Raw genomic sequence first — 53,176 nt, forward strand, 5'->3', positions numbered from 1 at the left:
GCTCCTGGTACGCGGCCGGCACCGGCGCGGCCGCCGCCTACTCGATGGCCACCCACGACCGCGGCGGCGTCGTGGTCGCCCTCACCGCCGTCGTCTTCGTCGGCGTCCTGGTGCTGCGCTGGGCCCCCTGGCGGACGACCGTGGCGGGCCTCGGCGCGCTGGCCGTCGGCATGGTCTTCGTCAAGGCGCTGTCCTGGTGGCTCAACCGCCAGTTCGAGGTGGAGCCGAGCAAGGTCGGCTCGTTCCTGATCGACGGCCTGAAGAACCCCGACATCCTGCAGCGCACGCTGACCAGGACCACCGGGCAGATCTGGTACTTCATCGTCTCCACCTGGGGGATCGGCGGCCTGGCCGTCGTCACCTGCCTGTTCGCGCTGCTCAGCAGCCGCTTCCCGCGCCCGCACCGGATCGTCGGCGGCGTGATGGTGGCCCTGCTCGTCGGCACCGCGCTGGCCTCGGCCGCCGCCCTGCCGGACGACGCGCGCATCGACAACTGGGTCTACGCCCGCTACCTGTCGTACCTCGTCCCGGTGGCCTTCGTGGTCGGCGTCGCGGTGCTGGCCCGGTTCAACCGCCGCAACCTCGGCTTGGCGGTGGCCGGCTCGATCGGGCTGACCCTGGTCCTCGCCCAGCTGGTGATCTGGTCCGCCGGCTCGAAGCTGTACAAGCAGGTCTTCATCGGCTGGGGCATGCCGGACGTCCTGTTCCTGGCCAGCGACTGGGGCCGGCTGAACATGATGCGGTCGACCGCCGCGGCGTTCATCATCCTCGGCGCGATCGTGATGCTCCTGCTCGCGGGCGGGCGCCGGGTGCTGTGGGCGATCGGTGTCTCGCTCCTGCTGTTCGCCGGGTTCGCCACCACCACCATCACCGAGCAGATCACCGACCCGTACACGGCCTGGCGCAAGACCTACGCGACCGACTTCACCAAGGCCGCCGGCCTCAAGGTCAAGGACAACGTGGTGCTCGCCTGGGACCTGGACGGCAGCACCCGGATGGCCCAGGCCTTCGAGGTCTACCAGGGCCGGGTCTGGTACCGGGACCCGCGCTGGCAGCCCGTCCCCGCCGGGGCGACCGCGATCGTCACCCCGCTCGCGGAGGAGGGCAAGGCGCCCGAGTCCTACTGGAAGGACCACCCCGCGGAGTGGTACGTGGAGCGGACCAACACGCAGCAGGGCTGGATGGTCTGGCGCAAGCACTGAGTGACCGGACCACCCCGATCGGGGCCGGTGGGGGAGACCTCACCGGCCCCGATTGGCTTTGTCGCTGCTCCATGTGGCAGTATGTCCAAGTTGCTCGGTTGAGTGCCGATGCTACGCGCCTCCCGCCGGGAGGACCGGAAGCGAGTCCCATGTACTCGTCGTTCCCGTGATGGCCGTTCATGTGTTCACGTGAAGTATGTGAATGCAGTGGTGTGAAGTCGACACCGCGGCAGCTGCGGGGCGGACGTACGGGAATCTTCCGGGAAGCGTGGGCGGGGCCTCGATCCGGCGCCTGGTGGGTGCAAGACCTCACCGATCCCGTAGGAAATCCGCAAGGGGGAGACTTCTTGTCGGATTTTTTGCAGGCGGACGTGCGACACGCCCGACCGCGTGGGTCGGAGGTAACCATCCACAGGCACCACCGGACACAGTCCACCCGGACGAATCCGGCCGCAGAAGCAGCAGACGACACAAAGGACTACTGAGTAGCCATGGCGGGACAGAAGATCCGCATCCGGCTCAAGGCCTACGACCACGAGGTGATTGACTCCTCGGCGAAGAAGATCGTCGAGACCGTCATTCGCACTGGTGCGCAGGTCGCGGGCCCGGTGCCGCTGCCCACTGAGAAGAACGTGTACTGCGTCATCCGCTCGCCGCACAAGTACAAGGACTCGCGCGAGCACTTCGAGATGCGCACTCACAAGCGTCTGATCGACATCCTCGACCCCACGCCGAAGACGGTTGACTCGCTGATGCGTCTCGACCTGCCGGCTGGTGTCGACATCGAGATCAAGCTCTGAGAGGCACACCGAAGATGGCTAAGCAGATTAAGGGCATCCTGGGCGAGAAGCTCGGCATGACCCAGGTCTGGGACGAGAACAACCGGATCGTTCCGGTGACCGTCGTCAAGGCTGGGCCCAATGTCGTGACCCAGGTCCACACCGCCGACAGCCCGGCCGGCTACGACGCCGTCCAGATCGGCTTCGGCGAGATCGACCCCCGCAAGGTGAACAAGCCCCTCGCGGGCCACTTCGCCAAGGCCGGTGTCACCCCGCGCCGCCACCTGGTCGAGCTCCGTACGACGGACGCGTCCGAGTACACCCTCGGCCAGGAGATCACCGCGGAGCTGTTCGAGGCGGGTGTCAAGGTCGACGTGACCGGCACCTCCAAGGGCAAGGGCTTCGCCGGTGTCATGAAGCGCCACAACTTCCGGGGCCTCGGCGCCGGTCACGGTGTGCAGCGCAAGCACCGCTCGCCCGGCTCGATCGGTGGCTGCGCCACCCCGGGTCGTGTGTTCAAGGGCGTACGGATGGCCGGCCGGATGGGCCACGAGCGCGTGACCACCCAGAACCTGACCATCCATGCCGTTGACGCGGAGAAGGGGCTGCTCCTGATCAAGGGCGCAATCCCGGGCCCGAACGGCGGCCTCGTCCTCGTCCGCACTGCGGCGAAGGGGCTGTGAGGATATGAGCACCATTGACATCCTGTCGCCCTCGGGCGACAAGACCGGCAGCCTCGAGCTTCCGGCCGAGATCTTCGACGCGAAGGTCAGCGTTCCGCTGATGCACCAGGTCGTCGTGGCGCAGCTCGCTGCGGCCCGTCAGGGCACCCACAAGACCAAGACTCGTGGCGAGGTCCGCGGCGGCGGCAAGAAGCCGTACCGCCAGAAGGGCACCGGCCGCGCCCGTCAGGGCTCGACCCGCGCCCCGCAGTTCGCCGGCGGTGGCGTCGTGCACGGTCCCGTGCCGCGTGACTACTCGCAGCGGACCCCGAAGAAGATGATCGCCGCCGCCCTGCGCGGTGCGCTCACCGACCGGGCCCGCCACAACCGCATCCACGTCATCACCGACGTGATCGCGGCCGAGGCGCCGTCGACCAAGGCCGCCAAGGGTCTGTTCGGCAAGATCACCGAGCGCAAGAACATCCTCCTCGTCGTCGAGCGTGCCGACGAGCTGGGTCTCAAGAGCGCCCGCAACCTGCCGAACGTGCACATCCTGGACGCCGGCCAGCTGAACACCTACGACGTGCTCGTCTCCGACGATGTGGTCTTCACCCAGGCCGCCTTCGAGCGTTTCGTGGCGGGTCCCGCCGCGTCCGCCAAGGCCGTGGCTGCTGAGGGCGAGCTCGAAGGGAGCGCCGCCTGATGGCTGCAGAGATCACGAGCAAGACGTTCACGGACCCCCGTGACGTCCTGGTGAAGCCGGTCATCTCCGAGAAGAGCTACTCGCTCCTCGACGAGAACAAGTACACGTTCGTCGTGTCGCCCGGTGCCAACAAGACCCAGATCAAGCAGGCCGTCGAGGCGGTCTTCTCGGTCAAGGTCGAGTCCGTCAACACGCTCAACCGTCAGGGCAAGCGCAAGCGCTCCAAGACGGGCTTTGGCAAGCGCAAGGACACCAAGCGCGCCATCGTGACGCTGGCTGAGGGCAACCGCATCGACATCTTCGGTGGTCCGGTCTCCTAACGGGGATCGTGATCGTCGATAAGGACGAGGACGAGAGAGCCAAATGGGCATCCGCAAGTACAAGCCGACTACGCCGGGCCGTCGTGGCTCCAGCGTGGCCGACTTCGTAGAGATCACGCGGTCCACGCCGGAGAAGTCGCTGGTTCGCCCCCTGCACAGCAAGGGCGGCCGTAACAACGCCGGTCGGATCACCGTTCGCCACCAGGGTGGTGGACACAAGCGCGCCTACCGCGTGATCGACTTCCGTCGTCACGACAAGGACGGCGTGCCGGCCAAGGTCGCGCACATCGAGTACGACCCGAACCGCACCGCGCGCATCGCGCTCCTGCACTACGCGGACGGCGAGAAGCGCTACATCATCGCGCCGCGCGGCATCGCGCAGGGTGACCGGGTTGAGAACGGCCCTGGCGCCGACATCAAGCCCGGCAACAACCTGCCGCTTCGCAACATCCCGGTCGGTACGACCATCCACGCGGTGGAGCTGCGTCCCGGTGGCGGTGCCAAGATGGCCCGCTCCGCCGGTGCCGGCATTCAGCTGCTGGCGCGTGAGGGCAAGATGGCGCACCTGCGCATGCCCTCCGGTGAGATCCGCCTGGTCGACGCGCGCTGCCGCGCGACCGTCGGCGAGGTCGGCAACGCCGAGCAGTCGAACATCAACTGGGGCAAGGCCGGCCGTATGCGCTGGAAGGGCGTTCGCCCGACCGTGCGTGGTGTGGCCATGAACCCGATCGACCACCCGCACGGTGGTGGTGAGGGTAAGACCTCCGGTGGTCGCCACCCGGTCTCGCCGTGGGGCCAGAAGGAGGGTCGCACTCGTAGCCCGAAGAAGGCTTCGAACGCCCTCATCGTGCGCCGCCGCAAGACCAACAAGAAGCGCTAGGAGCAGGTCAGATGCCGCGCAGTCTCAAGAAGGGCCCCTTCATTGACGGCCACCTTCTCAAGAAGGTGGACGCGCAGAACGAGGCGGGTACCCAGAACGTCATCAAGACCTGGTCCCGTCGCTCCGTGATCTTCCCGGCCATGCTCGGCCACACGATCGCGGTGCACGATGGCCGTAAGCACGTCCCGGTGTTCGTCACCGAGTCGATGGTCGGCCACAAGCTCGGCGAGTTCGCGCCGACGCGTACCTTCCGCGGTCACGTCAAGGACGACCGCAAGTCGAAGCGTCGCTAGTCGCCAGCGAGATTACCGACTCAATGACTTACACCAGCAAGGGGACAACCATGGAAGCCAGGGCCCAGGCGCGGTACATCCGCGTCACGCCCATGAAGGCCCGCCGCGTGGTGGACCTCATCCGTGGCCTGAACGCCACGGAGGCCCAGGCGGTCCTGCGTTTCGCTCCGCAGGCCGCTACCGTGCCGGTCGGCAAGGTGCTCAACAGCGCCATCGCCAACGCCGCGCACAACTACAACCACTCCAACGTGGACGACCTCGTCATCAGCGAGGCGTACGTTGACGAGGGCCCGACCCTGAAGCGGTTCCGTCCGCGTGCCCAGGGCCGTGCCTACCGGATCCGCAAGCGGACCAGCCACATCACCGTGGTCGTCAGCAGCAAGGAAGGGACCCGGTAATGGGCCAGAAGGTTAACCCGCACGGGTTCCGCCTCGGCATCAGCACGGACTTCAAGTCCCGCTGGTACGCCGACAAGCTGTACAAGGACTACGTCAAGGAAGACGTTGCCATTCGTCGCATGATGACGAAGGGCATGGAGCGCGCCGGCATCTCCAAGGTCGAGATCGAGCGCACCCGCGACCGCGTCCGCGTCGACATCCACACCGCCCGCCCCGGCATCGTCATCGGCCGTCGTGGCACCGAGGCCGACCGCATCCGCGGCGACCTCGAGAAGCTGACCGGCAAGCAGGTCCAGCTGAACATCCTCGAGGTCAAGAACCCCGAGCTGGACGCCCAGCTCGTGGCTCAGGGCGTCGCGGAGCAGCTGTCCTCCCGCGTCTCCTTCCGCCGCGCCATGCGCAAGTCGATGCAGGGCACCATGAAGTCCGGCGCCAAGGGCATCAAGGTCCAGTGCTCCGGTCGTCTCGGCGGCGCCGAGATGAGCCGTTCGGAGTTCTACCGCGAGGGCCGTGTGCCGCTGCACACCCTGCGCGCGAACGTCGACTACGGCTTCTTCGAGGCCAAGACGACCTTCGGCCGCATCGGCGTGAAGGTCTGGATCTACAAGGGCGACGTCAAGAACATCGCCGAGGTCCGCGCTGAGAACGCCGCTGCCCGCTCGGGCAACCGTCCGGCCCGTCCCGAGGGTGGTCGTCCCGCCCGCGGTGGCGAGCGCCGTGGCGGCGAGCGCGGTGGCCGTGGCCGTCGTCCCGCCGGCACCGAGGCCCAGGCCCCGGTCGCCGCCGAGACCCCGGCTGCCGAGAACACCGGAACGGAGGCCTGACCGCAATGCTGATCCCCCGTCGGGTCAAGCACCGCAAGCAGCACCACCCCAAGCGCCGCGGCGCTGCCAAGGGTGGCACCGAGCTCGCCTTCGGCGAGTACGGCATCCAGGCCGTCACCCCGGCCTACGTGACGAACCGGCAGATCGAGTCCGCTCGTATCGCCGTCACCCGTCACATCAAGCGTGGCGGCAAGGTCTGGATCAACATCTACCCGGACCGTCCGCTCACCAAGAAGCCGGCCGAGACCCGCATGGGTTCCGGTAAGGGTTCGCCCGAGTGGTGGATCGCGAACGTGCACCCGGGTCGGGTCATGTTCGAGCTGTCGTACCCCAACGAGAAGGTGGCTCGTGAGGCGCTGACCCGCGCAGCTCACAAGCTCCCGATGAAGTGCCGGATCATCCGGCGCGAGGCAGGTGAGAGCTGATGTCGGCCGGCACCAAGGCTGCTGACCTCCGCGAGCTGGACAACGAGGGTCTCGTTGCCAAGCTCCGTGAGGCCAAGGAGGAGCTGTTCAACCTCCGCTTCCAGGCGGCGACCGGGCAGCTCGACAACCACGGACGGCTCAAGCTCGTCCGTAAGGACATCGCGCGGATCTACACCCTGATGCGCGAGCGCGAGCTGGGCATCGAGACGGTGGAGAACGCCTGATGACTGAGAACACCAACGAGACGCGCGGTTTCCGCAAGACCCGTGAGGGCCTCGTCGTCAGCGACAAGATGGACAAGACCGTCGTCGTCGCCGTCGAGGACCGCGTCAAGCACGCGCTGTACGGCAAGGTCATCCGCCGTACGAACAAGCTGAAGGCGCACGACGAGGCGAACGCCTGCGGCATCGGCGACCGGGTCCTCCTCGCGGAGACCCGCCCGCTGTCCGCGACGAAGCGCTGGCGCGTCGTCGAGATCCTCGAGAAGGCCAAGTAACGAAGTTGATGCGGTACGGCCGTATGTGCACCAGGTCCCTCGCGGGCGCTGGTGTGAGCAGCGGCCGGCCCGTCAGCTCTCGTTGACGATCAGGAGAAAGCTGTGATCCAGCAGGAGTCGCGACTGCGTGTCGCCGACAACACGGGCGCGAAGGAAATCCTTTGCATCCGCGTTCTCGGTGGCTCCGGTCGCCGCTACGCCGGTATCGGGGACGTCATCGTCGCCACCGTCAAGGACGCGATCCCCGGCGGTTCGGTGAAGAAGGGTGACGTCGTCAAGTGCGTCGTCGTCCGTACCGTGAAGTCGCGCCGTCGTCCCGACGGTTCGTACATCCGGTTCGACGAGAACGCCGCTGTCGTTCTCAAGAACACCGACGGTGACCCCCGCGGTACCCGCATCTTCGGCCCGGTGGGCCGCGAGCTGCGCGACAAGAAGTTCATGAAGATCATCTCGCTTGCGCCGGAGGTGCTCTAACCCATGGCGAACAGCATGAAGATCAAGAAGGGTGACCTGGTCCAGGTCATCACCGGCAAGGACCGCGGCAAGCAGGGCAAGGTCATCCAGGCCATGCCCGCCGAGAACAAGGTCCTCGTCGAGGGTGTGAACCGGGTCAAGAAGCACACCAAGCCGGGTCCGGGCACTCAGGGTGGCATCATCACCGTCGAGGCCCCGGTGCACGTCTCCAACGTCCAGCTGGTCGTGGAGAAGGACGGCAAGAAGGTCGTCACCCGCGTGGGCTACCGCTTCGATGACGAGGGCAACAAGATCCGCGTTGCCAAGCGAACCGGTGAGGACATCTGATGTCTGAGACGTCTGTTGAGAAGGTGACCCCCCGTCTCAAGGAGCGTTACAACTCCGAGATCAAGGGTCAGCTGCAGGAGCAGTTCTCGTACGAGAACGTCATGCTGACGCCCGGCCTGGTCAAGGTCGTCGTCAACATGGGTGTCGGCGAGGCCGCCCGTGACAGCAAGCTGATCGAGGGCGCGATCCGCGACCTGACCGCGATCACGGGTCAGAAGCCGGCCGTGACCAAGGCTCGCAAGTCCATCGCGCAGTTCAAGCTGCGCGAGGGCCAGCCGATCGGCACCCACGTCACCCTCCGTGGTGACCGCATGTGGGAGTTCCTGGACCGTCTGGTGTCGCTGGCCCTGCCGCGTATCCGTGACTTCCGTGGTCTCTCCCCCAAGCAGTTCGACGGCCGTGGCAACTACACCTTCGGTCTGACCGAGCAGGTTATGTTCCACGAGATCGACCAGGACAAGGTCGACCGTCAGCGCGGTATGGACATCACCGTCGTGACCACCGCTCAGACCGACGACGAGGGCCGGGCGCTCCTGCGCGCTCTGGGCTTCCCGTTCAAGGAGGCGTGAGCCAATGGCGAAGAAGTCCCTCATCGCAAAGGCCGAGCGGAAGCCGAAGTTCGGCGTCCGGGCCTACACCCGGTGCCAGCGCTGCGGTCGCCCGCACTCGGTGTACCGCAAGTTCGGCCTCTGCCGTGTGTGCCTCCGTGAGATGGCCCACCGCGGCGAGCTGCCGGGCGTGACCAAGAGCTCCTGGTAGTCCAGGACCTCGCGGTAATGCCATAGCGAAGCAGGTGTGCCCGATCCCACAGCGCCCCGTTTTTGGGGCTACGTACGGAATCCCGTAAGGTAGTGAGGTCGGGCCCCCTGTCGCGGGAGCTCCATAGCTGCCGTCGACCCTCTTCGGAGGGCTCGCACCCAGTCTTACGACGCCGCAGGTCCCCTGCGTCTGTGCCCCTGCCGCACTCCCCGGAGTGCGGCGGGGGGACCTGGCGCGGAGAAACCACGGCGAGAGAGGCCTGAGGCCATCATGACCATGACCGACCCCATCGCAGACATGCTCACGCGTCTGCGTAACGCGAACTCGGCGTACCACGACACCGTGGCGATGCCGGCCAGCAAGATCAAGGCGCACGTCGCCCAGATCCTGCAGCAGGAGGGGTACATCTCCTCCTACAAGGTTGAGGAGCCCGTTGAGGGCGAGGTCGGCAAGAAGCTGACCATCGAGCTCAAGTTCGGCCCCAACCGTGAGCGCTCGATCGCTGGCATCAAGCGGATCAGCAAGCCGGGCCTGCGGGTCTACGCAAAGTCCACCAACCTGCCGAAGGTGCTCGGCGGCCTGGGCGTGGCGATCATCTCCACGTCTTCCGGTCTCCTCACTGACAAGCAGGCTGCCAAGAAGGGCGTAGGCGGAGAAGTTCTCGCCTACGTCTGGTAATTCGGGAAACGGAGGTACAGCAATGTCGCGCATTGGACGGCTGCCCATCCCGGTTCCCGCCGGCGTGGACGTCACCATCGATGGCCAGGCGGTCTCGGTGAAGGGCCCGAAGGGCTCCCTCACCCACCACGTCGCCGCGCCGATCGAGATCGGCAAGGGCGAGGACGGCACGCTGCTCGTCACCCGCCCCAACGACGAGCGTCTGTCGAAGGCCCTGCACGGCCTTTCCCGCACGCTGGTGGCGAACATGATCACCGGCGTGACCGCGGGCTACCGCAAGTCGCTGGAGATCAGCGGCGTCGGCTACCGAGTTCTGGCGAAGGGCTCCGACATGGAGTTCCAGCTGGGCTACAGCCACCCGATCCTGGTCGAGGCCCCCGAGGGCATCACCTTCGTCGTCGAGTCCGCCACCAAGTTCCACGTGGACGGCATCGACAAGCAGAAGGTCGGCGAGGTCGCCGCCAAGATCCGCAAGCTGCGCAAGCCCGACCCGTACAAGGCCAAGGGCGTCAAGTACGCGGGCGAGGTCATCCGCCGCAAGGTCGGAAAGAGTGGTAAGTAAGCGATGAGCGTCTCTGTCAAGATCGGCAAGGGCAACGCCTACAAGAGCGCCGCTCGCAAGCGCCGCGCTATCCGTGTTCGCAAGCGCGTCACCGGCACCGAGGTGCGTCCGCGCCTCGTCGTGACCCGCTCGAACCGCCACATGGTCGCCCAGGTCATCGACGACGCCAAGGGTCACACCCTGGCGTCGGCGTCCACCCTCGACGTGTCCATCAAGGGCGTCGAGGGCGACAAGACCGAGCTGGCCAAGAAGGTCGGGAGCCTGGTCGCCGAGCGCGCCAAGGCCGCCGGCATCGAGTCGGTCGTCTTCGACCGCGCGGGCAACCGGTACGCAGGCCGCATCGCCGCTCTGGCCGATGCTGCCCGTGAGGCCGGGCTCGACTTCTAAGCCGCTCGTCGGCTCAGTCGACGGACGTAATCGAGAGAGGTAATTCCAATGGCTGGACCCCAGCGCCGCGGTAGCGGCGCCGGCGGCGGCACCGGCGGTGGCGAGCGGCGCGACCGTAAGCGTGACGACCGGGGTAACGCCCCCGCCGTCGAGAAGACCGCTTACGTCGAGCGCGTCGTTGCGATCAACCGTGTCGCCAAGGTTGTCAAGGGTGGTCGTCGTTTCAGCTTCACCGCGCTGGTCGTGGTGGGCGACGGTGACGGCACCGTAGGTGTCGGCTACGGGAAGGCGAAGGAGGTTCCGGCCGCCATCGCCAAGGGTGTTGAGGAGGCCAAGAAGAACTTCTTCAAGGTCCCCCGTATCCAGGGCACCATCCCTCACCCGATCCAGGGCGAGAAGGCTGCCGGCGTCGTGCTCCTGAAGCCGGCTGCCCCCGGTACCGGTGTTATCGCCGGTGGCCCGGTGCGTGCCGTGCTCGAGTGCGCCGGTATCCACGACATCCTGTCGAAGTCGCTCGGCTCCGACAACGCGATCAACATCGTGCACGCCACGGTGGCCGCTCTGAAGGGCCTCGTGCGCCCCGAGGAGATCGCCGCCCGTCGTGGCCTGCCGCTGGAGGACGTGGCTCCCGCCGCTCTGCTGCGGGCTCGTGCTGCAGGGGTGAGCGCCTGATGGCTCGCCTGAAGATCACGCAGACCAAGTCCTACATCGGCAGCAAGCAGAACCACCGCGAGACGCTGCGCTCGCTGGGTCTGAAGCGCATGCACGATGTGGTCGTCAAGGAGGACCGTCCCGAGATCCGCGGGATGGCCCAGACCGTGCGTCACCTCGTCACGGTCGAGGAGGTGGACTGATTATGGGCGACTCGCCGATCAAGGTTCACAACCTGCGTCCCGCCCCGGGTGCCAAGACCGCCAAGACCCGTGTTGGTCGTGGTGAGGGCTCCAAGGGTAAGACCGCCGGTCGTGGTACCAAGGGCACCAAGGCCCGCTACCAGGTTCCGCAGCGCTTCGAGGGTGGCCAGATGCCGCTCCACATGCGCCTGCCGAAGCTGAAGGGCTTCAAGAACCCGTTCAAGATCACGTTCCAGGTTGTCAACCTCGACAAGCTGGCCGAGCTCTACCCGCAGGGTGGCGAGGTCACTGTCGAGGACCTGGTCGCCAAGGGCGCGGTTCGCAAGAACTCCCTCGTCAAGGTGCTCGGCACCGGCGAGATCTCGGTTGCGCTGCAGGTGACGGTCGACGCCGTCTCCGGCTCCGCCACCGAGAAGATCACCGCCGCCGGCGGCACCGTCACCGAGCTCGTCTGAGCCCGCTGACTCTCCACGAGCCCCGCACCTCCTTCACGGAGGTGCGGGGCTCGTGCGTTGTCGAAGTGGTCCGCCGCCGCTCTCGCGCGGGTGCGGGCCTCGTTCTTTTGTGTGGCAAACCCGGGCATCCCGTACCCCGTGAGTGGGGGAGGGGCCGTACGCGCTTCTTTCGAGTGGCCGCGCACTGTTAGAGTCCGTGGAGTTCCCTTGTAGGCTGCGCGTAGGCTCGCCTGTGCCGTCTGTACGGGGGCCCGAACCGCAAACTCCCCATTCAGGACCGACCCTCCCGCCGACGACGCGCGGGAGGCGCAGGAGGCACCGTGCTCAGTGCGTTCGCGCGGGCGTTCCAGACGCCCGACCTGCGCAAGAAGCTGCTGTTCACGCTGGGCATCATGGTGCTGTTCCGGCTGGGCTCCCACGTCCCGGTACCCGGGGTCAGCTTCCAAGCTGTCAACGAATGTGTGAAGGACACCAAGAGCAGCGGACTGTTCGGGCTCGTCAACCTGTTCAGTGGTGGCGCGCTCCTCCAGCTGACCATCTTCGCGCTCGGCATCATGCCGTACATCACGGCCAGCATCATCCTCCAGCTCCTCACCGTCGTGATCCCGCGACTCGAGGCGCTGAAGAAGGAGGGGCAGGCCGGTACCGCGAAGATCACCCAGTACACGCGCTACCTGACCATCGCGCTCGCCGTGCTCCAGGGCACCGGCATCGTGGCGACGGCCTCCAGCGGCGCGCTGTTCTCGGGCTGCGTCTACGCCAACCAGATCGTGCCGGACCAGTCGGTGTTCCGGATCGCCGTCATGGTGATCACGATGACCGCCGGCACCACGTTCATCATGTGGCTGGGTGAGCTGATCACCGACCGCGGCATCGGCAACGGCATGTCGATCCTCATCTTCACCTCGATCGCCTCGGGCTTCCCGGGCTCGATGTGGGCGATCAAGCAGTCCGGCACCATCGGCGACGGCTGGGTCGAGTTCCTCTCCGTCGTCGCGGTCGGCGTCATCGTTGTGATGCTGGTCATCTTCGTGGAGCAGGCCCAGCGCCGGATCCCGGTCCAGTACGCGAAGCGGATGATCGGGCGCCGCGCCTTCGGCGGCACCTCGACCTACATCCCGCTCAAGGTGAACCAGGCCGGTGTCATCCCGGTCATCTTCGCCTCGTCGCTGCTGTACATCCCCGCCCTGGTGGTCCAGCTGACCAGCAGCCAGGCCGGCTGGGCGACGTGGATCAGGACCAACTTCGTCAAGGGTGACCATCCCGTCTACATGGCCACCTACTTCCTGCTGATCGTCTTCTTCGCCTTCTTCTACGTCGCCATCTCCTTCAACCCCGAAGAAGTTGCCGACAATATGAAGAAGTATGGTGGGTTCATCCCGGGCATCCGGGCCGGCCGGCCGACGGCCGAGTACCTGAACTACGTGCTCACCCGCATCACGTGGCCGGGTTCGCTCTACCTGGGCCTGATCGCGTTGATCCCGATGATCGCCCTGGTCGCCTTCGGACAGCAGACCAACTTCCCGTTCGGCGGCACCAGCGTTCTCATCGTCGTCGGCGTCGGACTCGAAACTGTGAAGCAGATCGAGAGCCAGCTCCAGCAGCGCAATTACGAAGGGTTCCTCCGCTGATGCGTATCGTCCTCGTCGGGCCTCCCGGGGCCGGGAAGGGTACTCAGGCGCACCTGCTCGCCAAGACCCTGTCCATCCCCCACATCTCCACCGGCGACCTCTTCCGCGCCAACATTGGTCAGGGCACCCCGCTGGGGCTCGAGGCCAAGAGCTACATGGACGCGGGTCGCCTGGTGCCGGATGAGGTCACCATCGGGATGGCCAAGGACCGCATGCTCCAGCCCGACGCCGCCAACGGCTTCCTGCTCGACGGCTTCCCGCGCAACCTTGGCCAGGCCAAGGCGCTGGACGAGTTCCTGGCCGAGCAGGGCATCGCGCTGGACGGCGTGCTGGACCTGGAGGTCCCCGAGGACGAGGTCGTCCGCCGGATCGCCGGCCGCCGCCTGTGCCGCAACGACGGGGGCCACGTCTTCCACGTGGACTACAACCCGCCGAAGGCCGAGGGCGTCTGCGACGAGTGCGGCGGCGAGCTGTACCAGCGCTCCGACGACACCGAGGAGAAGGTGCGGACGCGGCTGGAGGTCTACCACACGGAGACCGAGCCGATCATCGCCTACTACGACGAGCAGGGCCTGGTCGCGACGATCCCGGCGCTCGGCAAGGTGGACGAGGTCACCCAGCGCGCGATCAAGGCGCTGAAGCAGGACAGCTGACAGTACGAGCGACGCCCTACGGCCGCGCCGCCCCTCGCCGGGGCGGCGCGGCCGTGGCGCGTCGTACGGTGGAACGAGTGCACGGCCGGCCGGCAAGGACCGGGCGGGAACCCAAGGAAGGCGTGACCAGATGGTGGAGATCAAGACCCCCGAGCAGATCGCGAAGATGCGAGTGGCCGGGCTGGTCGTCGCCGAGGCGCTGAAGGCCTGCCGGGAGGCGGTCGCCCCGGGGGTGACCACCCAGGAGCTGAACGACGTCGCGGACAAGGTCATCACCGACCACGGCGCCACCTCGAACTTCCGCGCCGACCACGGCGGGCTCTGGTTCCCGGGGGTGATCTGCGCCTCGGTGAACGACGAGGTCGTGCACGGCATCCCCGGCGACCGGGTGCTGCAGGAGGGCGACATCATCTCGATCGACTGCGGCGCCATCGTGGACGGCTGGCACGGCGACGCGGCGATCACCGTCGCGGTCGGCGAGGTCCGGCCCGAGGTCGAGATGCTCAGCCGGGTCACCGAGGGCTCGATGTGGGCCGGCATCGCCCAGATGAAGAAGGGCAACCGGCTGGCCGACGTCTCCAAGGCGATCGAGGGCTTCATCCGCCGCCAGCCGCTGCCGCCCAAGGGCAAGTGGGGCATCACCGAGGGCTACGGCGGCCACGGCATCGGCACCGCGATGCACATGGAGCCGCACGTGCTGAACTACGTCGAGCGGGGCCGCGGCAAGGGCCCCAAGCTGATCCCCGGCACCGTGCTGGCGATCGAGCCGATGGTCTCGCTGGGCACCCCGCACACCAGGGTGCTGGAGGACGACTGGACCGTCGTGACCACCGACGGCACCTGGGCCTCGCACTGGGAGCACTCGGTGGCCGTGACCGAGCAGGGCCCGCTGGTGCTGACGGCCTTCGACGGCGGCCGGGCCGAACTCGCGAAGCTGGGCATCACCGCAGCTCCGGACCCGCTCGGCTAGTCGCGGAGGCGGTCGACTGCCGCGTCTGACAAGGGATCAGGGCCCTGGAGGTTTGGACCTCCAGGGCTTTTGTCCTATTTTTATCGGCTGGCAGTGGCTTCACTGGCTTCAGCGGCTTCGATCAAGCAGGAGAGTGCAGTGCTCAAGGGATTCCGCGACTTCATGATGCGCGGCAACGTGGTCGACATGGCCGTCGGTGTGGTCATCGGTGCCGCCTTCACCGGGGTGGTGACCGGCTTCGTGTCGGCGTTCCTCACCCCGCTGGTGGGCGTCGTGGTCGGCGCGGCCGGCGACTTCAGCTCGTACAAGGCCAACCTGGGCGGGGTCATCTTCCCGTACGGGCAGTTCCTCAACGTGCTGATCGCGTTCCTCATGACCGCCGCGGTGCTGTACTTCTGCGTCGTGCTGCCGGTGACCAAGGCCACCGCCCGGTACCTGCCGAAGAAGCCGAAGGCCCCGAAGCGCCCCTGCCCCGAGTGCCTGACCGAGATCCCGCAGGCGGCCCGCCGCTGCTCGGCCTGCACCGCCCACGTCGAGCCGCTGGTGGTTTCCACCGGTCTGTGACGGTGGCCGTGCGGCGCGACGGCCGCTCCGGGGCCTCGTTTTGGCCCATCGGACGCGCTGACGTAGGATGGACCGTCGGCTCACTCGTAGCGTGCTCCAGCACGCCCTCTTCCCCCTCGGGGGGTGGGGTGGACCCAGGTTCGCACGAGCGTTCCGCATACGGTAGCCGGTCCCGGAAGGTGGATCTCGCAGTTCATGGCTAAGAAGCAAGGCGCCATTGAGATCGAGGGCACCGTGATCGAGTCTCTTCCGAACGCGATGTTCAAGGTCGAGCTGCAGAACGGTCACAAGGTCCTCGCGCACATCAGTGGCAAGATGCGCATGCACTACATCCGCATCCTGCCGGACGACCGGGTCGTGGTGGAGCTCAGCCCCTACGACCTCACGCGTGGCCGGATCGTCTACCGCTACAAGTAAGAACGTCAGATCTAGACCCGGAGAACCTGAAGCATGAAGGTCAAGCCGAGCGTCAAGAAGATCTGCGACAAGTGCAAGGTGATCCGCCGTCACGGCCGGGTCATGGTGATCTGCGACAACCTGCGCCACAAGCAGCGCCAGGGCTGATCAGTTCTCCCCAGCATTTCTCGTAGTACTTCGCGCAACGCGAAAACGTCATAAGCGGGCTGCCCGATCCGTCCTTCGCAGGACGGACTGCCGCCCCCGGTCAGAGGCCGGGGCTCCCACACCGTGAGGTGTCGGAGTAGGTAGCACGCAAGACCTCTGAAGAACCACAGGAGCCATGAATGGCACGCCTCGCCGGCGTTGATCTCCCCCGTGAGAAGCGGATCGAGATCGCCCTTACGTACGTGTACGGCATCGGTCGTACCCGCGCCCAGCAGACCCTCGCCGAGACCGGCGTCAACCCGGATGTGCGCGTTCGCGACATCTCCGAGGAAGACCTCGTCAAGCTGGGTCAGTACATCGACGCCAACTACACGGTCGAGGGTGACCTCCGCCGTGAGGTGGCCGCCGACATCCGCCGCAAGGTCGAGATCGGCTGCTACGAGGGTCTGCGTCACCGCCGCGGCCTGCCGGTCCGCGGTCAGCGCACCCACACCAACGCGCGTACCCGCAAGGGCCCGCGTCGCGCGATCGCCGGTAAGAAGAAGCCGGGCAAGAAGTAGTCCGTCCCGTCACCGGACATCCCTCCGGCCCGCGGGTCAGCGGACCGACCACCTCAGTAGGAGAACAGACTTATGCCCCCCAAGGGTCGTCAGGCTGCCGGCGCGAAGAAGATCCGCCGCAAGGAAAAGAAGAACGTCGCTCACGGCCACGCGCACATCAAGAGCACGTTCAACAACACCATCGTTTCGATCACCGACCCCGCGGGCAACGTGATCTCCTGGGCCTCTGCCGGCCACGTCGGCTTCAAGGGCTCGCGCAAGTCCACCCCGTTCGCCGCGCAGATGGCCGCCGAGGCCGCTGCCCGTCGCGCGCAGGAGCACGGCATGCGCAAGGTTGACGTCTTCGTGAAGGGTCCGGGCTCCGGCCGCGAGACCGCGATCCGTTCGCTCCAGGCCACCGGCCTGGAGGTCGGTTCGATCCAGGACGTCACCCCCACCCCGCACAACGGCTGCCGTCCGCCGAAGCGCCGCCGCGTCTGACGCAGCTGCTCGGTCCGCCCCCGCCTTCGGGTTCGGGCGTTGCTTTGACCGCGTGCGGGGTCCCGGTTCGTCCGGGACCCCGTACGCTGGTTCTGTTCGGCATCAAATAGTGGGTGCCGAAGACAACTGGAGGATCTGAAAACATGCTGATCGCTCAGCGTCCCTCGCTGACCGAAGAGGTCGTCGACGAATTCCGCTCGCGGTTCGTGATCGAGCCGCTGGAGCCGGGCTTCGGCTACACCCTCGGCAACTCCCTTCGCCGCACGCTCCTCTCCTCGATCCCCGGCGCCGCTGTCACCAGCATCCGGGTCGACGGTGTCCTGCACGAGTTCACCACCGTGCCGGGCGTCAAGGAGGACGTCACCGACCTCATCCTCAACATCAAGCAGCTGGTCGTCTCCTCGGAGCACGACGAGCCGGTCGTGATGTACCTGCGCAAGCAGGGCCCGGGTGTGGTCACCGCCGCCGACATCGCGCCGCCGGCCGGTGTCGAGGTGCACAACCCCGAGCTGGTCCTCGCCACGCTGAACGGCAAGGGCAAGCTGGAGATGGAGCTGACCGTCGAGCGCGGTCGCGGCTACGTCTCCGCCGTGCAGAACAAGGCTTCCGGCCAGGAGATCGGCCGCATCCCGGTCGACTCGATCTACAGCCCCGTGCTGAAGGTCACCTACAAGGTCGAGGCCACCCGTGTCGAGCAGCGGACCGACTTCGACAAGCTGATCGTCGACGTCGAGACCAAGCCCGCCATGCGCCCGCGTGACGCCATGGCCTCGGCCGGCAAGACCCTGGTCGAGCTGTTCGGTCTCGCCCGCGAGCTGAACATCGACGCCGAGGGCATCGACATGGGCCCGTCCCCCACGGACGCCGCCCTGGCCGCCGACCTGGCGCTGCCGATCGAGGAGCTGGAGCTCACCGTTCGGTCGTACAACTGCCTCAAGCGCGAGGGCATCCACACCGTGGGTGAGCTCGTCGCCCGCTCCGAGGCCGACCTGCTCGACATCCGCAACTTCGGTGCGAAGTCGATCGACGAGGTCAAGGCGAAGCTGGCCGGCATGGGCCTGGCCCTCAAGGACAGCCCGCCCGGGTTCGACCCGACCGCCGCCGCCGACGCCTTCGGCGCCGACGACCTGGACGACGCGGGTTACGCGGAGACCGAGCAGTACTGAGCTTGATCCGGGGGAGCTTCCCCCGGACCCCCGTTTTGCTGGCGGGGGCGGTTCCCCGGAGCCGCCCCCACCATCATGAAAGTCGTACGGACACCGTGTCCGTACGCCCGCTGCGGTACCTGGTACGGCCGTAGTCGGAGATCCAAGGAGTCATTCCATGCCGCGTCCCACCAAGGGTGCCCGCCTCGGCGGCGGCCCGCATCACGAGCCGCTGCTGCTCGCCGGTCTGTGCCGGGAGCTGTTCCAGTACGGCCGCATCACCACGACCGAGGCCAAGGCCCGTCGGATGCGCCCGCTGGCGGAGAAGCTGATCACCAAGGCGAAGAAGGGCGACATCCACAACCGTCGTCTGGTTCGCAAGACGATCACCGACATCTCCGTGCTGCACACCCTCTTCACCGAGATCGCGCCGCGCTACGAGAACCGCCCGGGTGGCTACACCCGCATCACCAAGATCGGTGGCCGTCGTGGCGACAACGCCCCGATGGCCGTCATCGAGCTGGTCGAGGCGCTGACCGTCGCGCAGACCGCCGTCGGCGAGGCCGAGGGCGCCACCAAGCGCGCCGTCAAGGAGGCCGAGGCCAAGGTCGAGGAGACCAAGGTCGAGGACACCAAGGCCGACGAGGCCGAGGCCGAGCAGGCCTGACACCTTTAGGTGCAGTGCGGGCCCGCTCTCCCATTCCGTGGGGGAGCGGGCCCGTTCCTTCTGTCTGGAGTGAAGCAGTGGTCAACGATTGCGCCGAGCGCCCGCCGGTGAAGGACGGTCCGGCGGACGGGTACGTCCGGGTCCGGCTCGACCTCGCCTACCACGGGGCGGAGTTCTCCGGCTGGGCCCGCCAGCGCGGTGGCCGCCGGACGGTGCAGGAGGAGATCGAGAGCGCGCTGCAGATCGTCACCCGCAGCTCGGAGCTGTACCCGCTGACGGTCGCCGGGCGGACCGACGCCGGCGTGCACGCGCGCGGCCAGGTCGCGCACGTCGACCTGCCGGCCGAGCTGTGGGCCGCGCACCGCGAGAAGCTGCTGCGCCGGCTGGCCGGGCGGCTGCCCGGGGACGTGCGGATCTACCGGCTCGGCGAGGCGCCGGCCGGCTTCGACGCCCGCTTCTCCGCGATCTGGCGCCGCTACGCCTACCGGGTCGCCGACCACCCCGGCGGGGTGGACCCGCTGCTGCGCGGCCACGTGCTCTGGCACGACCGCCCGCTGGACGTCGAGCGGATGAACGAGGCCGCCGCGCTGCTGCTGGGGGAGCACGACTTCGCCGCGTACTGCAAGAAGCGCGAGGGGGCGACGACCATCCGCACCCTGCTGGAGCTGCACTGGGACCGCGTCCCGGTCGACACCTACGCCTCGCAGGAGGGCTCGCTGGCGGTCGCCACCGTCCGGGCCGACGCCTTCTGCCACAACATGGTGCGGGCCCTGGTCGGCGCGATGCTGCTGGTCGGCGACGGGCACCGGCCGGTGGAGTTCCCCGGCGAGGTGCTGGCCGGCGGGGTGCGCAACTCCGCGGTCAACGTGATCCGGCCGTACGGGCTGACGCTGGAGGAGGTCGGCTACCCGGCCGACGACCTGCTCGCCGAGCGCAGCCGGCTGGCCCGCCGGGTCAGGACGCTGCCGGGGCAGCCGGTCGTCGGCTAATCCGTTTTGGTCCTGGGCGGCGGCTTGGGAGAATCGTCCGCATGGGACACGTCGAGATTTCGCACCTTGAGTACTACCTGCCGGACGGGCGGGTGTTGTTCGACGACGCGTCCTTCCGGGTCGGCGAGGGCACCGCGGTCGCGCTGGTGGGCGCCAACGGCGCCGGCAAGACCACGCTGCTGCGCATGATCGCGGGCGACCTCCAGCCGCACGGCGGCTCGGTGACGATCAGCGGCGGGCTCGGCGTGATGCGCCAGTTCGTCGGCACCACCGGCCGCGAGGCCAAGCAGGAGGACGAGGACCGGCAGGGCCCGGCCCCGCTGGCCGCCGACGCCTCCGTCCGCGACCTGCTGGTCTCGGTGGCCCCCGAGCGGATCGCCGTCGCGGCCCGGGCCGTGGACGCCGCCGAGCTGGCGATGATCGCCCAGGACGACGAGAAGACGCAGATGGCCTACGCCCAGGCGCTCTCCGACTGGGCGGACGTCGGCGGCTACGACTACGAGACCGACTGGGACGTCTGCACCACGGCCGCCCTCGGGATGCCCTTCGACAAGGCCCAGTGGCGCGGGCTGAACACCCTCTCCGGCGGTGAGCAGAAGCGCCTCGTCCTGGAGGCGCTGCTGCGCGGCCCCGAAGAGGTGCTGCTGCTGGACGAGCCGGACAACTACCTGGACGTCCCCGGCAAGCGCTGGCTGGAGGAGGCGATCAAGGCCACCTCCAAGACCGTGCTCTACATCTCGCACGACCGCGAGCTGCTCTCCCGCACCGCCGAGAAGATCATCAGCGTCGAGTCCGGCGCGGCCGGCAGCAGCGTCTGGGTGCACGGCGGCGGCTTCGACTCCTTCCACGAGGCCCGCAAGGACCGCTTCGCCCGGTTCGAGGAGCTCGGCCGGCGCTGGGACGAGGAGCACGCCAAGCTCAAGAAGCTGGTGGTCACCCTGCGCCAGGCGGCCTCGGTCAGCCACGCGCTGGCCACCCGCTACGCCGCGGCGCAGACCCGGCTGAAGAAGTTCGAGGAGGCGGGCCGCCCGGAGGAGCCGCCGCGCGAGCAGAACATCACCATGCGGCTCAAGGGCGGCCGCACCGGCGTGCGGGCCTTCACCATGGAGCAGCTGGAGCTCACCGGTCTGATGAAGCCCTTCGACCTGGAGGTCTTCTACGGCGAGCGGATCGGCGTGCTGGGCTCCAACGGCTCGGGCAAGTCGCACTTCCTGCGGCTGCTCGCCGGGGACGGGACGGTCGCCCACCGCGGTCAGTGGAAGCTCGGCGCCCGCGTGGTGCCCGGCCACTTCCGGCAGACCCACGCCCACCCGGAGCTGTTCGGCCGCACGGTGCGCTCGATCGTCGAGGAGGAGCACGCGCTCAGCCGCGGCGCCGCGATGGGGGCGCTGCGCCGCTACGAGCTGGACCGCCAGGAGGAGCAGAAGTTCGAGTCGCTCTCCGGTGGCCAGCAGGCCCGGCTGATGATCCTCAAGCTCGAACTCGACGGGGTGACGGCCCTGTTGCTCGACGAGCCGACCGACAACCTGGACCTGGAGAGCGCCGAGGCGCTGCAGGCCGGCCTGGAGGCCTTCGACGGCACCGTGTTGTGCGTCACGCACGACCGCTGGTTCGCCAAGACCTTCGACCGCTTCCTGGTGTTCGGCGCGGACGGCCGGGTCTACGAGTCCGCTGAGCCGGTCTGGGACGTCACCCGGGTCGAGCGCGAGCGCTGACCGGGCCGTGGTCCGGGTCCGCCGCGGGTGCGGATCCGGGCCGGTGGGGCCGCTTTCCGGCCCGGCCGGTGCGGGGGGATTTTGACCCACCCCGGCGCGCCCAGTAGGCTGGGTGCTTGTTGTGCGTATTGGCTCGCTCTATCTCACGTGAGAGGTCGGTACGCCGGAGATATCAGGTCGACGACCCAGCGGCCCCCCTTGAATTGCGTCCAAGGCGGCCAGGCTGATGCGCTCGACCGGGTGCTCCTGTCAGGACTCACTCACTGAAAAGCAGAGGCTACGACCGTGCGTACGTACAGCCCCAAGCCCGGCGACGTCCAGCGTCAGTGGCACGTCATCGACGCGACCGACGTCGTGCTCGGCCGCCTGGCCTCCCAGGCCGCCAACATCCTCCGGGGTAAGCACAAGGCGATCTACGCGCCGCACGTTGACACCGGTGACTTCGTCATCATCATCAACGCGGACAAGGTGCACCTGTCGGGTAACAAGAAGACCCAGAAGCTGGCGTACCGCCACAGCGGTTTCCCGGGCGGTCTCCGCTCGGTCCGCTACGACGACCTCCTGGCGAACAACCCGGAGAAGGCCGTCGAGAAGGCCATCAAGGGCATGATCCCCAAGAACACCCTGGGTCGCCAGATGCTCTCGAAGCTGAAGGTCTACTCGGGCGACCAGCACCCCCACGCTGCCCAGCAGCCGGTGCCGTTCGAGATCACCCAGGTCGCGCAGTAACTCCGGCCACCTAGCCCCCCAACACTGAAAAGAGCTGAGGAACACCGTGGCCGAGACCACTGAAACCCTTGAGGTCGACTTCGACGAGACCGTCGTCGAGGGCGAGTACACCTCCGAGGAGAGCTACACCTCCGAGTCGCTGGCCGGCCGCTTCGGCGAGGCCGTCCCCGGCGCCGGCCTTGGCCGCCGCAAGGAGGCGATCGCCCGCGTGCGCATCGTCCCGGGCACCGGCGTGTGGAAGATCAACGGTCGCACCCTGGAGAACTACTTCCCCAACAAGGTGCACCAGCAGACCGTGAACGAGCCCTTCAAGCTGCTGGAGCTCGACGGTCGCTACGACGTCGTCGCCCGCATCTCGGGTGGTGGCACCTCCGGTCAGGCCTACGCGCTGCGCCTCGGCGTCGCCCGTGCCCTGAACGAGGCCGACGTGGACAACAACCGCGCCGCCCTCAAGAAGGCCGGCTTCCTCATGCGTGACGCCCGTGCCGTCGAGCGCAAGAAGGCCGGTCTGAAGAAGGCCCGTAAGGCCCCGCAGTACAGCAAGCGCTAGTCGCGCCCGAGGGGGTGTGTGCCGCCCTGGTGGTGCACACCCCCTGGTTGCGCTCTCACGCCCCGGAGTACCCCGTGTACTCCGGGGCGTCGTGCTCCCCGGCCATGGTGCGAAGGCCGGGGATTCGATCGAATGGACTGCCGGGTTTACCTGCCAGCAGCGGTGATGGAGGACGGGACAGTGGGACGACTCTTCGGTACGGACGGCGTACGCGGTGTGGCCAACCAGGGGCTGACGGCGGAGCTGGCGCTCGGGCTGTCCGTCGCGGCGGCGCACGTGCTCGGTGAGGCGGGGGCCTTCGACGGCCACCGGCCGGTCGCGGTGGTCGGCCGCGACCCGCGCGCCTCGGGCGAGTTCCTGGAGGCCGCGGTCATCGCGGGCCTGGCCAGTGCGGGTGTCGACGTGCTGCGGGTCGGCGTGCTGCCCACCCCGGCGGTGGCCTACCTCACCGGCGCCCTCGGCGCCGACTTCGGCGTGATGCTCTCCGCCAGCCACAACGCCATGCCGGACAACGGCATCAAGTTCCTCGCCCGGGGCGGCCACAAGCTGGACGACCGGATCGAGGACGCCATCGAGGCGCACTACCGCACCCACACCGTCGGCGGGGAGGAGTGGAAGCGCCCGACCGGTGAGGCCGTCGGCCGCGTCCGCGAGTACACCGAGGGCTTCGACAAGTACGTCGCCCACCTGATCGGCGTGCTGCCCAACCGCCTGGACGGCATCCGGGTCGTCATCGACGGCGCGCACGGCGCGGCCGCCTACGTCGCCCCCGAGGCGTTCGCCCGGGCCGGTGCCGAGGTCGTCCACACCCTGGGGGCCGAGCCCACCGGTCTCAACATCAACGACGGCGTCGGCTCCACCCACCTGGACCGGCTGCAGACCGCGATGAAGGAGTACCGGGCCGACCTCGGCATCGCGCTCGACGGCGACGCCGACCGCTGCCTGGCCGCCGACGCGGACGGCAACGAGGTCGACGGCGACCAGATCATCGCGATCCTGGCCGTCGCCATGAAGGAGGCCGGCACCCTGCGCGGCAACACGGCCGTCGCCACCGTGATGTCCAACCTGGGCTTCAAGCTGGCGATGGACCGCGAGGGCGTCGAGCTGGTGCAGACCGCGGTCGGCGACCGCTACGTGCTGGAGGCGATGAAGGAGCACGGCTTCGCCCTCGGCGGCGAGCAGTCCGGCCACGTCATCCTGCTGGACCACGCCACCACCGGCGACGGCACCCTGACCGGCCTCATGCTGGGCGCCCGGCTGGCCGCCACCAAGCAGCCGCTGGCCGACCTGGCCGCCGTGATGACCCGGCTGCCGCAGCTGCTGATCAACGTCAAGGGCGTGGACAAGAGCCGGGTGAACACCAGCCTGGAGCTGGCCGCGGCGGTCGCCGAGGCCGAGGCCGAGCTGGGCTCCACCGGCCGGGTGCTGCTGCGCCCCTCGGGCACCGAGCCGCTGGTCCGGGTGATGGTCGAGGCCGCCGACCAGGTGCAGGCCAAGGCCGTCGCCGAGCGGCTGGCCGAGGCGGTCCGCACCCACCTGGGCTGACGCCCGCGCGCACCGGGAGCGAGCAGGGCCCCCGCCGTCTCGTACGGCGGGGGCCCTGTGGCGTGTCGGGGGTGTTCCTCCGGGGCGCTCTTTCGGGTGCGCTCCTTGGGTGGGCTCGTCGGGTGGGCTCGTCGGGTGCGCTTCTCGGATGGGCTCGTCGGGTGGGCCCGTCGGGTGGGCTCAGAGTTTGCGCAGCAGCGCGCGGCGGACCTTGTGGTCCTGACCCTTCTGCAGGACCAGGGTGGCGCGGCCGCGGGTGGGCAGCACGTTCTCCAGCAGGTTGGGCTTGTTGATGGTGCGCCAGACCTGGCGGCCGTACTCCATCGCCTCCTCCTCCGGCACCTCGGTGAAGCGGCGGAAGTAGGAGTTCGGGTCCTGGAAGGCGGTCTGCCGCAGCTTGCGGAAGCGGTCCAGGTACCAGCTCTCGATGTCGTCGGTGCGGGCGTCGACGTAGATCGAGAAGTCGAAGTAGTCGGTGACCGCGAGCCTCGTCCGCCCGTCCGTGCCGGGCAGGGCCGGCTGGAGCACGTTCAGGCCCTCGACGATGAGGATGTCCGGGCGCTCCACGGTGAGCCGCTCGCCGGGCACGATGTCGTACACCAGGTGCGAGTACACGGGGGCGGTGACCAGCTCCTTGCCGGCCTTCACGTCCGCCACGAAGCGCATCAGCGCGCGGCGGTCGTAGGACTCCGGGAAGCCCTTGCGGGCCATCAGACCACGCCGGCGCAGCTCGGCGTTGGGCAGCAGGAAGCCGTCGGTGGTGACCAGTTCGACCCGGGGGTGCTCGGGCCAGCGGGCCAGCAGCGCCTGGAGCAGGCGCGCGGTGGTGGACTTGCCGACGGCGACCGAGCCGGCCACGCCGATGATGAACGGCGTGCGGGTGCGCTCGGTGTCCGGGGTGTCCAGGAAGGTGCCCAGCGCGCCGCGCAGGTCGTGCGTGGCGTGGATGTAGAGGTTCAGCAGGCGGGACAGCGGCAGATAGACGTCACGGACCTCGTCCAGGTCCAGGGCGGTACCGAGGCCGCGCAGCCGTTCCACCTCCTCCGCGGTCAGCGGCAGCGGCGTACGCTCGCGCAGCGCGCTCCACTCGGCCCGGCTGAGGTCCACGTAGGGCGACGGCGACGGGCCGGGCGTGGCGGCGCCCCGCGTACAGAGTTCGGTCAGCACATGCTCCATTGTGGGCCGTAGCGGCGTTCACGGTGGCTGTGGTGTCGGTCACGCGCAGTGGGCGAAGCGTGCGAATGGGGCGTCTTGGGCGCCCTTATGCTGGCACGCATGTGCGGAATCGTTGGATACGTGGGCTCTCAGCCCGCTCTTGATGTAGTAATCGCAGGCCTGCAGCGACTGGAATACCGGGGCTACGACTCGGCCGGTGTCGCGGTGCAGGTGCAGGGCTCCGACGGGCAGTGGAGCCTCGCCACCGACAAGCGGGCGGGCAAGCTCGCCAACCTCGAGAAGTCGCTCGCCGAGACCCCTCTTCCCGGCGGCACCACCGGCATCGGTCACACCCGCTGGGCCACCCACGGCGGCCCGACGGACGCCAATGCCCACCCCCACCTGGACGACGCCGTCCGGGTGGCCGTGGTCCACAACGGCATCATCGAGAACTTCGCCCAGCTGCGGGCGGAGCTGGCCGAGCGCGGTCACACGCTGCGCTCGGAGACCGACACCGAGGTCGTCGCGCACCTGCTGGCCGAGGTGTACGAGGGCGACCTCGCGGAGGCGATGCGGATCGTCTGCCGCCGGCTGGACGGCGCCTTCACCCTCGTCGCCGTGCACGCCGACGCGCCGGACGTCGTGGTCGGCGCGCGCCGCAACTCGCCGCTGGTGGTCGGGCGCGGCGAGGGCGAGAACTTCCTCGCCTCGGACGTGGCCGCGTTCATCGCGCACACCCGTGAGGCGATCGAGCTGGGTCAGGACCAGGTCGTCGAGCTGCGCCGCGAAGGCGTCACGGTGACCAACTTCGACGGCAGCCCGGCGGACGTGCGCGAGTACCACGTCGACTGGGACGCCTCGGCCGCCGAGAAGGGCGGCTACGACTACTTCATGCTCAAGGAGATCGCCGAGCAGCCGAAGGCCGTCGCCGACACCCTCCTCGGCCGGATCGGCACCGACGGCCGGCTCACCCTCGACGAGCTGCGGATCTCCGACGCCGACCTGCGTTCGGTGGACAAGGTCGTCATCGTCGCCTGCGGCACGGCCTTCCACGCCGGCATGATCGCCAAGTACGCGATCGAGCACTGGACCCGCATCCCCTGCGAGGTCGAGGTCGCCTCGGAGTTCCGTTACCGCGACCCGATCATGGGCCCGGGCACGCTGGTCATCGCGATCTCGCAGTCCGGCGAGACCATGGACACCCTGATGGCGCTGCGGCACGCGCGCGAGCAGGGCGCCAAGGTGCTGGCGATCTGCAACACCAACGGCTCGACCATCCCGCGCGAGTCGGACGCGGTGCTCTACACGCACGCCGGCCCGGAGGTGGCGGTCGCCTCCACCAAGGCGTTCCTGACCCAGCTGGTGGCCTGCTACCTGGTCGCGCTCTACCTGGGCCAGGTGCGCGGCACCAAGTGGGGCGACGAGATCTCCGCCGTCATCAAGGAGCTCGGCGACGCGCCCAAGCAGGTCGAGCAGGTGCTGGAGACCATGGAGCCGGTGCGCGAGCTGGCGCGCTCGCTCGCCGACGCCAAGTCGGTGCTGTTCCTCGGCCGGCACGTCGGCTTCCCGGTGGCCCTGGAGGGCGCGCTCAAGCTCAAGGAGCTGGCGTACATGCACGCCGAGGGCTTCGCGGCGGGCGAGCTGAAGCACGGGCCGATCGCGCTGATCGAGGAGGGGCTGCCGGTCGTGGTGGTCGTGCCGTCGCCGCGCGGGCGCTCGATCCTGCACGACAAGATCGTCTCCAACATCCAGGAGATCCGGGCACGCGGTGCGCGCACCATCGTCATCGCGGAGGAGGGCGACGAGGCGGTCGTCCCGTACGCGGACCACCTGATCCGCATCCCGGTGACGCCGACCCTGCTGCAGCCGCTGGTCTCCACCGTGCCGCTGCAGGTCTTCGCCTGCGAGCTGGCCACGGCCAAGGGCCACGAGGTGGACCAGCCGCGCAACCTGGCGAAGTCGGTCACCGTCGAGTAGTGCCTCCGGGCGTCGTTTCGCGGTGCTTCCGGCCCGGTGCCCCTGCGGTGGCTGCGTCCTACCGCAGGGGCGCCGTGTCGAGCGTGAAGGAGAACGGGGCGGGGAGGTCGATCAGTTTGCCGAACGCGACCTGGTGCTGAGCGGTGTAGTCGCCGTCCTTCGGCTCGGTGAACAGCGTTGCCTTGCTCCCGCTGCGGTCGAACAGTAGATGACAGGGAACGCCGGCTTCGGCGTAGCCCAGTCGCTTGGTCTCGAGGTCCTTCACGGGACTGGTGGACGTCACCTCCAGTACGAGCACGACGCCGACCGTGGCCGACCAGGAGTCCTGAGCACGGAAGTGTCCCACCGGGGCGACAGTGGCGTCCGGGACGAAGCGGCCTCTCGGAGTGATCAGTCCCTTTCCCCCGCTGACGTAGAGCTCCTCGGCCGACTGCCGCACGACTGCGCGACCGAACCGAGCCACCGCGTCCTCATCGTCACCATCACGCGGTGGCGTCACGATGATCTCCCCCTCGATGAGTTCGGCCTTGAAGCCCGGTGGCGTGTCCAGCTCCAGAAATGCCTGGAGGACGTCTTCCTGCCCCAGGGGGTGCTCGACTGCCGGCATGGCGACCATGGCGCTTCTCCCTCCTGCCGGTCCCAGCTCCTGCCGTTCCTTGCGTGCGGCACGGTAGGGGTACGGACCGACACCGGTGGGGGACCGAAGTGGTTGTCACTCGAAAGCGTCCCGCAAAGCCGGCGGAGCAGCCCGTGATCATCGGGATCGGGATCGGGATCGACGTGGCGGGGATCGACCGGTTCGCGGCGGCGCCGGAGCGCGCGCCGGGGCCGGTGGAGCGGCTGTTCACGCCGGGCGAGCTGCGGTTGCCTTGGGCGAGCTGCGGTCGCCGTCAGGGTGGCGGGGGTCGCGGGGGTCGCCTCGCCGGGGGCGCGGTGTGCGGTGGAGGAGGCGCGGGCCAGGGCGCTCGGCGCGCTGGGCGGGCTGCACCGGACCGACGCCGCGCGGGCGGCCGAACCCGGCGTCGGCTCGTGGCACGTGTCGCTCAGCCATGACGCGGGCGTAGCGTCGGCGGTAGTTGGTCATCGCCGAGGGTTAGGGGCTTGCGCATGCGCCGCGCTCACCGTGTCGAACAGGTCCGGGCCGCAGAGGCCGAACTGATGGCCCGGCTGCCCGAGGGCACCCTGATGCAACGGGCCGCCACCGGGCTCGCCGCCACCTGCGCCCGGCTGCTGACGCGCCGTCGCGGCCGGGTGTACGGCAGCCGGGTGCTGGTGCTCGCGGGCAGCGGCGACAACGGGGGTGACGCGCTGTTCGCCGGCGCGGCGCTGGCCCGGCGCGGCGCGCGGGTGACGGCGGTGCTGCTCGCGCCCGAGCGCGCCCACCCGGACGGGCTGGCCGCGCTGCAGGCGGCGCGCGGCCGGGTGGTGCTGGAGCAGGAAGTCGGCCTGGCCGACTTCTCGCGCGCGGACCTGGTGCTGGACGGCATCGTCGGGATCGGCGGCCGGGGCGGTCTGCGCCCGGCGGCGGAGCCGTACGCGCGGGCCGAGCGGCGCGGCGTGGTGGTGGCGGTGGACGTGCCCAGCGGGGTGGACGCCGACACCGGCGAGGTGTCGGGCGTGGCGCTGCGGGCGGACGTCACGGTCTGCTTCGGCACCTACAAGCCGGGACTCCTGATCGACCCGGGTGCCTCGTACGCCGGCGCGGTACAGCTGGTGGGGATCGGGCTGGACCTGCCGACGGCCGAGGTGGAGGCCCTGCAGCACGCCGAGGTGGCGGAGCTGCTGCCGGTGCCGGGAGCGGAGAGCGACAAGTACCGGCGCGGCGTCGTCGGGGTGGCGGCCGGCTCGGCGACGTACCCGGGGGCGGCGCTGCTGGCGGTCGCCGGAGCGCTGCACGGCGGGGCGGGCGCGGTGCGGTACGTCGGGACGGCGGCCGAGGAGGTGGTGCGACGGTTCCCGGAGGCGCTGGTCACCGAGGGCGGGCCGGCCGGAGCCGGACGGGTGCAGGCCTGGGTGGTCGGCCCGGGCGGCGGGGACGGAGCCCGGCAGGCGCTCGGCGAGGCGCTGGCGAGCGACGTGCCCGTCCTGGTGGACGCGGACGCGCTCACCGAACTGGGCCGGCTCGGCCCGCAGGCCCTGACCGGGCGGACGGCGCCCACGCTGCTCACCCCGCACACCGGCGAGGCGGCGCGGCTGCTGGCGGGAGCGGGGGCGGGGGGTGCCGCGCCGCCGGCCGTCGACGACCTGGCCGCCTCCCGGCTGGCGACCGCGCGCCGGCTCGCCGCCGCGTACCGGGCGACGGTGCTGCTGAAGGGCTCCACCACGGTGATCGCCGACCCGGGGGGTGCGGCGCGGGTCAACCCGACCGGTACGCCGTGGCTGGCGACGGCCGGGAGCGGCGACGTGCTCGCCGGCCTGGCCGGCTCCCTGCTGGCGGTGGGTCTGCCCGTGCTGGACGCCGCCTCGGTCGCCGCCTACCTGCACGGCCTGGCCGGCCGCCACGCGGCGAGCGCGGGGGGTGCGGGGGGCGTGCTGGGTGTGGCGGGTGCGCTGGGTGTGGCGGGTGCGCCGGTCACGGCGCTGCAGGTGGCCGGCGCCCTGCCGGCGGTCTGGCGCGATGTGCGGGCTTCGGCGGAGTCGGCGGGGCCAGAATAGACCGACCGGTCTACATAGTGGTGGGGGGTGGGCCGGGCGGCCGGGCCTGGTGGAGTGGGAAGTCGGGTGGGTCGACTTCTCGTGCGGGGTGGCGCTTGGGGGGCAGATCTCTAGACCGGTCTACAGATTCGGCCGGCGACGGCTTCGAACGGGTCTCGGGGGAGTGGTGGGCGCAGGAGTAGGAAGTCGGCCGGGTCGACTTCTCGCGCGAGCGCCGGGGCGGGGCCGGCCATTGATGTAGACCGGTCTACATATTCGTGCCCGGGGGGAGCCGCTCGGTCGGGGCCGGCCGGTGTGGCGTTCGCTTGGGTGGAGTGGGAAGTCGGCCGGGTCGACTTCCTGTGCGCGGTGGCGAGGGGAGCCAGCCACGGAGGTAGACCGGTCTACCTATTCGTGGCCCGGGAACTGCTCGGTGGGGAGCAGCTGGCGGGGCGTTCGCTTGGGTGGAGTGGGAAGTCGGCGGGGCCGACTTCCTGTGCGCGGTGGCGTTGAGAGCCAGCCCGAGAGGTAGACCGGTCTACATATTCCTCAGGCCCCTGGAGGAAGGAGCCGAGCGGGCAGGGGAGTAGGAAGTCGGACAGGCCGACTTCTCATACGGCGAGCCCGTCGGGCAGCGGGCCGTTCGGCTGGCCGACGTGCCCCGCGTGCCCCGCGTGCCCTGCGGGCTCCGCGTGCTGCGAGTACTCCGCGCACTGCGCGTCGTCCGGGGAACCGGTGGTGCTTCGGGGGCGTCCGGGACGAGGTGGTGGGGTGTACGGGCTGGTCGGCGGGTGGGCGCCGGTCCGCCGCGCCGACGGGCCGTTCGGCGAGGACCATGAGACGTCTGGGAGACTGACCCTGATGACAACTGCGAACACGACCGGCACGGCCACCCTCACCGACGGCGTACGGGCTGAGGCGACCATTGATCTGGCCGCTCTGCGCGGCAACCTCGCCGCGCTGCGCGAGCGCGTCGGCGCCGCCACGGTGATGGCCACGGTCAAGGCGGACGGCTACGGCCACGGCGCGGTCCGCTGTGCCCGCGAGGCGGTCGCCGCAGGCATCGGCTGGCTCGGCACCGCGCTCCCGCAGGAGGCGCTGGCCCTGCGCGCCGCCGGGATCGGCCCCGACCAGGCCCGCATCCTCTGCTGGCTCTGGACGCCGGGCGGCCCCTGGCGCGAGGCGCTGCTCGCCGACATCGACGTCTCCGTCAGCGGCCAGTGGGCACTGGACGAACTGCTCGCCGCCGTCCGGGCGACCGGCGTCCCGGCCCGGGTGCACCTGAAGGCCGACACCGGCCTCGGCCGCAACGGCTGCCAGCCCCACGACTGGCCCGAGCTGGTCGCCGCGGCCCGTCGGGCCGAGGCCGAGGGCCTGCTCGCGGTGGTCGGCGTCTGGTCGCACTTCGCGGCGGCCGACGAGCCGGGCCACCCCTCCATCCAGGCCCAGCTGGACGCGTTCCGCGAGGCCCTGGCGTACGCCGAGGCGGCCGGGCTGCGCCCTGCGGTCCGCCACCTGGCCAACTCGCCGGCCACCCTGCTGCTCCCGCAGTCGCACTACGACATGGTCCGTACCGGCCTGGCGATGTACGGGCTGTCGCCCGTCCCGGAGGTCGGCTCGCCGGCCGACTTCGGGCTGCGCCCGGTGATGGCGCTGACCGCCCGGCTGGCCCTGGTCAAGCACGTTCCCGGCGGGCACGGCGTCAGTTACGGCCACCACTACACCACGCCGGGCCCGACCACCCTGGGCCTGGTGCCGGTCGGCTACGGCGACGGCGTCCCCCGGCACGCCAGCGGCACCGGCCCGGTGCAGATCGCGGGCAAGTGGCGCACGGTGGCCGGCCGGGTGGCGATGGACCAGTTCGTCGTCGACCTCGGCGGGGACACCCCCGCGATCGGCGACGAGGTGCTGTTGTTCGGCAACGGCGAGCAGGGCGAGCCGACCGCCGAGGACTGGGGCCGGGCCTGCGGCACCATCTCCTACGAGATCGTGACCCGGATCGGCGCCCGGGTGCCGCGCCGCTACCACGGCGGGCTCGCCGAAAGTACCGCCGAGAGCACCGCCGAAAGCGCAGGAGCCGTCGAAGGCGCCGGAATCGCCGAGGGCCCGGCCGTATGAGCGAGGAGGCCGGCTCCGGCCCGGTCGCAGCGGTGGCCAAGGCGGCCGGTGCGGCCTCCGGAGTGAGCCGGGCCGGCCTGATCGGCATCTCGGTCGGCGTGGTCGCGGCCGGTGCGGCCGCCGGCGTGGCGATCGAGCGGCTGACCGTCGGCCGGGCGACCCGCCGCCGGGCCCGCGCAGAGTTGGACGCCAACGCCCCGTACGGCTCGCTGCGCGGTCGTCCGTGCACGGTCGCCGCCGCGGACGGCACCGAGCTGTACGTCGAGCTGGACGGTACCGGCTGGCCCGAGCCCGTCCGGGTGCGCCCCGAAGCCCCGGTGCGCGGCGAGGACGGGACGGAGGGCGAAACCGGGCCCGGCGCCGGCACGGGCGGCCGCCGCGGCTGGTTCGTCCGCCGGAGGGAGGACGGCGCCGGGAACGGCGAGGGACCGGTCGACCGGACCGGACTGCCCGGCCTGCTGGGCGGCTCCGGCGCGCTGGTGCGGGCCGGGCGACGATCGGGCCTCGGCCCCGCCGCCGCTGCCGTCGACCGACGCGAGCCGCTGACCGTGGTCTTCTGCCACGGCTACTGCCTCAACCAGGACAGCTGGCACTTCCAGCGGGCCGCGCTGCGCGAGGGCATGCGGCTGGTCTTCTGGGACCAGCGCAGCCACGGCCGGTCCGAGCGCTCCCGCTCCTACCTGGCCGGTGAGCCCGCGAGCATCGACCAGCTGGGCGGGGACCTCAGGGCCGTGATCGAAGCCGTCGCGCCGACCGGGCCGCTCGTCCTGGTCGGCCACTCGATGGGCGGCATGACGATGATGGCGCTGGCCGACCAGGACCCGGAGCTGTTCCGCGAGCGGGTCGCCGGGGTCGCGCTGATCGGCACGCTGGCGGGGGACTGGGAGACCGTGACCCTCGGCTTGCCGGCGGTCGGCGCCAAGCTGTTCAAGAAGGTCGCGCCCGGCGTGATGAAGCTGCTCGGCCGTCAGGTCGAGCTGGTGGAGGCGACCCGGCGACTGGGCGCGGACGTCAGCGCCGTCTTCTACCGGAAGTTCTCCTTCGGGGGGAAGGACGTCGACCCGGGCGTGGTCCGGTTCGCCGAGCAGCTGCTGGACGCCACCCCGATCGACGTGGTGGCCGAGTTCTACCCGGTCTTCGGCGCGCACGAGAAGACCGCCGCGCTGGCGGCCCTGCGGGGCATCCCCACCCTGGTGCTCGCCGGCACCAAGGACCTGCTGACCCCGCCCGCGCACAGCGAGGCGATGGCCGAGCAGCTGCCCGGTGCCGAGCTGCTCCTGGTGGAGGACGCCGGGCACCTGGTGATGCTGGAGCGCCCCGACCTCGTCGACCAGCGCCTGGTCGCCCTGCTCAAGCAGGCGGTCGACTACCGCGGCGCGGCGCCGTTGCCGCCCTCGCTCGGCGAGTCGGAGTAGACGCCCGGTGGCCCGGCCCCTCGTGCAGAGGGCCCGGGCCACCGGTGTGTGACGGTACGGCGCGGCGTCAGGCCTTCGTGGCGCCCTTGCGGCGGCGCAGCAGGACGAGCGTGCCGACACCGGCGGCCAGGACGGCGCCGCCGGCCACGCCGAGGAGGGTGGTGTCGTCACCGCCACCGGTGGTGGCCAGGTTGGAGCCCCCGGAGGGGCGCTTGGCGGCCTTCGCCTTGGCCGCGGCGATCGCGGCGGCGGACGGCTTGGGCTGGGTGACCTTGGCCTGGACGACACCGCTGCCAGGCAGGGCGGCCGGCTTGGCGGACGGGGTCGCACCGGTGCCGGTGCCGGTGGTCGGGGCGGGCGCGGCCGAGGTGGCGGACGCGCTCGGGCGGGCCGAACCTGTGGCCGACGCGGTGGCGCTCGCCGAAGCCGAAGCCGAAGCAGAGGCAGAAGCAGAGGCCGAAGCCGAAGGGCTGGTCGAGGCGCCGCCGGGGTGACGGTCGAGAACCGGGCCGGCTCGCTGTTGGTCGGCTCCACCTCCGCGTTCGCCGACTCCAGGTCGAGCGAGGTGGTGACGAACACGGCGGTCGCGTCGTCCGGCAAGGTGCCCTTGGGCAGCGAGAGCCGGACCTGGATGCCCAGCGACTCGTCCTCGCGGAGGTAGAGCCAGGAGTCCTCGGTCGCCCGGCCCTGGGCGTCGAGCGCGCCGAGGACCTGGAACACGCCCCGGTCCGCCGGTGCGGGGGCCGGGGTGGCGACGTCCTTCCAGGCCCCGCTGTCCACGTTCTGGTACTGGAGCTTGTGCTGCTCCTTGGCGAACAGCGGGGAGTGGTCGGCCTCGGTGTACAGGAAGGGCACGAACATCAGGGCGCGGTGGGAGGTGTTGGTGATCTCCAGGGTGAAGGTCACCGCCTGCCCGTCCGCGGTGATCTTCGCGGGCATGTTCTTGATCGAGAGCGTGGGGTGGACCCCGGTGCTGTCGACCGCGGGGGCGACGGTGACGGCGCCGACCGCGGGGGTGGCGAGGGCAGCCGGGGCGGTGGCGACGACGGACGCCGAGGCCAGGGCGGCGACGGGGCGGATATCGCGAGACCGCGACGGAGCTTCCTGAAGAGTGAGCTCGTGGGGCCGGCCGGGCCGTTGGGGGCCCGGGGGAGCAGGAGCCCGGACCGGCAGGGGCGGGTCGCGTGACGGTCCGAACGGGGTTCGGGAGGAGGACCGTAACGCGGTCCTGGGAACTTCCTGGGAGCGGGGTCCGGCCCGGACGGCCGGTCGGCGGCGGCAAAGCCGATCACACCGGGACGGGCCCGGCGCACGGGCGGGCGGGGATGTGGCACCGTAGCGGAGGCGCCCGGCGGTCGGTGCGCCGCAGTTCGGACCGAAGGGCTTGAATCGCGCATGGGCTCGCACGCCACTCTCACCGTCGCCACTCCCGAGCGGATGGGCCGCCTCGGCCGGGAGCTGGCCGCGCTGCTGCGGCCGGGGGACCTGGTCCTGCTCTCGGGTGAGCTGGGGGCGGGCAAGACCACGCTCACCCGGGGCCTGGGGGAGGGGCTCCAGGTGCGCGGGGCGGTCACCTCGCCGACCTTCGTGATCGCCCGGGTGCACCCGTCGCTGGTCGGCGGCCCGGCGCTGGTGCACGTGGACGCGTACCGGCTGGGCGGGGACCTGGATGAGATGGAGGACCTCGACCTGGACGTCTCGCTGCCGGAGTCGGTGGTGGTGGTCGAGTGGGGCGAGGGCAAGGTCGAGCGGCTCGCCGAGGACCGGCTGGAGGTCCGGATCGAGCGGGCCATCGGCGGCACGGCGGACGGGGACGACCTGGACCCGCGCCAGGTGCGGCTGACCGGGATCGGCCCGCGCTGGACCGGGGTGGCGCTGGACGCGCTGGCCTGAGGCTCATACCGACAGGCTGTCGGCAAAGTGTTGCGGGCGGGGTGCCGGGCGTGATGGGATGGGTGCTGCGGTTAGGTCTGCCTAACTAGGGAGGCGCCATGTCGAGCACCACCCCCGCCCCGGAGCGCGCGCCGCGCGGTACCGGGGCCGGAGAGCCCGCCCGCAGCGTTCAGGGCGGGTCGATGCGAGCCCTGCTGGCCGCGTGTGCGGCCGCCGAGGCGGTCTCCACCCCGCCGGAGCGCCGTGAGACCGCGGCGCCCGCCGAGCCCGTGGCCGAGACCCGCCGCGCGGCCTGACCTCGCGGCCCGACCACCCGGCCGCGCCTGAACCGGCCAAGCCTGAACCGGACGTGCCTGGCCCGGGCACACCGTGCCCCGGGCCCGCGCCCTCAGGCGACCACGACGACCTTGGTGCCGTTCGGCGCGAAGTCCCAGATCAGCTGACCCTCCGGTCGCCCACTGCGGATGCCGCCGGTCTTGGCCTTCGGGTCGGTGGTCGCGGTGGCGCCGTCCACGGCCGCGCTGAAGCCGAACACCACGCCGTTCTGCTGGGCGAAGCGCACCACGTGCTCGATCTGCCGGCCGTCCGTCCCGGTGGTGGTGGGCGTGCGGCTGTACACCGGGTAGCTGCCGGGGGCCGGCTCCACCGAGCCCGGGGTGACCGCGAAGGCGGCCACCACCTGCGGGTTCTTCTTGGGGTCGACCAGCCAGACGTAGTGGCTGCCGACCGAGTAGACGACCCGCAGTCCGCTGCCCGAGCTGGTCGGCAGGGTCGGGACGGTCGGGGTGGCCGAAGCGGTCGGGGTGGCCGAGGCGGACGGTCCGCTCGACGAGGCGGTCGTGCTCGTGCTCGGCCGGGTGGCTCCCGCGCGGTCCTGCGCGCCGTTGGCCTGGAAGGCCAGCAGGCTCACCACCGCGAGGGCCCCCAGGGTCAGCCCGGTGACCACCACTCCAGGACCCATCTTCGCCACGTGTCGCTCCCACCGCCGTCCCAAAACCCGTCGGCCCCATCGTGCCAGGTCCGCTCGTCCGCACCCGCACCCCGTAGGACGTGTGTTCCGAACCCGGACGCCTTGTCGATCGGGCGGACCAAGACCGGCAGTGGGCCACGGCTCCGATCGGTCTAACCTTGACCCGTGCTGCTGCTCGCGTTCGACACCGCCACCCCCGCCGTCACGGCCGCCGTCCACGACGGCACGGCCGTCCTCGCCGAGACCGACCAGGTCGACGCCAGGCGCCACGGTGAGCTGCTCCTGCCCGCCATCGACCGGGTGCTCCGGGAGGCCGGCGTCGACAAGCACCGGCTGACCGGCATCGCGGTGGGCGTCGGCCCCGGCCCCTACACGGGTCTGCGGGTCGGCCTGGTGACCGCCGCCGCGCTCGGCCACGCGCTGGGCATACCGGTGCACGGCGTCTGCACCCTGGACGCGATCGCCCACCGGGCCCGCGCCGAGGGCCTCGCCGGACAGCCGTTCACGGTGGCCACCGACGCGCGCCGCAAGGAGGTCTACTGGGCCTCGTACGACGCGGACGGCCGCCGCACCGAGGGCCCCGCCGTGGACCGCCCGGCCGAGCTGGCCCCGCAGCCGCGGGCCGTCGGAGCGGGCGCGCTGCTGTACCCGGAGGCCTTCCCGGGCGCGCACGGGCCCGAGCACGTCTCGGCCGGCGCGCTGGCCGACTTCGCCGCCGCCGAGCTGGCCGCCGGCCGTGAGCTGCTGCCCAACGTGCCGCTGTACCTGCGCCGCCCGGACGCCCAGGTGCCCGCCGGCTACAAGGCGGTGCTCCCGGCGTGACCGGCCCGAACGGCGAACCGGGCCACAACGGCCAGGCCGGCCCGAACAGCCCAACCGGCCCGAACGGCCCAACCGGCCCAACCGGCCACAACGGCCAAGCCGCTCACGCCGGCGGCGCCACCCTGCGCCCGATGCGCTGGTGGGACATCGCGCCGGTGATGGAGCTGGAGCTGGCGCTCTTCCCCGAGGACGCCTGGTCCACCGGGATGTACTGGTCCGAACTGGCCGAGACCCACCCCGGCGGCACCCGCCACTACACCGTGGCCACCGCCGCCGACGGCGCGATCGTCGGCTACGCCGGGCTGATGGCGGTGGCGGGCGAGGGCGACGTGCAGACCATCGCCGTCGACCGGCGGCACCAGGGCACCGGCCTCGGCGCGGTGCTGCTCACCGACCTGATCCGGGAGGCCGCCCGGCGCGACTGCGCCGAGCTGCTGCTGGAGGTGCGGGTGGACAACGCCCGCGCCCAGCGGCTGTACGAGCGCTTCGGCTTCGAGGCGGTCGGCATCCGGCGCGGCTACTACCAGCCGGCCGGCATCGACGCGCTGGTGATGCGCCTCGACCACCCCGGTACCGAACCGAAGGACCCGAAGGAAGACCGCCATGGCTGACGAACCGCTCGTCCTCGGCATCGAGACCTCCTGCGACGAGACCGGCGTCGGCATCGTCCGCGGCACCACGCTGCTCGCCGACGCGGTGGCCTCCAGCGTCAACGACCACGCCCGGTTCGGCGGTGTGGTGCCCGAGATCGCCAGCCGCGCGCACCTGGAGGCGATGGTCCCGACCATCCAGCGCGCCCTGGACACCGCCGGCATCAAGGCGAGCGACCTGGACGGCATCGCCGTCACGGCGGGCCCTGGCCTGGCGGGTGCGCTGCTGGTCGGTGTGAGCGCCGCCAAGGCCTACGCCTGGGCGCTGGACAAGCCGCTCTACGGGGTCAACCACCTGGCCTCGCACATCTGCGTGGACCAGCTGGAGCACGGCCGCCTGCCCTCGCCGACGATGGCCCTGCTGGTCTCCGGCGGGCACTCCTCGCTGCTGCTCAGCGAGGACATCACCAGCGACGTCCGCCCGCTGGGCGCGACCATCGACGACGCGGCCGGCGAGGCCTTCGACAAGGTCGCCCGGGTGCTCGGCCTCGGCTTCCCCGGCGGCCCGGTGGTCGACCGCACCGCCCGCGAGGGCGACCGGAAGGCGATCGCCTTCCCGCGCGGCCTGAGCGGCCCGAAGGACCCGGCGTACGACTTCTCCTTCTCCGGGCTGAAGACCGCCGTCGCCCGCTGGGTGGAGGCCAGGCGCCGGGCCGGCGAGGAGGTGCCGATCGCCGATGTGGCGGCCTCGTTCCAGGAGGCGGTCACCGATGTGCTGACCCGCAAGGCGGTCAAGGCCTGCAAGGACAACGGCGTCGACCACCTGATGATCGGCGGCGGGGTGGCGGCCAACTCGCGGCTGCGCGAGATGGCCCAGCAGCGCTGCGACAAGGCGGGCATCCGGCTGCGGGTGCCGCGCCCGGGCCTGTGCACCGACAACGGCGCGATGGTCGCCGCGCTCGGCTCCGAGATGGTCTGGCGCGACCGCGCGCCCTCGGCCTTCGACCTCTCGGCCGACTCCTCGCTGCCCGTCACCGAGGTCCACGTCCCGCACACGGACGTGCACGGCCAGGCGTACCAGGCACTGGGCGGCGGGCGGTGAGCACCACCGCCGCGATGTGGGAGGCGCGGGCCGCCGACGGCCGCGGCGCCGAGCTGTCCGCCTGGGTCCGCGAGGTGGCCGTGCCCGCGCTGCGCGGATCGGCCGGCCTGGTCCGCACCGAACAGTTCGGCGCGCCGGGCGACCGGGTGCTGCTGATCACCTGGTGGACGGCGGAGCCGGTGGCGGTCGCCGAGCCGCCCGCCGGGCTGATCGGCCGTCCGGTGCACCGCTGGTCCTTCGTCAGCGAGCATCTGGAGTAGGCCTTCGTACGCCTGTCCTGGAACCGAACAGCTGACCGTTACCGTGCATAGCTGAGGAACAGCTGGACGGTACCGGGGAGCGCGGCGCGGTGAAGTGGCACGGGCGGGGCAGGACGAGGACGTACGCGGTGGGGGCGCTGGCCTTGCTGGCCGCCGCCACCGGCTGTGGCGGCGGCGGTGCGGGCGGGGGGCCGGCGGCCACCGCCGCGACGACGCCGGCGGCCGCGGCCACGGCGCGGAAGACGCCTCCCGCCGCGAGCCCGACACCCGCCGCGGCGCCCGCCGCCGGGGACGCGGCGGCCTGGGCGAAGTGGAACCTCAAGCCGCTGCCGCCCGCTCCCGCGGCGCCCGCCGACAAGCCGATCAAGCTCGAACGGACCGGCCCCGTACCGGTGTTCAGCGAGGTGAAGACCACCGACAAGGTCGTCTTCGTCACCATCGACGACGGCGCCGAGAAGGACCCGAAGTTCGTCGAGATGCTGACCGACCTCAAGGTGCCGGTCTCGATGTTCCTGACCCGGGACATCGTCAAGGAGAACTACGGCTACTTCAAGCCGCTCCAGGCGCTCGGCAACCACATCCACAACCACACCGTGGACCACGCCCAGATGAGCAAGGTCGCGCCGGAGAAGCAGAAGTCCGAGATCTGCGACGCCCAGTCCGCGCTGACCCAGCAGTACGGCAGTGCGCCGCTGCTGTTCCGCCCGCCGTACGGGGACGGCGCCAACACCCCGGCGCTGAACACCTCGGTGCAGCAGTGCGGGCCGCGCGCGATCGTGCTCTGGCGCGAGTCGATGCAGATCCACGACATGCAGTACCAGGCGGCGGACAAGAAGCTGCGGCCGGGCGACATCGTCCTCGCCCACTTCCGGGGGCCGAAGGACCTCAAGGGCGAGACGATGACGCAGATGTTCGGGGAGCTGCTGGCCCGGATCCAGGAGCAGGGCTTCGCGGTGGCCCGGCTGGAGGACTACATCCAGGCGCCCGCCACCTGACCGGGCGCTACGGGAGCGCCACCGGCCGGCCGAGCATCATCAGCGGGCCGTGGTCGGTGCGGCAGAGGATCACCGTGACGCTGTTCGGCCCGCTCGGCCTCAGCTGGCGGCGCAGCTCCTCCGGGGTGATCGCCATCCCCCGCTTCTTGATCACCACGGTGCCGACGGCCCGCTCGCGCAGCAGCGCCTTCAGCTTCTTGATGTGGAACGGCAGCACGTCGGTCAGCTCGAAGGCGTGCGCGTAGGGGGTGGCGACCAGCCGGTCCGAGGTGATGTAGGCGATCTTCGGGTCGATCAGCCGGCCGTGCACCTGCTCGGCCACCTCGGCGACCAGGTGGGCCCGGATCACCGCGCCGTCCGGCTCGTAGAGGTAGCGGCCGACCGGTCCGGCCGGCGGGTCGGGCAGGTCGCCGCCGGTCAGCGAGGCGCCGTGCGGCAGCAGGGTGGCGCGGTGCGGGCGGGCGGCCCCGGTGCCGAACCAGAGCACCGCCTCCTTGACGTCGCCGTGGTCGGAGACCCACTCGGCCTCCGCGTCGGCGGGGACGGCCTCGTGCGGGATGCCCGGGGCCACCTTGAGCGCGCCGATCGGGGTGCGCCGGCCGGCCTCGATCGCCCAGGAGAGCGGCGGGGCGTACGCCTCGGGGTCGAACACCCGGCCGCGCGCGGTGCGGCGGGCCGGGTCGGTGAAGACCGCGTCGTAGCCGGTGACGTCGATGTCGGCGACGTCCGCGCAGCGCACCTCGACGAGGTCCGCCAGGCCCAGCGCGGCGGCGTTGGCTGCGGTGGCCGCGCAGGCCGCCGGGTCCTTGTCGACGGCGAGCACCTCGATGCCGGCCCGGGCCAGCGCCAGGACGTCCCCGCCGATCCCGCAGCAGAGGTCGGCCAGCCGGCGCACCCCCAGGTCGGCGAAGCGCCGCGCCCGCCACTCGGCGACGCTGCGCCGGGTGGACTGCTCGACGCCGTTGGGCGTGAAGTACATCAGGTCGGCGTCCGGGCCGAACTTCGCGCGTGCCCGCTGCCGCAGCCGGGCCTGCCCGAACGCCGCCGAGACCAGCTCCGCCGAGTGCTCCCGGCGCAGCCTGGTCGCCAGCGCGAGCTCCTCCTCGGGCGTGAACTCGCGCAGCTCGGCGAGCAGGGACTGCCCCTCGGGGGTCAGCAGGGGCTGCAGGTTCTCGGTCTCCACCCGGCCATTCTCCCCGCTGGGGGCGCCCGCCCGCCCGGGAGCGGTAGAGCGGGAGAACCGGGGCGGGAGAGCCGGAGCGGTCGGGCGGTTACCCGGCCGCGGCATCGCACAGGAGTGCGGCCCGGCGCCCGCCGTCCGAACCGTTCGGGCGCGCCGTTGGCACTCTGGTTGACTGAGTGCTAACCGCGGCCTATGGTCGTCCTTGGCACTCTCCCCATGGTGAGTGCTAACGCGACGACGTGTGTCTGACCCCCGCGACGGCAGGCCCGCAGGTTCGCCACCTACCCGTTAGAAAACCCCGTAATCTCCGAAGGGGAGCTCGGACGTGACCACCAGCAGCAAGGTTGCCATCAAGCCGCTCGAGGACCGCATTGTGGTCCAGCCGCTCGACGCCGAGACCACCACGGCCTCCGGCCTGGTTATCCCGGACACCGCCAAGGAGAAGCCCCAGGAGGGCGTCGTCCTGGCTGTCGGCCCGGGCCGCTTCGAGGACGGCCAGCGTCTGCCGCTCGACGTCGCCGTCGGTGACATCGTCCTGTACTCGAAGTACGGCGGCACCGAGGTGAAGTACCAGGGCGAGGAGTACCTCGTCCTCTCGGCGCGCGACGTTCTCGCCATCATCGAGAAGTAAGCAGCACCGAGAAGTAAGACGTTCCAGCCCGCCCCGGATCCGTGTCCCAGTGACAGGGGCCCGGGGCGTGGTTGTTGGTTCACGTAGTCCGGTGGCCGGCGTGCCGGCCGCAGCCCCGAGGGAATAGGGAACATGGCGAAGATCCTGCAGTTCGACGAGGACGCCCGCCGCTCGCTGGAGCGCGGTGTCAACAAGCTGGCCGACACCGTCAAGGTGACCATCGGCCCCAAGGGCCGCAACGTCGTCATCGACAAGAAGTTCGGTGCGCCGACCATCACCAACGACGGTGTCACCATCGCCCGTGAGGTCGAGCTGGACGACCCGTACGAGAACCTTGGCGCGCAGCTCGTCAAGGAGGTCGCCACCAAGACCAACGACGTCGCGGGTGACGGCACCACCACCGCCACCGTGCTGGCCCAGGCCCTGGTCAACGAGGGTCTGCGCAACGTCGCCGCCGGTGCCGGCCCGGCCGCCCTGAAGAAGGGCATCGACAAGGCCGTCGCCGCCGTCTCCGAGCACCTGCTCTCCATCGCCCGCGAGATCGAGGGCAAGGACGACGTCGCCGCCGTCGCGTCCCTCTCCGCGCAGGACACCCAGGTCGGCGAGCTGATCGCCGAGGCGATCGACAAGGTCGGCAAGGACGGTGTCATCACCGTCGAGGAGTCCAACACCTTCGGTGTGGAGCTGGACTTCACCGAGGGCATGCAGTTCGACAAGGGCTACCTGTCGCCGTACTTCGTCACCGACGCGGAGCGCCAGGAAGCGGTCCTCGAGGACCCGTACATCCTGATCAACCAGGGCAAGATCTCCTCCATCCAGGAGCTGCTGCCGCTGCTGGAGAAGATCCTGCAGGGCGGTGCCTCGAAGCCGCTGCTGATCATCGCCGAGGACGTCGACGGCGAGGCGCTGTCCACCCTCGTGGTGAACAAGATCCGCGGCACCTTCAACGCGGTCGCCGTCAAGGCCCCGGGCTTCGGTGACCGCCGCAAGGCGATCCTGGGCGACCTGGCCACCCTGACCGGTGCCACCGTCATCTCCGAGGAGGTCGGCCTCAAGCTCGACCAGGCCGGTCTGGACGTGCTGGGCACCGCCCGCCGCGTGACCATCACCAAGGACGAGACCACCGTCGTCGACGGCGCCGGTGACTCCGAGGCCGTGGCCGGCCGCGTCGCCCAGATCAAGGGCGAGATCGCCAACACGGACTCCGACTGGGACCGCGAGAAGCTGCAGGAGCGCCTGGCCAAGCTGGCCGGCGGCGTCTGCGTCATCAAGGTCGGCGCCGCCACCGAGGTGGAGCTGAAGGAGCGCAAGCACCGCCTGGAGGACGCCATCTCGGCGACCCGTGCCGCGGTCGAGGAGGGCATCGTCGCCGGTGGTGGCGCCTCCCTCGTCCACGCCGCCAAGGTGCTGGAGGGCGGCCTGGGCCTGGAGGGCGACGAGGCGACCGGTGTCGCGGTCGTCCGCAAGGCGCTCGCCGAGCCGCTGCGCTGGATCGCCCAGAACGCCGGCCTCGAGGGCTACGTCATCACCCACAAGGTCGCCGAGCTGGAGGCCGGTCACGGCTTCAACGCCGCCACCGGCGAGTACGGCGACCTGCTGAAGGCCGGCGTCATCGACCCGGTCAAGGTCACCCGCTCCGCGCTGGAGAACGCCGCGTCGATCGCCTCCCTGCTGCTCACCACCGAGACCCTCGTGGTGGAGAAGAAGGAAGAGGAGGCCGACAACGGCCACTCGCACGGTGGTCACGGCCACTCCCACTGACGCCTGATCAGTGACCGCAGGCCCGGTCCGCGCCCCCTCGGGGGTACGGCCCGGGCCTGCGGCGTGTCCGCGCGTTTCACTCTTCAACTATCAGTTGAATTTTGCATAACGCAAAGATTGCCTTATAACTGAGGCATGATCGAGGCCCGCCATCTGCGCGTACTGCGTGCCGTCGCCCGCACCGGCTCCTTCTCCGCCGCCGCTCGTGAGCTGGGCTGTACGCAGCCCGCCATCAGCCAGCAGATGAAGGCGCTGGAGAAGTCCGTGGACACCCCGCTGGTGGTCCGTTCGGGGCGCGGCATGCAGCTGAGCGAGGCCGGACGGGTGCTGCTCAAGCACGCCACCGGGATCCTGGCCGGGCTCTCCGCCGCCGAGGAGGAGGTCGCGGCGATCGCCGGACTGCGGGCCGGGCGGGTGCGGCTGGTCTCCTTCCCGACCGCGAGTTCCACCCTGGTGCCGCCGGCCGTCGCCCGGCTGCGGGACAGCCATCCGGGGGTGCGCGTGTCGCTGGTCGAGGCCGAGCCGCCGGAGTCGCTGGCGATGCTGCGCGGCGGCGAGTGCGAGATCGCGCTGGCCTTCCGCTATCCGCAGGCCCCCGGCGGCGCCCCGGTGCCCGCCCCGGCCGCCGTCCCCGCGCACGGCACGCCCCGCGAGGCCCGGGCCGAGGCCAACCTGGAGGCCCAGCAGCTCAGCGCCACCACCGACTGGTCCGATCTGGTGGTCACCCCCCTGCTGGACGACCCGCTGGTCGGCCTGCTGCCCGCCGCGCACCCGCTGGCGGGGCGCGGCGGCGGGCGCGGACCGGTGGAGCTCGCCGAGCTGGCGGGGGAGCAGTGGATCGCCGGCTGCCCGCAGTGCCGGGGGCACCTGGTGGAACTCTGCGCGGGGGCGGGTTTTGAGCCCCGGATCGACTTCGCGACCGACGACTACCCGGCGGTGGTCGGCCTGGTGGCGGCCGGGCTCGGGGTGGCGGTACTGCCGGGGCTGGCGCTGGAGTCGGTGCGCCCCGACGGCGTGTCGGAGGTGCCGGTGCGGACCGCCTCGGGGGCGCCGGCGGTGCGGCAGGTGGTCGCCCTGACCCTGCCGGACCTCGCCGAGGTGCCGGCGGTGGCGCTGATGCTGGAGCGGCTGGCGGGTGCGGCGGCCGGGCGCTGACCGGGCCCTCGGACGGGCGGGCCGGCGGCTCCGGGTGCGGCGACTCCGAGCGCTGTGAAGAAACGTTTCTTCACGGCGCGGAACGGGTGAACCCCTAGCGCGTCAGCCCCGTCGGCGCGACCAGCGGTACCTCCACCAGGCGGTTGCGCGAGCGGCCCATCATCTCCTCGCGCTCGTCCTCGGTCAGACCTCCCCAGACGCCGTACGGCTCGCGGACCGCCAGCGCGTGGGCCGCGCACTCGGTGCGCACCGGGCAGCGCATGCAGACCTCCTTGGCGCTCGCCTCGCGCGAGCTGCGCGCGGCGCCGCGCTCCCCCTCGGGGTGGAAGAAGAGCGAGCTGTCCACGCCGCGGCAGGCCGCGGAGAGCTGCCAGTCCCAGAGATCGGCGTTGGGGCCGGGGAGGCGTGAGAAATCTGCCATGGCTCATTCCCTTCAGAGGCTCGGCGGCCGCGGACCGGCCATCGGCGGGCTGGGCTGCGCGGCACGGCGAGGCTTCGATGCGCTGGTGTGGACACCTGGAAATATGACTTACGGCAACTCCATGGACAAGTCACCCACAGAGTGGCACAACAGTCAATGACCATACAAAAGCTATAAAAACGGGCAAAGTGGGCATGGAGTTCGGCGGGCGCAGACGTGGCAATCGGGTGGCCGACGGGCGCACGACACCCCGCACGGGCGTGCGGGTCGTGCGCCCACCGCGCGCGAGCTGCACAAAAGTGCGGCGTGTGCACCGCGAGGTGGCTGATCGGTAACGGGTCGGCCACGTACAGTGGTGGAGATGGCCCTGAAAGCCGTAACTCATTCGAGTGACGGTCGTTGGAAGTGCGGAGGCGGTTAGCGGGCGCCGGACGTCGGGAACGATCGCGGGAAGTTCAGGCGATCGGTACGGAGTCCGTCGCCAATCGGCCGTGTCGGAGAGATTCGTACCAGCCAGGAGGCTCAACGTGACGCGGATCAGCTGCGGAGGACGACGGTCATGACTTCCGTTCTCGTTTGCGACGATTCCCCGCTCGCCCGCGAGGCGCTTCGCCGCGCGGTCGCGACCGTACCCGGCGTCGACCGGGTCACCACCGCGACGAACGGGGAGGAGGTCCTCCGCCGCTGGGTGGCCGACCGCTCCGATCTCGTTCTGATGGACGTCCGGATGCCCGGCCTCGGCGGGGTCGAGACGGTCCGGCGGCTGCTGTCCGCCGACCCGGGCGCGCGGATCATCATGCTCACCGTCGCGGAGGACCTCGACGGCGTCGCCCTCGCGGTGGCCGCCGGGGCCCGCGGGTACCTGCACAAGGACGCCTCGCGCGCCGAGCTGCGGGCCACCGTCACCCAGGCCCTCGCCGACCCGACCTGGCGGCTCGCCCCGCGCCGGCTGCGCAGCCCCGACATGGGCGCCGCGCCGACGCTGACGGCACGTGAGATCCAGGTGCTGGAGGGCATGAGCCACGGCCGCAGCAACGCCGAGATCGGCCGCGAGCTCTTCCTCTCCGAGGACACCGTGAAGACCCACGCCCGACGGCTGTTCAAGAAGCTCGGCGCCTCGGACCGCGCGCACGCGGTGGCCCTGGGCTTCCGGTGGGGCCTGGTCCGCTGACCACCGCCGGTTCCGCCGGCCGCGGCGCGCTGGTCGCGGTTCCCTTCGCAGGGGCGTATGACGTTACGGTCCCGAGGTTGCACCATGGAGGTGTGGAGCACCTCGGGGACCAGCGGACAGGCACTGCGGCGAACCACGGAGTCGCAGGACACTCGGCGAACGGCGCGACGGACGGGACCACCGCCGATGGCGGCGGTGCGGGAGGCGGCACGGTGCAGGAGGGGCCGGTGGTGCGCGGCGGCGCGGTGCCCGGCGGCGCACCGCATAACGTTCCGGTGCACAACTCCGGACGCGGTGCCGCGTTTTCCCGTTCGACCAGGCACCATGGACCGATGCGTGACGACGTTGCCGGCACTCCCGGCGAGGCCGACCCGGTGGAGGCCGAGCCCTCCGGACCGGGTCGCGGTCAGTCGTACGCGGATTTCGGTGACGGCGAGCCCGAGCAGGGCCCTGACCGGAGCTCCGACCGGGGCTCCGACGAACCCGGCGCCGGCCGGGCCCCGGTGCTCGGCACCGGCGGCTCCCCGCTGGTCGGCGAGCTGGTCGCGGCCGCCGTCCGGGGCGAGGGTCCGGCGATCGACGCACTGCTCGCCTACGTCCACCCGCTGGCGCTGCGCTACTGCCGGGGCCGGCTGGTGCGGCTGCCGGGCGGGGCCCGGCACCACGTGGACGACGTCGCCCAGGAGGTCTGCGTCGCGGTGCTCTGCGCGCTGCCGCGCTACCGGGACCAGGGCCGTCCGTTCGAGGCCTTCGTCTACGGCATCGCCGCGCACAAGATCGCCGATCTGCAGCGGGCCGCGATGCGCGGCCCCGGCTCGACGGTCGTCCCGCAGGACGACCTGCCGGAGGTGCCGGACGAGGCGCTCGGCCCCGAGGAGCGGGCGCTGCTCAGCAGCGACGCGGCCTGGGCCAAGGAGCTGCTCTCCAACCTGCCGGCGCGTCAGCGCGAGCTGGTGCTGCTGCGGGTGGCCGCCGGGCTGTCGGCGGAGGAGACCGGCGAGATGCTCGGGATGTCGCCCGGCGCGGTCCGGGTCGCCCAGCACCGGGCGCTCAGCCGGCTGCGGGCGCTCGCGGAGGAGTCCTCCTGATCGTCCGCCCTGGTGGGGGCCGGAATGGCCCATGGGCGGTCGGTGTTGTCAAGGGCACACGAGGACACATTCGCGGTGCCAGTACCATGGGGTATCGGCGCCTGGGCGGGTCGCCAAAGTTCCGTGGGTGCGAGCGGGGTTTCCCTGGAGGTTCCTCCAATGGCACCGAGCTTTCGGCGGCCTGAGCGAGTGAGCGATGGAGTGCGCCCCCACCCTCAGGGCGCGAGCGGATTAGGCCGGCCACGGAAGGTACCCCCAAATGTCCTACAACGCCGCAGGCGTACCCGAGAAGTTCGCGATGCTCGGGCTGACGTACGACGACGTGCTGCTGTTGCCCGGGGCCTCCGAGGTGCTGCCGAACCAGGTCGACACCTCCTCGCGGGTCTCCCGGAACGTGCGCGTCAACATCCCGCTGCTCTCCGCGGCGATGGACAAGGTCACCGAGGCGCGGATGGCGATCGCGATGGCCCGCCAGGGCGGCGTCGGCGTCCTGCACCGCAACCTCTCGGTCGAGGACCAGGCCAACCAGGTCGACCTGGTGAAGCGCTCCGAGTCCGGCATGGTCACCGACCCGATCACGGTCGGCCCGGAGACCACCCTGGCCGAGGCGGACGCGCTCTGTGCCAAGTTCCGGATCAGCGGCGTGCCGATCGCGGACGAGGCGGGCAAGCTGCTCGGCATCGTCACCAACCGTGACATGGCCTTCGAGTCGGACCGCAGCCGTCAGGTCCGCGAGATCATGACCCCGATGCCGCTGATCACCGGCAAGGTCGGCATCTCCGGCGAGGACGCGATCGGCCTGCTCCGCCGCCACAAGATCGAGAAGCTCCCGCTGGTCGACGACGAGGGCCGGATCAAGGGCCTGATCACCGTCAAGGACTTCGTCAAGGCCGAGAAGTACCCGAACGCCGCCAAGGACGCGGAGGGCCGGCTGCTGGTCGGCGCCGCCGTCGGCGCCAGCGCCGAGGCGTTCGACCGGGCCCAGGCCCTGGTCGAGGCGGGCGCGGACTTCCTGGTCGTGGACACCTCGCACGGCCACAGCCACAACGCGCTGGCCTGGATCGCCAAGATCAAGGCCGCCGTCGGCATCGACGTGGTCGGCGGCAACGTCGCCACCCGTGACGGTGCCCAGGCACTGATCGACGCCGGTGTGGACGGCGTCAAGGTCGGCGTCGGCCCCGGTTCCATCTGCACCACCCGCGTGGTCGCCGGCATCGGCGTCCCGCAGGTCACCGCCATCTACGAGGCCGCGCTCGCGTGCCAGGCGGCCGGCGTCCCGGTGATCGGCGACGGCGGCCTGCAGTACTCCGGCGACATCGGCAAGGCGCTCGCCGCCGGTGCCGACACCGTGATGCTGGGCTCGCTGCTGGCCGGCTGCGAGGAGTCCCCGGGCGAGCTGCTGTTCATCAACGGCAAGCAGTTCAAGTCCTACCGCGGCATGGGCTCGCTGGGTGCCATGCAGTCCCGCGGCCAAGGCCGCTCGTACTCCAAGGACCGCTACTTCCAGGCCGAGGTGGCCTCGGACGAGAAGCTGATCGCCGAGGGCATCGAGGGCCAGGTGCCCTACCGCGGCCCGCTGTCCGCCGTGCTGTACCAGCTGGTCGGCGGCCTGCGCCAGACCATGGGCTACGTCGGCGCGGCCACCGTGGCCGAGATGGAGAGCAAGGGCCGGTTCGTCCGGATCACCTCGGCGGGCCTCAAGGAGAGCCACCCGCACGACATCCAGATGACCGTCGAGGCGCCGAACTACACCAGCCGCTGACACGTCGGACACCGAGGGGCCCGCAGCCGCGGGCCCCTCGCGCGTGTCCGGGTCCTCGCGGGTGTCCGGGTCCCGGAGGCGAGCGCGCGTCCCGCGCCGAGCCGAAGGGGCACGCCGGTGCCGAACGGGAGAGAGCGAGGAGGACCCGAGGAACGAGGGGCCTCGGAGTGACGACCATCGGCATCGGGACCAGTGTCCCGGAGGCGAGCGCGCGAGTCGGAGCGGGTGCGGGATACTGGGGGCGGCCGGGGTGACCCGGCGGGTATGAGCAACAAACCAGAAGGGCTCGAACGAAGTGACTGAGATCGAGATCGGGCGAGGTAAGCGCGGCCGCCGGGCGTACGCATTCGACGACATCGCCGTCGTCCCCAGCCGCCGCACCCGGGACCCGAAGGAGGTCTCGATCGCCTGGCAGATCGACGCCTACCGCTTCGAGCTGCCGTTCCTGGCCGCCCCGATGGACAGCGTGGTCTCCCCGCAGCAGGCCATCGCCATCGGCCGCCTCGGCGGCCTGGGCGTGCTCAACCTGGAAGGCCTCTGGACCCGCTACGAGGACCCGCAGCCGCTGCTGGACGAGATCGCCACCTTCACCGACGAGGCCGCCGCCACCCGCCGCCTGCAGGAGATCTACTCCGCGCCGATCCGGGCCGAGCTGATCAAGCAGCGGATCCAGGAGGTCCGCGACTCCGGCGTGGTCACCGCCGCCGCGCTCTCCCCGCAGCGCACCGCCGAGTTCTCCAAGGCCGTCGTGGACGCCGGCGTCGACGTCTTCGTCATCCGCGGCACCACCGTCTCCGCGGAGCACGTCTCCAGCGGCGCCGAGCCGCTCAACCTCAAGCAGTTCATCTACGAGCTGGACGTCCCGGTCATCGTCGGCGGCTGCGCCACCTACACCGCCGCGCTGCACCTGATGCGCACCGGTGCGGCCGGCGTGCTGGTCGGCTTCGGCGGCGGCGCCGCCCACACCACCCGCAACGTGCTCGGCATCCAGGTGCCGATGGCCACCGCCGTCGCCGACGTCGCGGCCGCCCGCCGCGACTACATGGACGAGTCCGGCGGCCGCTACGTGCACGTGATCGCGGACGGCGGTGTCGGCTACAGCGGCGACATCCCCAAGGCCGTCGCCTGCGGCGCCGACGCGGTGATGATCGGCGCGGCGCTGGCCCGTGCCACCGACGCCCCGGGCAAGGGCTTCCACTGGGGCATGGAGGCCGTCCACGAGGAGCTGCCGCGCGGCAAGCGGGTGGACCTCGGCACCGTCGGCACCACCGAGGAGATCCTCACCGGCCCGTCGCACACCCCCGACGGCACGATGAACCTGTTCGGCGCGCTGCGCCGCGCGATGGCCACCACCGGCTACACGGAGCTCAAGGAGTTCCAGCGGGTCGAGGTGACGGTCAACCCGGCGCTCCACCACCGCTGAGCCGCCCGCTGTGCACGGGGCCCCCGCCGGACCGGTCCGGCGGGGGCCCCGTGCGTTCAGTCCCGGGCGGCCGCGCGGCGGGTGAGCAGGAAGCCGCCGATCACGGCGATGCCGTAGAACACGACGTCCAGCAGGCGGCGGTCCGCGCGCCAGCCGGGCAGGGCGTCCCGGAGCAGTTCGCCGTACCCGGTGCCGGCCAGCTCGTGCAGGTGGCGGGTCCGGGCGATCAGCTGGCCGAGGAAGAGCGCGCCGGCCGCGAGCAGCGCGCCCAGCGGCGGCAGGGCGTGGTTGCGGCCGCCGAGCCGGCCGAGCGGCCAGGCGACGGCGGCGGCCGGGGCGATGGCCAGCCAGCCGACGGTGGTCGCCGCGCGGGCCGGTGCGAGCCCGTACGCCAGCGCGCCGGCCAGCATCGCGGCGACGGCGAGGGCGATCGCGACGGCGGTGCGCCGGCCGCGGCCGCGCGGGGCGGGTGCGGGCGCGGGGGCGGGTCGGTAACCGGCCACCGGCGCGCCGGGCATGCCCGGGGCGACATAGCCCTCGGGGGTCTCCGGCTCCGGTGCGACGGAGTAGTGTGCGGCCGTGCGCGGCCGGTCCGACCGGCCGTCAGCGCCCGGTGCGGGTGCGGTCATGGGCGTCGAAATCCCCCCGGAAAGACGGTGAGCTGCCGAACGCTAGCAGCGCCCGGGGGCGGCCGGACAGAGTTTTCGATCACAGATCGGGCACGGAGCGCCGGGTCCGCCCCGGTCCGGGACCAGGGTGGCCGGGGGCCGGGTGGTCGCGGGCCCTCGGGACAGGGGATGATGGAGGCTTGGCGTTCGGGCCCGCGCCGGGCCGACGCGCCGTCACCTCGACCGCCAGCAGCACATGGGGGAACGTTCCGAATGACCCAGGCGCAGGGCTCCACCGGCCGCCTCCTGGCCGGACGCTACCGGCTGAACGCGGTGCTCGGGCGCGGCGGCATGGGCACCGTCTGGCGTGCCGAGGACGAGATGCTGGGCCGGATCGTCGCGGTCAAGGAACTGCGGATGAACGGCAGCGTCGACGAGGACGAGAAGCACCGGCTGATCGTCCGGACGCTGCGCGAGGCCAAGGCGACGGCCCGGATCCGGCACAGCTCGGCCGTCACCGTGTTCGACGTGGTCGAGGAGGACGACCGGCCGTGGATCGTCATGGAGCTGGTCGAGTCCCGTTCGCTGGCGGACGTCATCAAGGAGGACGGACCGCTGCAGCCCGGCCGGGCCGCCGAGATCGCGCTGGACGTGCTGGGCGTGCTCGTCGCCGCGCACGCGCACGGCATCCTGCACCGTGACGTGAAGCCGTCCAACGTGCTGATCGGCGAGGACGGCCGGGTGGTGCTCACCGACTTCGGCATCGCCAGCGTGGAGGGGGACGCCTCGGTGACCTCCACCGGCATGCTGGTCGGCGCACCCTCGTACATATCCCCGGAGCGGGCCCGCGGGCAGAAGCCCGGACCGCCGGCCGACCTCTGGTCGCTGGGCGGCACGCTGTACGCGATGGTCGAGGGCCGGCCGCCGTACGACCGGGGTTCGGCGCTCGCCACCCTGACGGCGGTGATGACGGAGGAGCTCGGCGCGCCGCTGAACGCCGGGCCGCTGCGGCCGGTCATCGAGGGGCTGCTGGCGAAGGACCCGGCCGAGCGGCTGGACGCCTCGCAGACCCGCTCGCTGCTCAAGCGGGTGGCGGCCGAGGCCACCGCCCGGGCGGAGTCGACCACCGAGCACGCGATGCCGGTGAAGCCGGCCGCCGGGGCGGCCCGGGAGCGCGCGGCCGACGAGGCCCAGGGCGCCGCCGAGGAGAAGCCCGCGGGCGCCGGCCGGCGCACGATCGGCGGTCTGCTCGGCACCGTCCGGGTGGGGAGCCGGGCCAAGGACGCCGAGGAGGCCGGGCCCGCCGAGGACGGCGAGCAGCCCGCGGCCGAGGCCGCCGGCGCCGCCGCGCCGACGGGCGAGCCGATCCGGCCGGTGACCAGTGAGTGGACCCTGGGGGCGACCCAGGCCGCCGGGGCCGATCCGCGCAAGGGCCGGCGGCGCCTCGCCGTGGTCACCGTCGTGGTGGTGCTGCTGCTGATCGCCGGCGTGGTGGCGATGGTGCGGGCCTTCGGCGACTCCGACGGCGGAGCGGCCAACGGCGCGGGAGCCACCTCCCCGGGGGCGGTCGGCACCTCGGCGACCGGTACCCCGGCCGGTACGGCGACGGCCGGTACCGCGGCGCCCGGCACCTCCGCGGCCGCGACGGCCCCGGTCGGCGGCGGGGCCGGTTCGCCCGAGACCACCCCGGCCGCCGCACCCGTGACCCAGCCCCCGGCGGCACCCGCGACCCAGCCCCCGGCCGCGCCGCCCGCTCCGGCGGCGACCGGCGCGACGGTGCCCGCCGGGTACCACGAGTACAA

General features: G+C 71.0%; 65 protein-coding genes and 1 pseudogene (1 of these 66 cut by a window edge). 60 read left to right on the forward strand and 6 right to left on the reverse strand.

Features of this window, described 5'->3' with window-relative positions:
- From ACWDRR_RS20200 to glmM, 37 genes are all read left to right on the forward strand, one after another.
- Positions 1-1,202: hypothetical protein (locus tag ACWDRR_RS20200; RefSeq protein WP_449773568.1), on the forward strand; the 1,202-nt coding region annotated here is incomplete at its 5' end.
- Positions 1,203-1,693: 491 nt separating this feature from the next.
- The gene (gene rpsJ / locus ACWDRR_RS20205; RefSeq protein WP_012785157.1) at positions 1,694-2,002 is read left to right on the forward strand and encodes a 30S ribosomal protein S10; all 309 of its coding nucleotides are present in this window, start codon (positions 1,694-1,696) and stop codon (positions 2,000-2,002) included.
- 14 nt (positions 2,003-2,016) lie between these two features.
- Complete coding sequence (gene rplC / locus ACWDRR_RS20210; RefSeq protein ID WP_327677876.1) at positions 2,017-2,664, forward strand: 50S ribosomal protein L3; 648 nt, start codon at positions 2,017-2,019, stop codon at positions 2,662-2,664.
- Positions 2,665-2,668: 4 nt separating this feature from the next.
- Positions 2,669-3,346: a 50S ribosomal protein L4 gene (rplD, locus tag ACWDRR_RS20215; RefSeq protein ID WP_449773569.1), complete on the forward strand. Its 678-nt coding sequence runs from the start codon at positions 2,669-2,671 to the stop codon at positions 3,344-3,346.
- On the forward strand, positions 3,346-3,666 hold the full coding sequence (rplW, locus tag ACWDRR_RS20220) for a 50S ribosomal protein L23 (protein ID WP_063348967.1): 321 nt from the start codon (positions 3,346-3,348) through the stop codon (positions 3,664-3,666). The genes rplD and rplW overlap by 1 nt, the downstream gene beginning before the upstream one ends.
- A 43-nt stretch (positions 3,667-3,709) precedes the next feature.
- Positions 3,710-4,546, forward strand: a complete 837-nt coding sequence (gene rplB / locus ACWDRR_RS20225; protein ID WP_449773570.1) for a 50S ribosomal protein L2 — start codon at positions 3,710-3,712, stop codon at positions 4,544-4,546.
- 11 nt (positions 4,547-4,557) lie between these two features.
- A complete protein-coding gene (rpsS, locus tag ACWDRR_RS20230; RefSeq protein ID WP_030055821.1) occupies positions 4,558-4,839 on the forward strand; it encodes a 30S ribosomal protein S19 in 282 nt (93 codons plus the stop codon).
- A 50-nt stretch (positions 4,840-4,889) separates the two neighbouring features.
- Positions 4,890-5,237: a 50S ribosomal protein L22 gene (gene rplV / locus ACWDRR_RS20235; RefSeq protein ID WP_360631630.1), complete on the forward strand. Its 348-nt coding sequence runs from the start codon at positions 4,890-4,892 to the stop codon at positions 5,235-5,237.
- A complete protein-coding gene (rpsC, locus tag ACWDRR_RS20240; RefSeq protein ID WP_327677868.1) occupies positions 5,237-6,061 on the forward strand; it encodes a 30S ribosomal protein S3 in 825 nt (274 codons plus the stop codon). Before rplV ends, rpsC begins: the two co-directional genes overlap by 1 nt.
- A 5-nt stretch (positions 6,062-6,066) precedes the next feature.
- A complete protein-coding gene (gene rplP / locus ACWDRR_RS20245) occupies positions 6,067-6,486 on the forward strand; it encodes a 50S ribosomal protein L16 (protein WP_030055824.1) in 420 nt (139 codons plus the stop codon).
- Positions 6,486-6,710 carry a 50S ribosomal protein L29 gene (gene rpmC, locus ACWDRR_RS20250; protein ID WP_063348970.1) on the forward strand — a complete coding sequence of 75 codons (225 nt, stop codon included), beginning with the start codon at positions 6,486-6,488 and terminating at the stop codon, positions 6,708-6,710. Before rplP ends, rpmC begins: the two co-directional genes overlap by 1 nt.
- Positions 6,710-6,982, forward strand: coding sequence for a 30S ribosomal protein S17 (rpsQ, locus tag ACWDRR_RS20255; protein ID WP_030055826.1), 273 nt, complete (start codon positions 6,710-6,712; stop codon positions 6,980-6,982). Before rpmC ends, rpsQ begins: the two co-directional genes overlap by 1 nt.
- A 102-nt stretch (positions 6,983-7,084) precedes the next feature.
- A complete protein-coding gene (rplN, locus tag ACWDRR_RS20260) occupies positions 7,085-7,456 on the forward strand; it encodes a 50S ribosomal protein L14 (protein WP_030393301.1) in 372 nt (123 codons plus the stop codon).
- 15 nt (positions 7,457-7,471) lie between these two features.
- The gene (gene rplX / locus ACWDRR_RS20265; RefSeq protein ID WP_360631665.1) at positions 7,472-7,783 is read left to right on the forward strand and encodes a 50S ribosomal protein L24; all 312 of its coding nucleotides are present in this window, start codon (positions 7,472-7,474) and stop codon (positions 7,781-7,783) included.
- Positions 7,783-8,352 carry a 50S ribosomal protein L5 gene (gene rplE / locus ACWDRR_RS20270; protein ID WP_030300393.1) on the forward strand — a complete coding sequence of 190 codons (570 nt, stop codon included), beginning with the start codon at positions 7,783-7,785 and terminating at the stop codon, positions 8,350-8,352. The genes rplX and rplE overlap by 1 nt, the downstream gene beginning before the upstream one ends.
- 4 nt (positions 8,353-8,356) lie before the next feature.
- On the forward strand, positions 8,357-8,542 hold the full coding sequence (locus ACWDRR_RS20275; protein WP_030393303.1) for a type Z 30S ribosomal protein S14: 186 nt from the start codon (positions 8,357-8,359) through the stop codon (positions 8,540-8,542).
- Positions 8,543-8,812: 270 nt separating this feature from the next.
- On the forward strand, positions 8,813-9,220 hold the full coding sequence (rpsH, locus tag ACWDRR_RS20280; RefSeq protein ID WP_030232489.1) for a 30S ribosomal protein S8: 408 nt from the start codon (positions 8,813-8,815) through the stop codon (positions 9,218-9,220).
- Positions 9,221-9,242: 22 nt separating this feature from the next.
- Positions 9,243-9,782 carry a 50S ribosomal protein L6 gene (gene rplF, locus ACWDRR_RS20285; protein ID WP_387949107.1) on the forward strand — a complete coding sequence of 180 codons (540 nt, stop codon included), beginning with the start codon at positions 9,243-9,245 and terminating at the stop codon, positions 9,780-9,782.
- 3 nt (positions 9,783-9,785) lie between these two features.
- Positions 9,786-10,169, forward strand: a complete 384-nt coding sequence (gene rplR, locus ACWDRR_RS20290) for a 50S ribosomal protein L18 (RefSeq protein WP_360631627.1) — start codon at positions 9,786-9,788, stop codon at positions 10,167-10,169.
- Positions 10,170-10,217: 48 nt separating this feature from the next.
- Positions 10,218-10,841, forward strand: coding sequence for a 30S ribosomal protein S5 (gene rpsE, locus ACWDRR_RS20295; RefSeq protein WP_030055834.1), 624 nt, complete (start codon positions 10,218-10,220; stop codon positions 10,839-10,841).
- Positions 10,841-11,023 carry a 50S ribosomal protein L30 gene (gene rpmD, locus ACWDRR_RS20300; RefSeq protein ID WP_030300409.1) on the forward strand — a complete coding sequence of 61 codons (183 nt, stop codon included), beginning with the start codon at positions 10,841-10,843 and terminating at the stop codon, positions 11,021-11,023. The genes rpsE and rpmD overlap by 1 nt, the downstream gene beginning before the upstream one ends.
- Positions 11,024-11,025: 2 nt before the next feature.
- Positions 11,026-11,478 carry a 50S ribosomal protein L15 gene (gene rplO / locus ACWDRR_RS20305; protein ID WP_449773571.1) on the forward strand — a complete coding sequence of 151 codons (453 nt, stop codon included), beginning with the start codon at positions 11,026-11,028 and terminating at the stop codon, positions 11,476-11,478.
- Positions 11,479-11,798: 320 nt separating this feature from the next.
- Positions 11,799-13,109, forward strand: a complete 1,311-nt coding sequence (gene secY / locus ACWDRR_RS20310) for a preprotein translocase subunit SecY (RefSeq protein ID WP_360631624.1) — start codon at positions 11,799-11,801, stop codon at positions 13,107-13,109.
- Positions 13,109-13,762 carry an adenylate kinase gene (locus ACWDRR_RS20315; RefSeq protein ID WP_449773572.1) on the forward strand — a complete coding sequence of 218 codons (654 nt, stop codon included), beginning with the start codon at positions 13,109-13,111 and terminating at the stop codon, positions 13,760-13,762. Before secY ends, ACWDRR_RS20315 begins: the two co-directional genes overlap by 1 nt.
- 130 nt (positions 13,763-13,892) lie before the next feature.
- Complete coding sequence (map, locus tag ACWDRR_RS20320; protein WP_449773573.1) at positions 13,893-14,732, forward strand: type I methionyl aminopeptidase; 840 nt, start codon at positions 13,893-13,895, stop codon at positions 14,730-14,732.
- 138 nt (positions 14,733-14,870) lie between these two features.
- Positions 14,871-15,296: a large conductance mechanosensitive channel protein MscL gene (gene mscL / locus ACWDRR_RS20325; protein WP_449773574.1), complete on the forward strand. Its 426-nt coding sequence runs from the start codon at positions 14,871-14,873 to the stop codon at positions 15,294-15,296.
- A gap of 195 nt (positions 15,297-15,491) precedes the next feature.
- Entirely contained in the window at positions 15,492-15,713 is a 222-nt protein-coding gene (infA, locus tag ACWDRR_RS20330; protein WP_003956442.1) for a translation initiation factor IF-1, read from the forward strand.
- A gap of 33 nt (positions 15,714-15,746) precedes the next feature.
- Complete coding sequence (rpmJ, locus tag ACWDRR_RS20335; protein WP_003956441.1) at positions 15,747-15,860, forward strand: 50S ribosomal protein L36; 114 nt, start codon at positions 15,747-15,749, stop codon at positions 15,858-15,860.
- Between the two features lie 179 nt (positions 15,861-16,039).
- Positions 16,040-16,420 (forward strand): 30S ribosomal protein S13, encoded by a 381-nt coding sequence (gene rpsM / locus ACWDRR_RS20340; RefSeq protein WP_030232510.1) that lies wholly within the window; start codon positions 16,040-16,042, stop codon positions 16,418-16,420.
- 72 nt (positions 16,421-16,492) lie between these two features.
- A complete protein-coding gene (gene rpsK, locus ACWDRR_RS20345) occupies positions 16,493-16,900 on the forward strand; it encodes a 30S ribosomal protein S11 (protein WP_030232513.1) in 408 nt (135 codons plus the stop codon).
- Positions 16,901-17,043: 143 nt separating this feature from the next.
- A complete protein-coding gene (locus tag ACWDRR_RS20350; protein WP_030232516.1) occupies positions 17,044-18,066 on the forward strand; it encodes a DNA-directed RNA polymerase subunit alpha in 1,023 nt (340 codons plus the stop codon).
- A gap of 157 nt (positions 18,067-18,223) precedes the next feature.
- Positions 18,224-18,712, forward strand: coding sequence for a 50S ribosomal protein L17 (rplQ, locus tag ACWDRR_RS20355; RefSeq protein ID WP_360631608.1), 489 nt, complete (start codon positions 18,224-18,226; stop codon positions 18,710-18,712).
- A gap of 77 nt (positions 18,713-18,789) precedes the next feature.
- Positions 18,790-19,701: a tRNA pseudouridine(38-40) synthase TruA gene (gene truA, locus ACWDRR_RS20360; RefSeq protein WP_449773575.1), complete on the forward strand. Its 912-nt coding sequence runs from the start codon at positions 18,790-18,792 to the stop codon at positions 19,699-19,701.
- A 41-nt stretch (positions 19,702-19,742) separates the two neighbouring features.
- Positions 19,743-21,416: an ABC-F family ATP-binding cassette domain-containing protein gene (locus ACWDRR_RS20365; protein WP_449773576.1), complete on the forward strand. Its 1,674-nt coding sequence runs from the start codon at positions 19,743-19,745 to the stop codon at positions 21,414-21,416.
- A gap of 285 nt (positions 21,417-21,701) precedes the next feature.
- Positions 21,702-22,145 (forward strand): 50S ribosomal protein L13, encoded by a 444-nt coding sequence (gene rplM / locus ACWDRR_RS20370; RefSeq protein WP_329488106.1) that lies wholly within the window; start codon positions 21,702-21,704, stop codon positions 22,143-22,145.
- Positions 22,146-22,191: 46 nt separating this feature from the next.
- Positions 22,192-22,695, forward strand: a complete 504-nt coding sequence (gene rpsI, locus ACWDRR_RS20375) for a 30S ribosomal protein S9 (protein WP_148644401.1) — start codon at positions 22,192-22,194, stop codon at positions 22,693-22,695.
- A 180-nt stretch (positions 22,696-22,875) separates the two neighbouring features.
- Positions 22,876-24,240 carry a phosphoglucosamine mutase gene (glmM, locus tag ACWDRR_RS20380; protein ID WP_449773577.1) on the forward strand — a complete coding sequence of 455 codons (1,365 nt, stop codon included), beginning with the start codon at positions 22,876-22,878 and terminating at the stop codon, positions 24,238-24,240.
- A gap of 180 nt (positions 24,241-24,420) precedes the next feature.
- On the opposite strand, the gene coaA is transcribed toward glmM, so the two are convergent.
- Positions 24,421-25,416: a type I pantothenate kinase gene (gene coaA, locus ACWDRR_RS20385; protein ID WP_449773578.1), complete on the reverse strand. Its 996-nt coding sequence runs from the start codon at positions 25,414-25,416 to the stop codon at positions 24,421-24,423.
- A gap of 99 nt (positions 25,417-25,515) precedes the next feature.
- Between coaA and glmS the strand changes: the two genes are divergently transcribed.
- Positions 25,516-27,372: a glutamine--fructose-6-phosphate transaminase (isomerizing) gene (gene glmS, locus ACWDRR_RS20390; RefSeq protein WP_449773579.1), complete on the forward strand. Its 1,857-nt coding sequence runs from the start codon at positions 25,516-25,518 to the stop codon at positions 27,370-27,372.
- A 58-nt stretch (positions 27,373-27,430) separates the two neighbouring features.
- On the opposite strand, the gene ACWDRR_RS20395 is transcribed toward glmS, so the two are convergent.
- Positions 27,431-27,988 (reverse strand): Uma2 family endonuclease, encoded by a 558-nt coding sequence (locus ACWDRR_RS20395; RefSeq protein WP_449773580.1) that lies wholly within the window; start codon positions 27,986-27,988, stop codon positions 27,431-27,433.
- Positions 27,989-28,128: 140 nt separating this feature from the next.
- On the opposite strand from ACWDRR_RS20395, the pseudogene ACWDRR_RS20400 reads away from it, so the two are divergent.
- The 9 genes and pseudogenes from ACWDRR_RS20400 to ACWDRR_RS20440 all read left to right on the forward strand — a co-directional run bounded on the left by ACWDRR_RS20400 (position 28,129) and on the right by ACWDRR_RS20440 (position 35,728).
- A pseudogene (locus ACWDRR_RS20400) lies at positions 28,129-28,531 on the forward strand (holo-ACP synthase).
- Positions 28,480-30,027: an NAD(P)H-hydrate dehydratase gene (locus tag ACWDRR_RS20405; protein WP_449773581.1), complete on the forward strand. Its 1,548-nt coding sequence runs from the start codon at positions 28,480-28,482 to the stop codon at positions 30,025-30,027. Before ACWDRR_RS20400 ends, ACWDRR_RS20405 begins: the two are co-directional and overlap by 52 nt.
- Before the next feature lie 840 nt (positions 30,028-30,867).
- Positions 30,868-32,124, forward strand: coding sequence for an alanine racemase (alr, locus tag ACWDRR_RS20410; RefSeq protein WP_449773582.1), 1,257 nt, complete (start codon positions 30,868-30,870; stop codon positions 32,122-32,124).
- Positions 32,121-33,539: an alpha/beta fold hydrolase gene (locus ACWDRR_RS20415; RefSeq protein WP_449773583.1), complete on the forward strand. Its 1,419-nt coding sequence runs from the start codon at positions 32,121-32,123 to the stop codon at positions 33,537-33,539. The genes alr and ACWDRR_RS20415 overlap by 4 nt, the downstream gene beginning before the upstream one ends.
- Positions 33,540-33,751: 212 nt before the next feature.
- Positions 33,752-34,033: a hypothetical protein gene (locus ACWDRR_RS20420; protein ID WP_449773584.1), complete on the forward strand. Its 282-nt coding sequence runs from the start codon at positions 33,752-33,754 to the stop codon at positions 34,031-34,033.
- Positions 34,030-34,200 (forward strand): hypothetical protein, encoded by a 171-nt coding sequence (locus ACWDRR_RS20425; protein WP_449773585.1) that lies wholly within the window; start codon positions 34,030-34,032, stop codon positions 34,198-34,200. The genes ACWDRR_RS20420 and ACWDRR_RS20425 overlap by 4 nt, the downstream gene beginning before the upstream one ends.
- 87 nt (positions 34,201-34,287) lie before the next feature.
- The gene (locus ACWDRR_RS20430; RefSeq protein WP_449773586.1) at positions 34,288-34,647 is read left to right on the forward strand and encodes a hypothetical protein; all 360 of its coding nucleotides are present in this window, start codon (positions 34,288-34,290) and stop codon (positions 34,645-34,647) included.
- A gap of 287 nt (positions 34,648-34,934) precedes the next feature.
- Positions 34,935-35,432 carry a tRNA (adenosine(37)-N6)-threonylcarbamoyltransferase complex ATPase subunit type 1 TsaE gene (tsaE, locus tag ACWDRR_RS20435; RefSeq protein ID WP_449773587.1) on the forward strand — a complete coding sequence of 166 codons (498 nt, stop codon included), beginning with the start codon at positions 34,935-34,937 and terminating at the stop codon, positions 35,430-35,432.
- A gap of 98 nt (positions 35,433-35,530) precedes the next feature.
- Positions 35,531-35,728 carry a hypothetical protein gene (locus ACWDRR_RS20440; protein ID WP_449773588.1) on the forward strand — a complete coding sequence of 66 codons (198 nt, stop codon included), beginning with the start codon at positions 35,531-35,533 and terminating at the stop codon, positions 35,726-35,728.
- Between the two features lie 92 nt (positions 35,729-35,820).
- Here ACWDRR_RS20440 and ACWDRR_RS20445 read toward each other — a convergent pair whose 3' ends face one another.
- Positions 35,821-36,393: a hypothetical protein gene (locus tag ACWDRR_RS20445; protein WP_449773665.1), complete on the reverse strand. Its 573-nt coding sequence runs from the start codon at positions 36,391-36,393 to the stop codon at positions 35,821-35,823.
- Between the two features lie 174 nt (positions 36,394-36,567).
- Between ACWDRR_RS20445 and tsaB the strand changes: the two genes are divergently transcribed.
- The 5 genes from tsaB (at position 36,568) to ACWDRR_RS20470 (ending at position 40,171) form a co-directional block, all read left to right on the forward strand.
- A complete protein-coding gene (tsaB, locus tag ACWDRR_RS20450) occupies positions 36,568-37,224 on the forward strand; it encodes a tRNA (adenosine(37)-N6)-threonylcarbamoyltransferase complex dimerization subunit type 1 TsaB (protein ID WP_449773589.1) in 657 nt (218 codons plus the stop codon).
- Between the two features lie 131 nt (positions 37,225-37,355).
- Complete coding sequence (gene rimI, locus ACWDRR_RS20455; RefSeq protein WP_449773590.1) at positions 37,356-37,835, forward strand: ribosomal protein S18-alanine N-acetyltransferase; 480 nt, start codon at positions 37,356-37,358, stop codon at positions 37,833-37,835.
- On the forward strand, positions 37,828-38,916 hold the full coding sequence (gene tsaD, locus ACWDRR_RS20460) for a tRNA (adenosine(37)-N6)-threonylcarbamoyltransferase complex transferase subunit TsaD (RefSeq protein ID WP_449773591.1): 1,089 nt from the start codon (positions 37,828-37,830) through the stop codon (positions 38,914-38,916). The genes rimI and tsaD overlap by 8 nt, the downstream gene beginning before the upstream one ends.
- Positions 38,913-39,176 (forward strand): hypothetical protein, encoded by a 264-nt coding sequence (locus ACWDRR_RS20465; RefSeq protein ID WP_449773592.1) that lies wholly within the window; start codon positions 38,913-38,915, stop codon positions 39,174-39,176. The genes tsaD and ACWDRR_RS20465 overlap by 4 nt, the downstream gene beginning before the upstream one ends.
- 89 nt (positions 39,177-39,265) lie before the next feature.
- On the forward strand, positions 39,266-40,171 hold the full coding sequence (locus tag ACWDRR_RS20470; protein ID WP_449773593.1) for a polysaccharide deacetylase family protein: 906 nt from the start codon (positions 39,266-39,268) through the stop codon (positions 40,169-40,171).
- Positions 40,172-40,178: 7 nt separating this feature from the next.
- Here the strand turns inward: ACWDRR_RS20470 and ACWDRR_RS20475 are convergent, their stop codons facing one another.
- The gene (locus ACWDRR_RS20475) at positions 40,179-41,354 is read right to left on the reverse strand and encodes a THUMP-like domain-containing protein (RefSeq protein ID WP_449773594.1); all 1,176 of its coding nucleotides are present in this window, start codon (positions 41,352-41,354) and stop codon (positions 40,179-40,181) included.
- Between the two features lie 325 nt (positions 41,355-41,679).
- Between ACWDRR_RS20475 and groES the strand changes: the two genes are divergently transcribed.
- From groES to ACWDRR_RS20490, 3 genes are all read left to right on the forward strand, one after another.
- Complete coding sequence (groES, locus tag ACWDRR_RS20480; protein ID WP_014136232.1) at positions 41,680-41,985, forward strand: co-chaperone GroES; 306 nt, start codon at positions 41,680-41,682, stop codon at positions 41,983-41,985.
- Positions 41,986-42,117: 132 nt separating this feature from the next.
- The gene (gene groL, locus ACWDRR_RS20485; RefSeq protein WP_387889144.1) at positions 42,118-43,746 is read left to right on the forward strand and encodes a chaperonin GroEL; all 1,629 of its coding nucleotides are present in this window, start codon (positions 42,118-42,120) and stop codon (positions 43,744-43,746) included.
- A gap of 135 nt (positions 43,747-43,881) precedes the next feature.
- Positions 43,882-44,901 carry a LysR family transcriptional regulator gene (locus tag ACWDRR_RS20490; RefSeq protein WP_449773595.1) on the forward strand — a complete coding sequence of 340 codons (1,020 nt, stop codon included), beginning with the start codon at positions 43,882-43,884 and terminating at the stop codon, positions 44,899-44,901.
- A 94-nt stretch (positions 44,902-44,995) separates the two neighbouring features.
- Here ACWDRR_RS20490 and ACWDRR_RS20495 read toward each other — a convergent pair whose 3' ends face one another.
- Complete coding sequence (locus ACWDRR_RS20495; RefSeq protein WP_449773596.1) at positions 44,996-45,322, reverse strand: WhiB family transcriptional regulator; 327 nt, start codon at positions 45,320-45,322, stop codon at positions 44,996-44,998.
- 559 nt (positions 45,323-45,881) lie between these two features.
- Here ACWDRR_RS20495 and ACWDRR_RS20500 point away from each other — a divergent pair.
- The 4 genes from ACWDRR_RS20500 (at position 45,882) to ACWDRR_RS20515 (ending at position 50,766) form a co-directional block, all read left to right on the forward strand.
- Complete coding sequence (locus ACWDRR_RS20500; RefSeq protein ID WP_014136228.1) at positions 45,882-46,493, forward strand: response regulator transcription factor; 612 nt, start codon at positions 45,882-45,884, stop codon at positions 46,491-46,493.
- 503 nt (positions 46,494-46,996) lie between these two features.
- Complete coding sequence (gene shbA, locus ACWDRR_RS20505; RefSeq protein WP_449773666.1) at positions 46,997-47,581, forward strand: RNA polymerase sigma factor ShbA; 585 nt, start codon at positions 46,997-46,999, stop codon at positions 47,579-47,581.
- A gap of 259 nt (positions 47,582-47,840) precedes the next feature.
- Positions 47,841-49,343 carry an IMP dehydrogenase gene (gene guaB, locus ACWDRR_RS20510; RefSeq protein WP_449773597.1) on the forward strand — a complete coding sequence of 501 codons (1,503 nt, stop codon included), beginning with the start codon at positions 47,841-47,843 and terminating at the stop codon, positions 49,341-49,343.
- A 295-nt stretch (positions 49,344-49,638) separates the two neighbouring features.
- Positions 49,639-50,766 (forward strand): GuaB3 family IMP dehydrogenase-related protein, encoded by a 1,128-nt coding sequence (locus ACWDRR_RS20515; RefSeq protein ID WP_449773598.1) that lies wholly within the window; start codon positions 49,639-49,641, stop codon positions 50,764-50,766.
- Positions 50,767-50,822: 56 nt separating this feature from the next.
- Here the strand turns inward: ACWDRR_RS20515 and ACWDRR_RS20520 are convergent, their stop codons facing one another.
- Positions 50,823-51,395, reverse strand: a complete 573-nt coding sequence (locus ACWDRR_RS20520; protein ID WP_449773599.1) for a hypothetical protein — start codon at positions 51,393-51,395, stop codon at positions 50,823-50,825.
- A 252-nt stretch (positions 51,396-51,647) separates the two neighbouring features.
- Between ACWDRR_RS20520 and ACWDRR_RS20525 the strand changes: the two genes are divergently transcribed.
- Positions 51,648-53,176, forward strand: the 5' portion of a protein-coding gene (locus tag ACWDRR_RS20525; RefSeq protein WP_449773600.1) for a serine/threonine-protein kinase. Its footprint extends 418 nt past the window's final position; only the first 1,529 of its 1,947 coding nucleotides appear in the window; the start codon lies at positions 51,648-51,650; its stop codon lies off the right edge, out of view.

This window comes from Kitasatospora sp. NPDC003701 (assembly GCF_053587085.1).

Excerpts from the sequence above, each read along its gene's own strand:
- rpsJ (WP_012785157.1), top strand. The coding sequence starts at position 1,694 with ATGGCGGGACAGAAGATCCGCATCCGGCTCAAGGCCTACGACCACGAG.
- rplC (WP_327677876.1), top strand. The coding sequence starts at position 2,017 with ATGGCTAAGCAGATTAAGGGCATCCTGGGCGAGAAGCTCGGCATGACC.
- rplD (WP_449773569.1), top strand. The coding sequence starts at position 2,669 with ATGAGCACCATTGACATCCTGTCGCCCTCGGGCGACAAGACCGGCAGC.
- rplW (WP_063348967.1), top strand. The coding sequence starts at position 3,346 with ATGGCTGCAGAGATCACGAGCAAGACGTTCACGGACCCCCGTGACGTC.
- rplB (WP_449773570.1), top strand. The coding sequence starts at position 3,710 with ATGGGCATCCGCAAGTACAAGCCGACTACGCCGGGCCGTCGTGGCTCC.
- rpsS (WP_030055821.1), top strand. The coding sequence starts at position 4,558 with ATGCCGCGCAGTCTCAAGAAGGGCCCCTTCATTGACGGCCACCTTCTC.
- rplV (WP_360631630.1), top strand. The coding sequence starts at position 4,890 with ATGGAAGCCAGGGCCCAGGCGCGGTACATCCGCGTCACGCCCATGAAG.
- rpsC (WP_327677868.1), top strand. The coding sequence starts at position 5,237 with ATGGGCCAGAAGGTTAACCCGCACGGGTTCCGCCTCGGCATCAGCACG.
- rplP (WP_030055824.1), top strand. The coding sequence starts at position 6,067 with ATGCTGATCCCCCGTCGGGTCAAGCACCGCAAGCAGCACCACCCCAAG.
- rpmC (WP_063348970.1), top strand. The coding sequence starts at position 6,486 with ATGTCGGCCGGCACCAAGGCTGCTGACCTCCGCGAGCTGGACAACGAG.
- rpsQ (WP_030055826.1), top strand. The coding sequence starts at position 6,710 with ATGACTGAGAACACCAACGAGACGCGCGGTTTCCGCAAGACCCGTGAG.
- rplX (WP_360631665.1), top strand. The coding sequence starts at position 7,472 with ATGAAGATCAAGAAGGGTGACCTGGTCCAGGTCATCACCGGCAAGGAC.
- rplE (WP_030300393.1), top strand. The coding sequence starts at position 7,783 with ATGTCTGAGACGTCTGTTGAGAAGGTGACCCCCCGTCTCAAGGAGCGT.
- ACWDRR_RS20275 (WP_030393303.1), top strand. The coding sequence starts at position 8,357 with ATGGCGAAGAAGTCCCTCATCGCAAAGGCCGAGCGGAAGCCGAAGTTC.
- rpsH (WP_030232489.1), top strand. The coding sequence starts at position 8,813 with ATGACCATGACCGACCCCATCGCAGACATGCTCACGCGTCTGCGTAAC.
- rplF (WP_387949107.1), top strand. The coding sequence starts at position 9,243 with ATGTCGCGCATTGGACGGCTGCCCATCCCGGTTCCCGCCGGCGTGGAC.
- rplR (WP_360631627.1), top strand. The coding sequence starts at position 9,786 with ATGAGCGTCTCTGTCAAGATCGGCAAGGGCAACGCCTACAAGAGCGCC.
- rpsE (WP_030055834.1), top strand. The coding sequence starts at position 10,218 with ATGGCTGGACCCCAGCGCCGCGGTAGCGGCGCCGGCGGCGGCACCGGC.
- rpmD (WP_030300409.1), top strand. The coding sequence starts at position 10,841 with ATGGCTCGCCTGAAGATCACGCAGACCAAGTCCTACATCGGCAGCAAG.
- rplO (WP_449773571.1), top strand. The coding sequence starts at position 11,026 with ATGGGCGACTCGCCGATCAAGGTTCACAACCTGCGTCCCGCCCCGGGT.
- ACWDRR_RS20315 (WP_449773572.1), top strand. The coding sequence starts at position 13,109 with ATGCGTATCGTCCTCGTCGGGCCTCCCGGGGCCGGGAAGGGTACTCAG.
- map (WP_449773573.1), top strand. The coding sequence starts at position 13,893 with ATGGTGGAGATCAAGACCCCCGAGCAGATCGCGAAGATGCGAGTGGCC.
- infA (WP_003956442.1), top strand. The coding sequence starts at position 15,492 with ATGGCTAAGAAGCAAGGCGCCATTGAGATCGAGGGCACCGTGATCGAG.
- rpmJ (WP_003956441.1), top strand. The coding sequence starts at position 15,747 with ATGAAGGTCAAGCCGAGCGTCAAGAAGATCTGCGACAAGTGCAAGGTG.
- rpsM (WP_030232510.1), top strand. The coding sequence starts at position 16,040 with ATGGCACGCCTCGCCGGCGTTGATCTCCCCCGTGAGAAGCGGATCGAG.
- rpsK (WP_030232513.1), top strand. The coding sequence starts at position 16,493 with ATGCCCCCCAAGGGTCGTCAGGCTGCCGGCGCGAAGAAGATCCGCCGC.
- ACWDRR_RS20350 (WP_030232516.1), top strand. The coding sequence starts at position 17,044 with ATGCTGATCGCTCAGCGTCCCTCGCTGACCGAAGAGGTCGTCGACGAA.
- rplQ (WP_360631608.1), top strand. The coding sequence starts at position 18,224 with ATGCCGCGTCCCACCAAGGGTGCCCGCCTCGGCGGCGGCCCGCATCAC.
- ACWDRR_RS20365 (WP_449773576.1), top strand. The coding sequence starts at position 19,743 with ATGGGACACGTCGAGATTTCGCACCTTGAGTACTACCTGCCGGACGGG.
- coaA (WP_449773578.1), bottom strand. The coding sequence starts at position 25,416 with ATGGAGCATGTGCTGACCGAACTCTGTACGCGGGGCGCCGCCACGCCC.
- glmS (WP_449773579.1), top strand. The coding sequence starts at position 25,516 with ATGTGCGGAATCGTTGGATACGTGGGCTCTCAGCCCGCTCTTGATGTA.
- ACWDRR_RS20395 (WP_449773580.1), bottom strand. The coding sequence starts at position 27,988 with ATGGTCGCCATGCCGGCAGTCGAGCACCCCCTGGGGCAGGAAGACGTC.
- ACWDRR_RS20405 (WP_449773581.1), top strand. The coding sequence starts at position 28,480 with ATGCGCCGCGCTCACCGTGTCGAACAGGTCCGGGCCGCAGAGGCCGAA.
- alr (WP_449773582.1), top strand. The coding sequence starts at position 30,868 with ATGACAACTGCGAACACGACCGGCACGGCCACCCTCACCGACGGCGTA.
- ACWDRR_RS20415 (WP_449773583.1), top strand. The coding sequence starts at position 32,121 with ATGAGCGAGGAGGCCGGCTCCGGCCCGGTCGCAGCGGTGGCCAAGGCG.
- tsaE (WP_449773587.1), top strand. The coding sequence starts at position 34,935 with ATGGGCTCGCACGCCACTCTCACCGTCGCCACTCCCGAGCGGATGGGC.
- ACWDRR_RS20440 (WP_449773588.1), top strand. The coding sequence starts at position 35,531 with ATGTCGAGCACCACCCCCGCCCCGGAGCGCGCGCCGCGCGGTACCGGG.
- ACWDRR_RS20445 (WP_449773665.1), bottom strand. The coding sequence starts at position 36,393 with ATGGGTCCTGGAGTGGTGGTCACCGGGCTGACCCTGGGGGCCCTCGCG.
- rimI (WP_449773590.1), top strand. The coding sequence starts at position 37,356 with ATGCGCTGGTGGGACATCGCGCCGGTGATGGAGCTGGAGCTGGCGCTC.
- tsaD (WP_449773591.1), top strand. The coding sequence starts at position 37,828 with ATGGCTGACGAACCGCTCGTCCTCGGCATCGAGACCTCCTGCGACGAG.
- groL (WP_387889144.1), top strand. The coding sequence starts at position 42,118 with ATGGCGAAGATCCTGCAGTTCGACGAGGACGCCCGCCGCTCGCTGGAG.
- ACWDRR_RS20490 (WP_449773595.1), top strand. The coding sequence starts at position 43,882 with ATGATCGAGGCCCGCCATCTGCGCGTACTGCGTGCCGTCGCCCGCACC.
- ACWDRR_RS20495 (WP_449773596.1), bottom strand. The coding sequence starts at position 45,322 with ATGGCAGATTTCTCACGCCTCCCCGGCCCCAACGCCGATCTCTGGGAC.
- ACWDRR_RS20500 (WP_014136228.1), top strand. The coding sequence starts at position 45,882 with ATGACTTCCGTTCTCGTTTGCGACGATTCCCCGCTCGCCCGCGAGGCG.
- guaB (WP_449773597.1), top strand. The coding sequence starts at position 47,841 with ATGTCCTACAACGCCGCAGGCGTACCCGAGAAGTTCGCGATGCTCGGG.
- ACWDRR_RS20520 (WP_449773599.1), bottom strand. The coding sequence starts at position 51,395 with ATGACCGCACCCGCACCGGGCGCTGACGGCCGGTCGGACCGGCCGCGC.